We start from the raw sequence: 40,790 nt of genomic DNA on the forward strand, positions 1-40,790 counted from the left end.
TCCGAGCCACTCCCGGCGACGGTGGGCCGTGGCCCACGGGCGCGTGTTTAAGCTGCCGCCGCACTGCGGCCGGATGGCTTGGCTTTCGCCACCCGGCCACCACTCAACCTACCAACGCCCACTGACAGCCGCTGACGAATACCGAAACTCCCGGTAGCAGCTTTCACCCCCCCCACCGACAAGCGACCTACTCCGCACTCTCCGCCCGCGCAGCCGTCGACTGCAGCTGCCCCAGGATCGCCGACGGACTGCCCCCGGACGAGACCGTCTTGCCGATGCGCTTCTTGATGTCCGCGCTGACCGCTGCCCAGGAGGTCCGGCCGACCGGATAGAGCTCGGACAGCGGAAGTTCCTCGAGGAAGGGCTTGAGGTCGGCGTCCCCCTTGGCCCCGGTCATCACCGTGGACGCGGAATTCGTGACGGGCAGCAGGTCGTACTCACGGGAGAAGTCGAGGACGTTCTGCTTGTCGTAGACGAAGTCGAGGAACTCGCCGACCTGCTCGGCATGGCCGTTCTGCTTGAAGGCCATCATCCAGTCGGCCACGCCCATGGACATCTTGGTCGGGCCGTCCGTCCCGGGCATGGGCACCATGCCGAACTTCACGCCCTGCTTCGCGGCCATCTGCATCAGCGAGGGGTGGCCGTTGAGCATGCCGACGTCCCCGTCCGCGAAGGCCGAGAACGCGTCGGCCCGGTTGAGCTCGCCGGGCGCGACCGGGCCCGTGAGCCCCTTGCCGACCAGGTTGTTCTTGAGCCAGTCGAAGGTGGCGACGTTCTCGGCGGAGTCGATGCTGTACGTGCCGAGGTCGAAGTCGGTGTAGCCGCCCCCGCCGCTGAGCAGCCACTGCATCGTCTCGGCCTGCGCCTCCTCGGGCCCGAGGGGCAGCGCGTACGGGTACTTCACGCCCTCCGCCTTGAGTGCCTCGGCGTCGGCGGCCAGCTCCTTCCAGGTCGTCGGCGCGGTGAGGCCCGCCTTCTGGAAGAGGGTCTTGTTGTAGAAGAGCAGGCGCGTGGAGGAGGCGAACGGTATGCCGTACTGCACCCCGTTGACCTGCCCGGCGTCCGCGAGCTGCGAGACGAAGTCGGCCTGGACGGGGATGGAGAGCAGGTCGTCGGCCTCGTAGAGGAGGTCCTTCGCGGCGTAGTCCGCGTATGCGCCGATCTGCGCCATGTCCGGCGCCTTCCCGGCGTCGACCATCTCCTTGACCTTGGCGTCGACGTCGTTCCAGGAGTACACGGTGACGTCGATGCGTACGCCGGCGTGCTCCTCCTCGTACTCCTTGACGAGCTTGTCCCAGTACTTCTGGGAACTGTTCTCCTCGCTGTCCCCGTAGTCCGCGGCGACCAGCTTCAGCGTCACCTCGTCCGAACCACCGGTCAGCCCGCCGCAGCCGCCCAGGGCCGCCGTCAGGCCCAGCGCGGCCATCGCCGCGATCGTCCCCGTACGCCCTGTACGCCTCGTACTCCTCGTACGCCCGGTACGCCTACGCCGCTGCACGCAAACCCGCCCCACACCCATGTTCGAAACTTTCGAAACGTCATACATATTGCCCCCATAAGGTCTACACCACGTAAGTGGACTAGACCTCTCGCGGGTGCGCAAGCCACACTGTCCCCGTGAGACATGTCATCGCCCTCGATGTGGGCGGCACCGGGATGAAGGCCGCCCTGGCGGGAGCGAGCGGCGTCGCGCCTCGTGCGGGCACACCCTCCCTGCCCCACCAGGCCCGCCGCCCGACCGGGCGTGAGCGCGGGCCGGACGCGGTCGTCGAGGGCATCCTCGACTTCGCCGCGGAGCTGCGCGCGTACGGCGAACAGCACTTCGGCGAGCCCGCGGCCGCCGTCGGCGTCGCCGTCCCCGGCATCGTCGACGAGGAGCGCGGCATCGCCGCCTACTCGGCCAACCTGGGCTGGCGGGACGTACCCCTGCGGCAGCTGCTCACCGAACGGCTCGGCGGCATCCCGGTCGCCCTCGGCCACGACGTGCGCACCGGCGGTCTCGCGGAGGGCCGCATCGGCGCGGGCAAGGGCGCCGACCGTTTCCTCTTCGTGCCGCTCGGCACCGGGATCGCCGGCGCCATCGGCATCGACGGCCGGGTGGAGGCGGGTGCGCACGGCTTCGCGGGCGAGATCGGCCACATCGTCGTACGGCCCGGCGGGCCCGCCTGTCCGTGCGGGCAGCGCGGCTGCCTGGAGCGGTTCGCGTCCGCGGCGGCGGTGAGCGAGGCGTGGGCCGCCGCCTGCGGGGACCCGGAGGCGGACGCGGCGGACTGCGCCAAGGCCGTCGCATCCGGTGATCCGAACGCCGTACGGGTATGGCAGGAGGCCGTGGACGCCCTCGCCGACGGCCTGGTCACCGCCCTCACCCTGCTGGACCCGCGCACCCTGATCATCGGTGGCGGGCTCGCCGAGGCCGGGGAAACCTTGTTCACACCGCTACGGGACGCCGTCCGTCGGCGGGTGACTTTCCAGAAGCTGCCGGAGATCGTCCCCGCGGCCCTGGGGGACACGGCGGGATGCCTGGGTGCCGGCCTATTGGCCTGGGACCTCCTAGGCCACACCAACAGTACGGAGGTAGCTCCCTGATGGCAGCCCACCCAGGGGCGCGGGACAGCGCCAATATGCGGCTCCGCCGCGGGGCGCGACCAGCCACGACGCACCAGCAGCCCGCGACGGGCCGAACCCCCCTGGTGCTCTCCGGCGCCAACGTGGTCATGCCGACGGGAACCCTCAAAGAGGGCCAAGTGATCGTCGACGGCACCCGAATCGCCGGCACAGCCCCAGAGAACGCTCACCACATCGACCTCACCGGCCACTGGCTCCTGCCGGGCTTCGTGGACATCCACAACCACGGCGGCGGCGGAGCCTCGTTCACTTCAGGCACGCCGGACGACGTAGTCACCGGCATCCACACCCACCGCCTGCACGGCACCACCACCCTCGTCGCCTCCACGGTGACCGGCGACATGGACTTCCTGACCCAGCGAGCCGGCCTCCTCTCCGAACTGGCCGAACAGGGCGACATCGCGGGCATCCACTTCGAGGGCCCGTTCATCTCCCCGTGCCGCAAGGGCGCGCACTCCGAGGAACTGCTGCGCGACCCCGACCCGGCGGAGGTCCGCAAGCTGATCGACGCGGCGCGCGGCAGGGCCACGATGGTCACCCTGGCCACCGAACTGCCGGGCGGCCTCGACTCCGTACGCCTGCTCGCCGATCACGGCGTCATCGCGGCGATCGGGCACACGGACGCGACGTACGAGCAGACGGTGGAGGCGATCGAGGCGGGCGCGACGGTCGCCACGCACCTCTTCAACGCGATGCCGCCGCTCGGCCACCGCGAGCCGGGCCCGATCGCGGCCCTGCTGGAGGACGAGCGGGTGACCGTCGAGCTGATCAACGACGGCACCCACCTGCACCCCGCGGCCCTTCAGCTGGCGTTCCGTCACGCGGGCGCGGACCGGGTCGCGTTCATCACGGACGCGATGGACGCGGCGGGCTTCGGCGACGGCCGCTACATGCTCGGCCCGCTGGAGGTCGAGGTGGCCGATGGCGTCGCACGCCTCGTGGAAGGCGGCTCGATCGCGGGCTCGACCCTCACCCTGGACCGCGCCTTCAAGCGGGCGGTGACGATCGACCGGCTGCCCGTCGAGGACGCGGTGGCGGCCCTGTCCGCCAACCCCGCCAAGCTGCTCGGCCGATACGACCGCATCGGCTCCCTGGAACCGGGCAAGGACGCCGACCTGGTAGTCCTGGACGCCGACTTCGACCTCAAGGGCGTGATGCGCCGGGGCGAATGGGTGGTTGAGCCCCAACTAGGGTGATGTGTCCTGCTGTTGGGGGCGGCGGTTGTCCTGGGAGACTGGGACGGCCGCCGCTCGTTTGGCATGATCGGGCTTCTTCGCATTTCTGAACTTCTTCGGGGGAGGTCGGCCCAGGTGATCCTCACGGTCACGCTGAACACCGCTCTCGACATCACCTATCGCGTACGGACGCTACGACCCCATGCGTCCCACCGCGTCTCCGAGGTGACCGAACGCCCCGGCGGCAAGGGCCTGAACGTGGCCCGGGTGCTGGCGGCCCTCGGCCACGAGGTGACGGTCACGGGCTTCGCGGGCGGCGCGACGGGACGAGTCGTACAGGAGCAGCTGACGAAGACCCCCGGTGTGGTGGACGCCCTGGTCCCGGTGACGGGCGCGACCCGACGCACGATCGCCGTCGTTGACGACCACACCGGCGACACGACCCAGCTCAACGAACCCGGCCCGACGATCACGCCGGCCGAGTGGTCCGCCTTCCAGGAGTCCTACGAGGATCTCGTCACCTCGGCCTCCGCGGTGGCCCTGTGCGGCAGCCTGCCGCCGGGCGTGCCGGTGGGGGCGTACGCCGGTCTGGTACGGGCCGCACGCGCGGCGGAGGTTCCGGTGCTGCTGGACACCAGCGGCGAGGCACTGCGCCGGGGCATCGCCGCCCGCCCCGACATCATCAAGCCCAACGCCGACGAACTGGCCGAACTCACCGGCTCCCACGAGCCGCTGCGCGCCACGCAGGACGCCCGCCGCCGCGGCGCCCGAGCGGTGGTCGCCTCTCTCGGCGAGGCAGGCCTCCTGGCCCTGACCCCCGAGGGCCGCTGGCAAGCCACCCCACCCACCCGCGTCCACGGCAACCCGACCGGCGCCGGCGACGCGGCGGTCGCGGGCCTGCTGTCGGGCCTGGTGGAGCACATGCCGTGGCCGGACCGGCTGGCCCGGGCAGCGGCGCTGAGCGCGGCGAGCGTGGTGGCGCCGGTGGCAGGGGAGTTCGACCAGCGGGCTTACGGGGAGTTGCTGGGGCGGGTGGCGGTTACGGGGAAAGTCAGCGCGGCCTGACGGCTACGACTCGACCCAGCCCTTCACCAGCCACATCTGGTCGAGGAGGGCGTCGCACTGGTTCCCCTGCTCACACGACACCTTGATCGTGTTCGTGCCCTTGTTGAGCTGGATCCAGTTGTACGTCTTCGTCCAGCCCTTCTCGTAGTCACCGTCGCCGGCGTGCGCCCAGTTCTTCAGGCCGACCGGGGTGCTGGCCGGAGTGTCGTTGACCGTGAGCGTGGCGTTCTGGTCCTTGCCGGGGACGCTGTAGCCGACGTACACCGTGTACTTGCCGGACTTCGGGATGTCGCTGACCGTCCAGGTGACCGAGGAGCCGACCCGGTTGAAGCCCTGGACGTAGACGCCGCCGTCCGCCTTGGCGCCCTTGACGTCGGACGCGAGGCCCGCGGTGCCGCCGAGGGCCAGGGCCTTGGCATCGATCGTCGGCAGGTCGTCCTCCGCCGCCTGACTGTTGCTGTTCGACGGGCTCGGCGCGCTGCTCTGCTGGGACTGCGTCGGGGTCGAGTCCGCCTCGTTGTTCTTGTCGCCCTTGTCGTCGTCGCCGCTCAGAATCGCCACGCCGATGCCGATGACGACCGCCGCGACGACCGCGATCGCGCCGATCAGCAGGCCCTTGGTGTTGGGGCCCCCGCCGCGGCCGGACCCGCTGCCGCCGCTGTACGCCGGCTGCTGCTGGGCCGTCGGTGCGCCGCCGGGGTGGGTCTCCGGGGCCGCGTAGTGCGCGTTCGGCTGGCCGTACGCGCCCTGCTGCTGCGGTATCTGGCCGTAGGGCGCCGTCGGCTGCTGCTGGCCGTACTGGCGCTGGCCGACGGCTCGCGCCCGGTTGACCGAGCCGGGGTAGCCGTAGCCCCCGCCTCCGGAAGGGGGCTGGGCTCCGTTGGCCTGCCCGTCGGCGTAGAGGTAGCCGAACGGGTCGTCGTCCTCGGGCGTGCTTGCGCCGTTGTTGCCGGACGTCATCCCTTGGGTACTCCTCACCAGGTGCGGGCGGATGCGATACGTGGGGTCAGAACGGCGAGCCTACCCGCTCCTGCTGACCCAAACGGGTGACTCGGATCGCATCAGCTCGCTGACCTGGGGTTACCCAGCGCGTCTGTGCTGTTTGGGACGAGATCGTTTCTCTACGTACATCCGCTCGTCGGCGGACTTCAACACTTCGTCCGCAGTCATCCCGCAGTGTGCCCACCCGATACCGAAACTGGCGCCGACGCGGACCGCCCGGCCCTCGGCCCGGATGGGCTGGATGATCTCGTTGCGCAGCCGTACGGCGAGGTCCTGGGCGTCGGCCCGGCCGAGCCCGTCGGCGAGGATCACGAACTCGTCGCCGCCGAGCCGGGCGACGGTGTCACCGTCGCGGACCCCGCGCGTCAGCCGCCTGGCCACCTCGATGAGAACCGCGTCACCCGCGTTGTGCCCGAACCGGTCGTTGATCGACTTGAAGCCGTCGAGGTCGCAGAAGAGGACCGCGAGCCCCTTGGCGCCGTCGTCGCGCCCGCCCTCGACCGGGGCGATGGTGTGCTCGTGGTGGTCGTAGGCGTCGTACGCCGCCGCGCCGGGGAAGTCGAAGCCGTGGCCGTTGGCGTCGTAGACGGCGGGGTGGCCGTAGGCCGCGTCCGTGGACTCCAGGGCGCCCGCGTGGGTGGGGCGCTGGCACAGGCGCGCGGCGAGGCGGGAGCGCAGCTCGGCGGAGTTCGGCAGGCCGGTGAGGGAGTCGTGGGAGGCGCGGTGGGCGAGCTGGAGCTCGCGGCGCTTGCGCTCCTCGATGTCCTCGACGTGGGTGAGCAGGAAGCGGGGGCCGTCGGCGGCGTCGGCGACGACGGAGTTACGGAGGGAGACCCACACGTAGGTGCCGTCGCGGCGGCCCAGGCGCAGCTCCGCGCGGCCGCCCTCCGCGGACGTACGCAGCAGCGTGCCGATGTCCTCTGGGTGGACGAGGTCGGAGAAGGAGTAGCGGCGCATCGCGGAGGCGGGGCGGCCGAGGAGACGGCACAGCGCGTCGTTGGTGCGCAGGATCCGGCCGTGCTGGTCGCCGCCCATCTCGGCGATGGCCATGCCGGAGGGGGCGTACTCGAAGGCCTGCCTGAAGCTTTCCTCACTCGCGCGCAGCGCTTGCTGCTCGCGCTCGAGCCGGACCAGTGCCCGCTGCATATTCGCGCGTAGACGTGCGTTGCTGATGGCGATGGCGGCCTGGAACGCGTACATCTGGAGCGCCTCGCGCCCCCACGCACCCGGCAGCCGGCCGTTGCGCGGCCGGTCCACGGACAGGACCCCGATCAGCTCGCCGCACGCGCTGCCCTGCACGCCCGGCGTGTACATCGGCGCGAAGAGCCGGTCGCTCGGGTGCCACTCGTCCTCGAAGCGGGGCGCGGGTCCGTCGGTGTACCACTGCGGTACGTCGTCGTCGTCGAGTATCCAGCCCTCGGTGTGCGGGATGAAGACCAGGTCGCCCCAGCGCTCGCCCATGGTCAGCCGGCGCTCCCAGGAGTCACGGGAGCCGACACGGCCGGTGATGAGGGCCTCGGCGGCGGGGTTGCCGGAGAAGGCGGCGACGACGAGATCGCCGTCGGGGCGTACGAGGTTGACGCACGCGAGCTCATAGCCGAGGCCGGCGACAACGCCGTCGGCGACGGTCTGCAGCGTGTCTGCCAGGCTGCGGGCCGTGTTCATGTCCGCCATGACCTGGTGCACTTGTCGCAGGGTGGCAAGACGGACGTACGGCTCCGACTCGGTCTCCATGCTCGCCCTCCCCCCGAGACCTCGCAGCGAATCAAGGGTGCTCTTCGGCGCTTCTTAATCGATCGTGCCCTTGTAGCTTCCCCGCCACTGAATCACAGCGCGCTGCCCACTCGGTACACAGGGTCAACAATTAATGCCCCTTGTGACTCAAGTCACAGGAAAACGTGAACAATTGAGCGGCGTTTCTGCGTTTTTCCTGTGCGTTTCCTGAACGTGAACTTGGTGCGTGTGTGGAGGTGCCGCGAAACGCCTCTGAACAGGTATGCCGAGAGCCGTCCGAGGTTCCGCAAGCCTTCCCGTGGTCCTAGGCCCAGGTCCTAGGACCGTGTCCCGGGTCCGTTCTCGGGCGAAGGGCCGATGTGGTGAGTGCGGGGTGACATTAGCGTTTTGGCGTGCCGAACACTTCTCCCCCCGCGCCGCCCGTGACCGCCGTCCTCCCCACCGCCCGGAGCGCGTCCGGGCATGCTGAGGGAGTGAGCAACGACGAGTTCCGTGCCGCCATGTCGCGGCTGGCCGCGGGTGTGGTCCTGGTGACCGCGCTGGAGCCGCCGCTGGACCCGGACGACCCGCACGCGCCGGTCGGCGAGGACGTCGGCATGACGGCCACGGCGTTCATGTCGGTGTCCCTCGACCCGCCGTTGGTGCTGGTCAGCCTGCGTGAGGGCTCCCGTATGGACGACCTGCTCGCCGAGCAGCCCCTGTGGGCGGTGTCGGTGCTCTCCGAGAGCCAGCGCCACATCGCCGGCCGCTTCGCCATGAAGGGCCGCGTCAGCGACCGGCTGCTGTTCGCCGATATCCCGTACGTCCGCGGCAAGGAGAGCGGCGCGCCGTTGGTGGGCGGCGCCCTGGCCACCCTGGAGTGCCGCACCGAGCAACGGGTGACGGCCGGCGATCACACTCTGGTGATCGGCCGCGTCCTGTCGGCCTCGCTGCCGAGTTCGGACGGGGGGCCACTGACGTATTTCCGGGGGCGGTACCGGCAGTTGGGCTGAACTCCGCAGACGAGGGCGGGAACAATTCCTTGGCCCACAACTGATCAACCGCCTTACCGTGCCGGGATGACGTCGATCACTTCAGCCACTTCAGCGCCCCGCCTCGAAAAGATCACACCTGGAAACTTCGAGGCCGCCACCGCTATAAGCGTCCGCCCCGACCAGGAACACGCGGTCTCCCCCGTCATGCAGTCCCTCGCCGAGGCATACGTTCACCCGGCGGGCGTCGCCTGGCCACGCCTGATCGTCGACGACGACCGCCCGGTCGGATTCCTGATGGCCTTCCTGGACATCGACTGGCACGGCGACGGCAGCGAACTGCGCTCCGGGCTGTGGCGGCTGAACATCGCCGCGCAGGAGCAGGGCCGGGGTTACGGACGGTTCGCGGTCGAGTCCGTGGCCGCGGAGATCCGCCGCCGGGGCGGCAAACAGCTGTACGTCACCTGGCACCCCGGACCCGACGGCCCGGAGGGCTTCTACCTCGGGCTGGGCTTTCGCACCAACGGGGAGACGTCCGGGGGCCAGACGGTGGGCGTGCTGGAGCTCGACTAGATCAGGACCGTGCCGAGTGGATCAGGACCACGTCGAGCCGGGACAGCCGCTCGGCGTCCGTCACGATGTCGATCACGGTGATCCGATCCCGTACGAACGCAAACTTCAAGGCCCGTTCCACCCGCCCCTCGGCGAGCACCACGAACCCTGTGGCGCCGTCGATCAGCGCGGGCCGCGCGACACCGGTAAGGGGCCCGAACGTCGCCGCGCCCCGCGCCACCGCCGCCGCGCCCGTGGCCACCCCGACCTCGGTGCGGGCGACGACGTCCGGGTCCAGGACGTCGAGCAGCCCGTCGAAGTCACCGTCCCGGGCGGCGGCGAGGAAGGCGTCCACGACCTGCCGCTGCCGGGCGCGGTCGTTCTCGGGCGCCTCCGCCCCCTGCACCCGGCGCCGGGCACGGCTCGCCAGCTGCCGCGCGGCGGCCGGCGTACGGTCCACGACGGCCGCGACCTCCTCGTACGACACCCCGAACAGGTCGTGCAGCACGAAGGCCAGCCGCTCGGCAGGCGTCAGGGCGTCCAGTACGACGAGCAGGGCCACGCCCACCGAGTCGGCGAGGAGCGCGTCCTGCTCGGGGTCGGCCGCGGAGGCGGGTGCGAAGGCGGGCACCGTGGTGTCCAGGGGCTGCTCCGCGCGGGACTTGCGGGAACGAAGCATGTCCAGGCAGACCCGGCCGACGACGGTCGTCAACCAGCCGCCGAGATTGTCGACCCGGGCGGTGTCGGAGCGGCTCACCCGAAACCACACCTCCTGCACCGCGTCCTCGGCCTCGGCGGCCGAACCGAGCATGCGGTGAGCAACGGCACGCAGGCGGGCCCGGTGCCCCTCGAAGCGCTGGGCAAGGAATTCGGGTTCGGTGTCGCTCATTCGTCCGTCACAGCCTCTCGTCACGGGCCCGTGGTGATGCGGTCGGTGACTTGACGGATCTCGGAGCGGCAATGTGACGGACAGACACCGCGCGCACGGTCCCTGCCCGCGGAGCAACCGCGGGCAGGGCCAGAAGCAGCGGGATCGGACTGGGCCGTTGCCGCGCGCGGGCGGTCAGTTCGGGCAGCCCGGCACGGCTCCCACGGGTCGGCAGTTGTTGGGGATGTTGAAGAAGACAGCGCTAGAGGCGAGGGAGACCTGAGAGCCGGGCCCTTCGTAGATGCCGCCGCCCTCGAGACCGGACCTGTTGTTTCGAACCGCGGAGAAGTCGAGTCGCAGCGTGCTGCCGGCGTGGCTGATCCCACCGCCCCTCCCACTGGCGTCGTTCCCGCTGACCATGCTGCTGTTCAGGGTGGCGGAGGCACCCAGCCCGATGCGAATGCCACCGCCGGTCTGAGCGCTGTTGTCCCTGACGCTGCCGCCGAACACCGTGACGGAGCTGCCCGCGCCGGAGACCCTGATACCACCGCCGGCGCCGGTGGGCACCCTTCCATGGAGGACGTGGATCGAGTTCAGGGTCAGGTCGCCGCCCGACACGACGTTGAAGATGCGGAAGTTGGGAATGCCGGCCTCCGTGGAACGTCTGACGGTGGTGTCCGACCCGCTGATGCTGTAGGAGCCCGTGACCGACGGCAGTCCGTTGCCTCCGTTGGTGGTGTTCACGGTGTCTCTGATGGTGTACGTGCAGTTGGGTGCGAGTGCGATGTTCTCGTTGCTCGTGTTGGAGGCGTTGATCGCGGCCCTGAGGGCGGCGACGTTCCCGCAGGGCACGAAGGTCACCGCGTGGGCCGGAGTGACCGGCAGTACGGCCATGCTCAGGCCGAGGCCTGCCACGGCTGCCAGGGTGGTCGGTCAGTACATGCTCTTCCAGTTCATCGAGGGCTCCTCGGCTCGTGCGCGGTCCCGCGCGGTTCGCGCATGCATGGATCCGCCCGAGAGCGTCCGGCGGCGACGACCGCCCCCCGTCCTCGATGCGGCCCTACCAGCGAAAACCGGAGTCACGGCACCGCGCCAAGCGGGCTGCTCCAATCAGTCACCGGATCCACCCGTCCGGCCCTCCGCGCGCGCCGGGCAACTCCCGCCGGCCCCTGCCCGAGGGATGCCTGGGGCCTGTCCGGCGGATCAGGCCGGCTGCAAGAAACAGTGCAGACCGGCCGAGCCGAGCGGTGCCTGGTGCGTGCAGCTGCAAGGCGGAGGAGCGGTGTCGATCAGCCGCTACCGCGGCGGGCGACGCGATGCGGGTCCCCCCTCTGGGGGAGCGCGTGCCAGGCACCGCGACGCCGGCATGATCCGCCGGACAGGCCCTAGGTCCAGTCCCGCCCGGTCCGCCCCCGCTTGGTCTCCGAGCGCTGCTTCTTCTCCCTCAGCCGCCGCTCGTTGATGCCCCGGGGAATGCGGGTCGGCCTGCGCGGCTTCGGCGGCGGGGCCGTCGCCTCGGCGAGGAGGGCGGCGAGGCGTACGGCGGCGGTCTCGCGGTTGCGCCACTGGGAGCGGTGCTCGGAGGCGCGGACGGTGATGACGCCGTCGACGAGCTTTCCGGCCAGCCGCTCGAGCGCCCGCCGCTTCCACACCTCGGGCAGCGCCTCGGTCTTCGCCAGGTCGAACCGCAGCTCGACCTGCGAGTCACTGGTGTTGACGTGCTGGCCGCCCGGACCGCTCGACCGCGAGAAACGCCACATGAGCTCGGCCTCGGGAAGCGAGACGGAGCCACGGATGACGTGAGGACCAGACATGCCGTCCATGTTCCCTGTCCTGTCCGGTCCACGTCACGCGAATATCCCCCTGAAGGTCCCCTGAGAGTGCTTTTTGGCAAAGAAAGTAAAGACACCTGGAACTTGAGGTACCCCTCTTCGCGTTCATAGGGGTAGCTGTAGCTTCTAGCCGTACCGCAACGAGGGAAGGGACTCCCAACAATGGCTGTAAGCCTGTCCAAGGGTGGCAACGTCTCGCTCACCAAGGAGGCTCCGGGCCTGACCGCCGTCACCGTGGGCCTCGGCTGGGACGTCCGCACCACCACCGGCACGGACTTCGACCTCGACGCCTCCGCGATCGCGGTCAACCCCACGGGCAAGGTCTACTCGGACGCCCACTTCGTCTTCTTCAACAACAAGCAGACCCCGGACAGCACCATCGTCCACACCGGTGACAACCGCACCGGCGAGGGCGCGGGCGACGACGAGGCGATCAACGTCAACCTGGCCGGCCTCCCGGCCGACGTCGACAAGATCGTCTTCCCGGTCTCGATCTACGACGCGGAGAACCGCTCGCAGAACTTCGGCCAGGTCCGCAACGCCTACATCCGCATCGTCAACCAGGCCGGCGGCGCCGAGATCGCCCGCTACGACCTGTCCGAGGACGCGGCCACCGAGACCGCCATGGTCTTCGGCGAGCTCTACCGCAACGGCGCCGAGTGGAAGTTCCGCGCCGTCGGTCAGGGCTACGCCTCGGGCCTGGTGGGCATCGCGCAGGACTTCGGTGTGAACGTCTGACGGACGCCGCGCTGAGCCGGAGCCCCCTGCCGCGGTACGCCGTGGCCGGGGGCTCCCGGCGTCGCAGGGCCGGGCGTTCGGGCCGTTCGATAGGTTGCCCGCATGATCCTCGACCCCCTCCCCCTCACCCCCGACCACGACATCCCGGCCCCGCTCCTCACCGAACTCACCGCCCTCTACGCCTCCAACCGCGACTTCCACGCGCTCAGCGGTGACTTCCCGGACCCTGACGACATCCGGCCGGATCAGGTGGCGGCCGCGCTGGCCGAGGAGTTGCAGGTCCCCGGCGCGGAGGTGTTGCTCGCTCGCACCGCCGGACAGCTGGCCGGGATCGTGATCGCGCTGGCCCAACACCCGGACCCGTCCGACCCGGACCCCTGGATCGGGCTCCTGATGGTGGACGCGGGCGCGCGACGCCAGGGGTACGGACGCCGGTTGGCCTCCCTCGTCGAGGAGCGTTTCCGCGCGGCGGACCGCACCGCCGTACGCCTGGCCGTCCTGGACAACAACCCCGACGCCGTCGCGTTCTGGACAGCCCTCGGCTACGAGACCATCGCCTACGGACGAGACCGCCAACTCGACCGCCCCTGCACGGTCCTGCGCAAGCAGCTCACCACGCCGTCCGCCTCCTCACCCGGTACCGACGAGGCCTGAACACCCCTTCGCGTGAGAGCGCCCTGACGTCAGGGCCGGTCCGGTTTCCCGTCCCCGTACAGCCAGTCCTCCCAGATCCCGTCGAAGTCCTCCTCCGGCGCCCTCTTCTCCACATACGCCGTGAAGTCGTCGGTGTCCGCGTTGCCGTGCCGGTGGTCGGCCGCCCAGCCCTGGACGATGTCGTAGAAGGTGTCGTCGCCGACGGTCTGGCGGATCTTGTGGAGGACCATCGCGCCGCGCTCGTAGACGGGTGAGTCGGAGATGTGCGCGGCGCTCGTGGGCTTGGCGGGCGGGAAGTCCCAGAGGCCCTCGTAGTCGTCCTCGCCGTGGTCGTACCGGTCGTCGAAGGTCTCCTGCGCGCTGTCGCCGCCGTTGTCCTCCTCCCACAGCCATTCCGCGTACGTCGCGAAGCCCTCGTTCAGCCACATGTCCCGCCAGCTCTTGGGCGTCACGGAGTTGCCGAACCACTGGTGGGCGAGCTCGTGGACGACCAGCTCGGTGCCGGGGGCGCCGGGGAAGACGGGCCGGTTCTGGGTCTCCAGGGCGTAGTCGGCGGCGTCCCCGCCGGCGACGATCGCGCCGGTGGAGGAGAAGGGGTACGGGCCGAAGTTCTCCTCCGCCCAGTCCATGATCTCGGGGAGCTCGGCGAGCACCTCGCGGCTGTCGTCGGTCTCCTCCTGGTCCACCGCGACGTACACGGGCAGGCCGCTGTCGGTCGTGGAGCGGCTGATTTCGTAGTCGCCGATGGCGAGCGTGGCGAGGTAGCTCGCCATGGGTTCGGAGGTGTGCCAGCGGAAGGTCGTTCGGCCACCCCTGGTCGTCCGGTTCACCAACTCGCCGTTGGAGACGGCCTCCAGGCCCTCCGGCACGGTCACGTCGATGTCGTACGAGGCCTTGTCGGACGGGTGGTGATTGCCGGGGAACCACGCCATGGATCCCGTCGGCTCCCCGAGGGCGAGCGCGCCGTCGGCGGTGGGGAGCCAGCCCTCCTCGGAGCCGTCGGGGTCGGTGATGGTCTCGGGGGTGCCGGAGTAGCGGACGGTGAGCTGGAAGGTCTCGCCCTTGTCGAGCTCGTCGTGCGGACGGACGACGAGCTCCTGGCCGTTGCGGCTCCAGCGCGCCTTCCGGCCCTCCACGCCGACCCGCTCGACGTCCATGCCCTTCAGGTCCAGGTCGAGGCCGGAGAGGTCCTGGGTGGCGCGTGCGGTGATCTCCGCCGTGCCGGTGAGGTGGTGGTCGTCGGGGTCGTAGGCGAGGTCGAGGGCGTAGTGGGTGACGTCGTAGCCGCCGTTGCCGGCCTTGGGGAAGTACGGGTCGCGCATGCCGGAACCGCCGGGGGTGCCCTGGACGCCGCTGCTGCACGCGGTGAGGACGAGCAGGGCGGAGGTGATGGTCAGGGCAACGGGCGCGAAACGGGACACGCCGGTGATCCTATGAGGTCGGGCGTGACACCATCCCCTACGTGCTCGACATCGGCTACGCCCTCTCCAACCGCTTCCCGGACCCCCCGCAGACGGACTACCGCCGCGCGGACGTCCGCGCCCTGCGCCACGACCTGTTCTGCGGTGACGTCTACCTCGCCGACACCAAGGCGGACCGGGAGTTGTCCACAGCCTGGGGATGGGTGCCGGTGCTCGACTTCGCCTGGGCCCTGTGCGACATCGTCGAGCAGCTGGACCAGGACCCGGCCGGCTCCCGCGCCTCCCGTCCGCAACACGCGGAACTGGACTTCACCGAGTCCACGGACCGCATGCTCTTCGAGCGCCGCTTCGGCTGGGTGGACATCGAGGCGGACTGGATGCCGGCGGAGGAGCCCCCGCTGACCTTCTCGCACAGCGAACTGCGCCGCGAGGCCCGCGACTTCCTGCACGATCTGATCGCCGACCTGATCGACCTGCACGACGACCTCGCCGAGAACCCGGCGATCTGGACCCTGCAGGCTCGTTTCCCGCGGGTGTCCTAGCGAGCGCCGCGGCCACCTCCACCACGACAACGAAGGAGCCCCTCCCGTACGAACGGGAGGGGCTCCTTGTCAGAGCGCCGGGCAGGCCTTGCACCTGCATTTCCCCGCAGGAAGCGGGGCGTCTTTCCTTGGACCACCAACGCATCACCGTTCGCCGGGAGTTCCGGTGAGCAGCGCAAGATCAATCATACCGGATCCCGACCGGATCCCGACCGGCCCCCTGACCGGTGCTCGCTCCTTGCTCCTCCGGTGCCCGCTCCCCGCTCCCCCCGTGCTCACTCCCCCTCTACTCCTCCGCCTACACCCGCACCCCCATCTCCGCCGCCAGCACCGGCGCGAGATCCAGCAGTTGCGACGGACTGATCACCGCTCCGGCCAGCCGGTCCACCCCCCGCGCGATGTCCAGCTCGGCCGCCTTCCGCAGGTCCACGTCCGTCATAGTCGCCGCGCTGAGGTCCGCTCCCTTCACCGCGCAGTCAACGAACTCGACCCTCTCCAGCCGGGCGCCCCCGAAGTCCGGCTCGACCAGGACGCAGCCCTCGAAGACGACGTCCTTGAGCTTGGCCTTGCGCATGTTCAGGTAGTCGATCTTGCCGCCTCGGATCACCACCCGCTCCAGCACGGCGCCGTGCAGCTGCACCCCACCCAGGCGGGCGTCCACCAGCTCCACATCACGCAGGGTCGACTCGGCGAGATCGGTGCCGACGCCCCGTAGGCCCGTGAACACCGAGTCGAGGATCCGGGCGTGACGAAGTCTCGTCTCATCCAGGGCGCAGCCCCGCAGCGCGCAGTCCAGGAAGCGGGCGCCTGCGCCGTCCTGTCCGGCGAGGTCCTCCTCCAGGAACTCCAGGCTGTCGTAGTCCCCGTCCGGCTCCAACCCCGCGCCCCGGTACGGCTCCAGTTGCGGCAACCGCACCTCGGGCCGCCGCGCACCCTTCACGCCGGTCCGGCCCGCACCGCCGCCCCGGCCCGGGCCGCCGCCCTCACCCCTCGCTCTCCTCGCCATGCCCCCATGCTGCACCCCACCACTGACAATCCCTCTGACCTGCGCCGACAGCGCTGGTGTCACATTCCGGGTGCCCAGGACCGTCGTACTCACAGAGAAGGGACGAAAGGCGACCCCGAGCACAAGGGAGACCCCAGCCATGCACCGCATCACCGTCATCGGCGGCGGCTTCGCCGGACTCACCGCGGCCATCACCGCCGCCGAGGCGGGCGCCAAGGTCACCGTGTACGAAGCCCACCACACCCTCGGCGGGCGGGCGCGGACCGCCGAGGGGCCGTACCGGACGAACGAAGGACCGCACGCCCTGTACAACGGCGGCCCGCACTGGGCCTGGCTCAAGCAGCGCGACCTCATCGGACCGCTCGCGCCGATCCCGCCCCTGGAGGCCGCCCGGCTGCGGCTGCGGCACCGCGGCGTCCTGCGTCGCACCCCGCCCTTCGCGATGCTCAAGCTGCTGCGGCGCGGCCTGCCGCAGGCGCCCGTCGATGTCGACTTCATGACGTGGGCCACGGACATCGCCGGCCAGGAGGGCGCCCGTGCCGCCGCGCACTACTCCGCCGTCGCCCTGTTCCACCACGACCCCGGCGCCCTGTCCGCCGCGTTCGTGCAGGAGCGGCTGCGCCGGGCCACCAAGCTGCCGCCGGAGGCGCACTATCCGCGGGGCGGATGGGCGACCATGATCGACCGGATGGCGGCCCGGGCCTGGAATCTCGGGGTGCGGATGGAGACCCTCTCCCGAGTCGACAGCCTCGACGACCTCGACAGCCTGACGACCGGCACGCCCGTCGTCGTCGCCACGTCCCTCGACGCCGCCCGCCGCCTGCTCAAGGACGACTCCCTGACCTGGACCAGCGGCCGTACGGCACTCATCGATCTCGCCGTGCGGACCCGGCGCGGGGACGCCTTCGCCGTCTCCGATCTCGACGAGACGGGGTGGCTGGAGCGGTTCACCGCGCAGGACCGTTCTCTGGCGCCGGCCGGTGAACAGCTGATCCAGGGGCAGATCCCGATCGGCCCGCACGAGTCCAGGGCCGACGGCATCGCCCGTGCCGAGCAGCTTCTCGACCTCGGTTTCCCCGGCTGGCGCGAACGCGTCACCTGGCGGCGCGAGTCCGTCGCAAACGGCCGTACCGGGGCCGTCGACCTGCCCGGCACCAGCTGGCGCGACCGTCCGGCCGTCGACCGCGGCGACGGGATCTATCTGGCGGGCGATCAGGTCGCCGCCCCCGGCGTGCTGTCCGAGGTCTCCTTCAACAGCGCGCTCACGGCCGTGTCCCTGGCCCTCGGCCGGCACGCCCTTGACCTCAAGCGAGCTTGAGGTTGAAGGGTTGGTTCCTGACAACTTCCCAGCACAGCACATCCGATGGGGGACCCGTATGCACGCCATCCGCCTGCACACCTTCGGCCCGGCCGAGAACCTCACCTACGAGAACGCCGACGACCCGGCACCCGGCCCCGGCCAGGTCCGTATCGCCGTGGAAGCAGCCGGCGTCCACCTCGTCGACACGGCCCTGCGCGAGGGCGTCCAGGGCCCGGCACCGCAGCCGCCCACGCTGCCCACGATCCCCGGCCGCGAGGTCGCCGGCGTCGTCGAGTCCCTCGGCGAGGGCGTCGCCGCACTGTGGCTCGGCAAGCGCGTCGTCGCGCACCTCGGGTTCGCGCCGGGCGGCTACGCCGAGCTGGCCGTCACCGACGTCGACCGCGTCCACGAGATCCCGGCGAACCTCGGCTTCGCGGAGGCCGTCGCCATGATCGGCACGGGCCGTACGACGATGGGGATCCTGCAGTTCGCGGAGCTCGGCCCGGGCGCGGTCGCCGTGATCCCGGCGGCCGCCGGCGGCATCGGCACCCTGCTCGTGCAGTACGCCAGGAACGCTGGCGCTCTCGTCATCGGCCTCGCCGGAGGCCCGCAGAAGGTCGCGCGCGTGCGGGAGAACGGCGCCGACCTCGCCGTCGACTACACGGACCCGGCATGGCCCGAGAAGGTCCGCGCCTTCCTGGGCGGGCGGCCGGCCACCGTCGTCTTCGACGGCGTCGGCGGCGACGTGGCCCGCGAGTCCGTCGCCCTGCTCGGAGCGGGCGGCCGACACCTCGTCTTCGGCTGGTCCGGCGCAGGCCTGCACGACGGCGAGCCCCACTTCGTCGACGGCGTCTCCGAGCAGGTCCTCGGCCCCGTGATGATGCAGAAGACCGGCGGCCCCAACCCCGTACGCACCCTGGAACTGCGCGCCCTCGCCGAAGCCGCAGCAGGCCGCCTTGTCCCGGCCGTCCAGCGCTTCCCGCTCGCCGAGGCGGCGGCCGCCCATCGCGCCCTCGAAACACGCGGAACCACCGGAAAGGTGGTACTGGAGCCATGACCAGCCGCAAGCACTCCCCAAAGGCCCTAAAGACCTCAAAGGACCCAAAGGCGATACCTCGCCCCTCCCCAGAGGCGACTCCTCAGCCCTCACCAGATGCGATACGACCCGAATCATGGTCTTCTGGCCAGGTGAGTTTCACCCGAACAGGTGAATTCGCCGCGGACGCCGACCCCCGCCGCTGGTGGGGGTCGGCGATCATCGCGCTCGCGCAGCTCATGGTCGTCCTCGACGCGACCATCGTGAACATCGCGCTCCCCTCCGCACAGAGCGACCTGGGCATCTCCGACGGCAACCGTCTGGGGGCACCCCCTCTGGGGGAGGGTGATCACCGCCTACACCCTGGCCTTCGGCGGACTGCTCCTGCTCGGCGGCCGGATCGCCGACCTGGTGGGCCGCAAACGCACCTTCGTCATCGGCCTCGTCGGCTTCGCCGCCGCCTCCGCACTGGGCGGTGCCGCCACCACGTCCGGCATGCTCTTCGGCGCCCGCGCCCTGCAGGGCGTCTTCGCCGCCGTACTGGCCCCGTCGGCGCTGTCGTTGCTGACCACGACCTTCACCGACCCCAAGGAGCGCGGCAAGGCCTTCGGCATCTACGGCGCCCTGGCCGGCAGCGGCAGCGCGATCGGGTTCATCGTCGGCGGTCTGCTCACCGAGTACCTGGACTGGCGCTGGTGCCTGTACGTCAACGTGCCCATCGCCGTGATCGCCGTGATCGGCGCCCTCGCCCTGCTCCACGACAGCCCGGGCCACGCGGGCGCCCGCCTCGACGTACCCGGCGTGCTGCTCGGCTGCGGCGGCCTGGTCGCCCTCGTCTACGGCTTCAGCGAGGCCCAGCCGCGCGGCTGGACCGACGGCCTGGTCCTCGCCCTCTTCGCGGTGTCGGCCGTCCTCCTCGCGTCCTTCGTGTGGTGGCAGACGCGGGCCCCGGTGCCCCTGCTGCCGCTGCACATCATCAAGGACCGCACCCGCGCCGGCTGCTTCCTCACCATGGCACTCGCCGTGATCGGCATGTTCGGCCTGTTCCTCTTCATGACCTATTACCTCCAGGTCATCCTCGACTACTCGCCGGTGATGACCGGCCTCGCCTTCCTGCCCCTCACGACCGCGATCATCACCGGCTCCACCCAGATCGCCGCCCGCCTCCTGACCCGGGTGGCGCCCCGCCTGCTCATGGCCCCGGGCGCCCTGCTGGCGGCGGTCGGCATGATGCTCCTGACCCAGCTGACGGTGCACTCGTCCTACGCGGCCGACATCCTGCCCGCCCTCATCCTCATGGGCCTCGGCATGGGCCTGATCTTCATGCCGGTGTTCGCCACGGCGACAGCGGGCGTGGCCCCGCAGGACTCCGGGGTGACCTCCGCGACGATCAACACCTCGCAGCAGGTGGGCGGTTCGATCGGTACGGCCCTGCTGAACACCATCGCCACCACCAGCAGCGCCGCCTACATCACCGCCCACCTCACCGACCCGGCCCAGCGGGCCCTGGTCACCAAGGAGGGCATCGTCCACGGCTACACCGTCACCATCTGGTGGGCCGCCGCCATCATGCTCCTGGCCGGCCTGGTCGCGGCCCTGATGGTGACGGCGAAGCCCCCGAAGCACGGCGCCCCGCAGGCACCGGTACCGGAGTCGGTGCCCTGAGAAACGGGGGGAGGGACCCCACCGGACCGCGGAGCCCCTCCCCCACCCCGCTGATCACCGGCAGCGCACTCATGAGTATCCAGCGGCGAAAGCTTCCCTCAGTGCCGCCCCGCCACCCGGTCGGCGAACCGCGCCAGCTTCGAGGGCTCCCCGCTGTTGGTGGTGTGCTCATGCCGGTCCGCCGCCCGGTACGTGGCGTACAGCCCGTGCACCCCGAGCCACCGCAGCGGCTCCGGCTCCCACTTGCGCACCTTGTGGCCGACCCACGGCAGATCGGTCAGCTCGGTGCGCCCGCCCTGGCCGGAGTCCTGCTGCACCAGGTCCCGTAGCGTCCGGGCCGCCAGGTTGGCGGTGGCGACGCCGGAGCCGACGTAACCGCCCGCCCAGCCGAGCCCCGTCGACCGGTCCAGGGTGACCGTCGCGCACCAGTCGCGCGGCACGCCCAGCACGCCCGACCAGGCGTGCTCGATCCGGACCGGGGCCAGCTGCGGGAAGAAGCGCACGAGGAGCTCCCGCAACGCCTCGACCGTCGCCCCCTGCGTGCGCCCGTCGTTGTCGGTCCGCGAGCCGAAGCGGTACGGCACTCCGCGCCCGCCCAGCGCGATCCGTCCGTCGGCAGTGCGCTGCGCGTACATGTAGGCGTGCGCCATGTCACCCAGCGTCTCGCCCCCGTCCCAGCCCACCGACTCCCACTGCTCCTGCGTCAGCGGCTCGGTGGCGATCATCGAGGAGTTCATGGGCAGCCAGGTCCGCTTCTGGCCCTTCAGGGCGGCGGTGAAGCCCTCGGTGCAGCGCAGCACATAGGGCGCGCGGACGGTGCCGTACGGCGTCACTGCGTGCTTGGGCCGGATCTCCGTCACCGGCGTCAGCTCGTGGATCGTCACGCCCAGCGCCACCACGGCCGCCGCGAGGCCCTTCACCAGCTTCACCGGGTGCACCCGCGCCCCGTGCGGCGTCCAGGTCGAACCGACCGCGTCCGCGACCTTGACGCGCTCGGCGGTCTCGCGGGCACCGAACAGCTCACGGTCCTTCTCGCCGTACGACAGCTCGTGCTCATGGAAGGCCTTCAGTCGCGCCAACTGGGCCGGGGTCCGGGCGACTTCGAGCACCCCGCCCTTGTGAACGCCGGCGTCGATGCCCTCTTCCTCGGCGGCCCGTACGACCTCGTCGACGGTGTCGTTCATCGCCCGTTGCAGCCGTACGGCAGCCTCGTGGCCATGCAGCTTCGCGTACCGGTCACGCCCCGCGATGCCGTTGTACAACCACCCGCCATTCCGCCCGGAGGCGCCGTACCCGCAGAACTTCTGCTCCAGGACGGTGATCCGGAGGAAGGGGACCGCCTTCTTCAGGTAGTACGCGGTCCACAATCCGGTGTATCCCCCGCCCACGATCACCACGTCCGCGGAGGCGTCCCCCGCGAGCGGCTCCCGCACCTCGGGGAGGCCGTCGTCCGCGTACCAGAAGGAAATACCGCCGTTCACGGCACCACTCACCGAGCTGCTCATGCGAGGACGTTAATTGGCGTGAGCCGATTCCGGGAGCCCCGTAGGGTCGGCAGTGTGATCGACATTCCGCAGGAGCTCGCCGCATCACAACAGAGGTACAACGGGGAGGCGGGCCGCGCCTTCATCGCCGGACTCCCGGACATGACAGCCGACTTCCTCGACCGCTGGGAGCTGACGCTCGACGGACGGCCGATGCACGGGGTCGCCGCCCTGGTCCTCCCCGTCCTCCGCCGCGACGGCACCCCGGCCGTCCTGAAACTCCAACTCCTCGACGAGGAGAGCGAGGGCGAACCGGTCGCCCTGCGCGTGTGGGACGGCGACGGAGCGGTACGCCTCCTCGACCACGACGAGCCCACCGGCACCATGCTCCTCGAACGCCTCGACTCCTCCCGCATGCTCGCGCACTACCCGGACGTCCACGAGTCGGTCCTGGTCATCGCCCGCCTCCTCGCCCACCTCACGTCCTTCCCCGCGCCCGCCGGCCTGCGCCGCCTCGGCGACATCGCGCAGGCCATGCTGGAGCAGACGCCCTGGGCCCTGGAGCGCATCCCGGACCTTGAGGCCCGCCGCATCGTCGCCGACTGCGCCGCCGCCGTACGCGAGGTCGTCACCGACCCCGGCGACCGCCTCCTGCACTGGGACCTCCACGACGAGAACGTCCTGGCCTCCGACCGCGCCCCCTGGCTCGCCATCGACCCCAAGCCCCTGGCCGGCGACCCCGGCTTCGAACTCTGGCCGGCCCTCGACAACCGCTTCGACGCCGCCGACGTCCGCTGGCGCTTCGACGCCATGACCGACGTACTCGGCCTGGACCGATCACGCGCACGTGCCTGGACGTACGCCCGACTCCTCCAGAACTGCCTCTGGGACATCGAGGACGACCGCCCCCCGGAGAACCGCCAACTGGAAATCGCCAGACGCCTGCGCGAACCCCACGGGCGTTCCTGACCCACAACTAGGACACCGAGGAAGCCGTGAGCCGCGGACCGGCAACGCCCCAAGGGGCGCGGGACAGCATCGACATGCGGCTCCGCCGCAGGGCGCGACCCCCACCCACACACCAGCACCCGACAGACCACCCAAGGCCCCGAGCTCTCAGCCGCCGAAGCTACAAGGCCCTCCGCACCCGCCCCCTGGAAAACCGCCAACTGGAAATCGCCAGGCGCCTACGCAAGCCCCGCGGCTAACCTCACCCCATGATTCGCCCCGCCACCCCCGCCGACGTCCCCGCCCTCCACACCCTGATCCGGGAACTCGGCTAGTGCGAAAAGGCGTTGGAGGATGCGAGGGCAACGGGGCCGCCGAGGAGCAGCCCCACGAGGCCCTCTTCGGCGACCGCCCCGCCGCCTATGTGCACATGCGGCCATCCACACGACCGGCGAGACCGTCGGCTGCGCGATCTGGTTTGTCAACTGCTCGTCGATGGATCGACGAGCTTGCACAACGAGCGCCACTGGCTGTGACGCGGCGTTTGCGTCCAGCTCCACCACGGTGAAGCAGAGGCGATTGACTGCGCCCCGCACCTACGCGGTCAAGCGTCCCGTATGAAACCGGGTCCACCAGCGATGCCGGATCTGTGCCTTCGGGGACTCCCGCGTGGGAGCGGCAACGTACCGTATTCCATGGGACGTTAGCCAGCTCAGGCCAACACATAACAGTGTGAACGTACTTCGCATGAGCCCTCACCGAATGGGCACGGCTTCCTGGCATGAGCCCCACGAATATGCGCCGCATGGACTCCCCCGCCCCTGAGCCCGACTTCATCCCCGGCCTCGAACTCGCCCGCCGCTTCTACACCGACGCCGTACGCCCGTTGCTGGAGGAGGCCGCTCCCGGAGTCCCCCACTCCGCCGCCCGCATCGGCAGCGGCTCCGAGGTGCTCGGCTACGACACCCCGCGCTCCGCCGACCACGAGTGGGGCCCGCGCCTGCAGGTCTTCCTGCACCGCCACGACGTGCCCCGCCACGCCGCCCGCATCAGACACGTGCTCGCCGAACACCTCCCGAAGACGTTCCTCGGCCACCCGACGATCCCCCACTCTCGACTTCGCTCGAGCGGGGGGACCCCCATCGCCCCCACCGATGAGGCGGACCGGGACATCCGCGTCATGCGGCTCACCGACGGCCCCGTCCACCACCGCGTCCAAGTCACCGGCACCTCCACCTGGTTCACCGACACCCTCGGCTTCGACCCGGCGCAGGGCATCACCCCGGCCGACTGGCTGGCCACCCCCACCCAGCTCCTCGCCGAGGTCACCGCGGGCGCCGTCTTCCACGACGGCCTGCACACCCTCACCCCGTTACGCCGAGCGCTGCACTGGTACCCCCACGACGTCTGGCTGTACGTCCTGGCCTGCCAGTGGCAGCGCATCGCGCAGGAGGAGGCCTTCGTGGGCCGCTCGGGCGAGGTCGGCGACGAACTGGGCTCCGCCGTCACCGCCGCCCGCCTGGTCCGCGACCTGATGCGGCTCTGCCTCCTGATGGACCGCCGCTACCCCCCGTACGGCAAATGGCTCGGCAGCGCCTTCGCCCGCAGCCGCGTCGGCCCTCGTCTGACCCCCGACCTCACTGCCGCCCTCGCCGCCACCGACTGGCACACCCGCGAACAGCACCTCGCCCGCGCGTACGAGATCGTCGCCCACCTGCACAACGAACTCGCCCTGACCGACCGCGTCGCCCCCACCACGCGCCCGTACCACTCCCGTCCCTTCCAGGTCCTGCGCGCCGACCGCTTCACCGAGGCGCTCACCGCCCGCATCACCGACCCGGTCCTGCGCGACCTGCCGCTCGTCGGGGCGGTGGACCAGTTCCTCGACAGCACCGACGTCCTGGCCCGCCCCGAACTGACCAGGGCCGCCAGCCAGGACATGCGAAAGCCCGGGTCAGAGCAGATCTGACGCCGCGACCGCTTTCAGTTCCCGCTGCACGGCCTCGCCGATCGTCCCGGCGTCACCCCCACGCAGATGGCTGACGACGGTGAGGGTGTAGGCGTCGGCGGTGTGGACGAGGCAGAGGTTCGCCGTGCCCGGCGGGGAGAGCTGCGGCAGGGGCACGATGCGCGACAGGGGACGACCGTGCAAGTGGCTGGGGTTGTCCCGCCACTTGAAAGCGGTGCACAGGCTTGTGGTGAGTTCCGGGCGGGCCAGCCTCTTGGCCATCACTCCGGCCAGCCACGGCACGTTACGCGCGGCGGCCTGCAGTGCCGGAAGGATCGCGCGATGGGCGTCGCAGCGTCCGTCGAACGCCGCCACCGCATCCTGGCATGCCTGCAGGCGGGCCACCGGTGATTCGAGGTCGACGGGCAGCGCCATGCGCAGCGCGGTGACGCCATTGCCGAGATGGTGGGCGTTGTGACGGGTCCGCAGGTCGACCGGCACTGTGGCGTAGAACGGGGTCGATCCCTTCGGCCAGGACCGCAGGGGCCCGTGGCAGGCGCGCAGGGCACCGGCGTACGTGCTCAGCAGAAGCTCGTTGAGTGTCGACCCGCGCCCGCCGGCCGGCTGGCGGCGGGCTGTGCGCATGACCTGCGGGTCGAGCTCGACCACGGCCACTGACGGCCGCGGTTCGCCGAGCGGAGCCGGAGGGAGGGGCCGACCGGGCACCCCGATACGGCGCAATTCCCTGCACACAGCGGCGGGACCGACACGGGGGCGCTGTCGCCCCGCCGCGAGCGGGTGCGCCACCCCCTCTCCGAGAGGCCCCGGCGATACGGCGTCGTCCATCAGCAGCCGGAAGAGGGTCTCCAGGGATCTGCCGTCCAGCAGCGCGTGATGGGCGAGCAGCACGACGGCGTGCCCCGTGACCAGCAGCCGCCACAGGGGCCGTTCGACCGGCAGCCGGTGACTGACACCGTCGGTGAGCAGGGACTCCAGATCCTGGTCCGTGGCAGTGATGTGCGCGGCGGGATCGAACGGCCGGGCGGCCGACCACCGGTGGCCCGACAGCGCCGCCGGCCCGGTGGGGGGCTGCAGGACCAGGCTCATCCGGTCCAGCCCGCCCCACCGTTCCCGTACCCGGGACCGCACCTGTGCCAGGTCCAACGGCCCTCCGGGAAACACCGCCGCGATGCCGATCGTCCCCGGCATTCCGTTGCGGAGGTGCCCTTCCTCGATGGCCGTCAGCCTCATGTTCCACAGCCTCTCGTTCCCAAGTCCCCCCTGAGTACCCGCCTCCCGTGATCAGGCGTGGGGTGAATCGAACACGACACAGGCGTTGTGGCCACCGAAGGCGAAACTGTTGCTGATCACCGGCCCGTCCGGGATCTTGCGTGGCTCAGCGGTGACCACGTCCAGTTCGCATCGCGGGTCCAGCCGCGTGAGATGAGCCGTCGGAGGCGCGAGTCCCTCATGCACGGACCAAGCCGTGATCACGGCTTCCAGCGCTCCGGCCAGCCCCAACCCGTGCCCGGTCACAGCCTTGGGCGCGGTGACCGGCACCGCACGCGAGCCGAACAGGGCGGTGATCGCCTGCGCTTCCGCGAGGTCGTTCAGCTCGGTGCCGGTGCCGTGCGCGTTGACATGGGTGACGGCCTCGGCGGTCGTACCGGCGTCGGCGAGCGCCTGCTCCATGCACGCCCGCGCACCGGCACCGTCGGGGTGCGGTGCCGTGAGGTGGTGGGCGTCGGAGGTACGGCCGTACCCGGTCAGCGTGGCGTAGATCCGGGCGCCCCGCGCGCGGGCGTGGTCCAGCCGTTCCAGCACCAGGAACGCCGCCCCTTCGGCGAGGACGAAGCCCCGCCGCCCGACGTCGAACGGCCGTGACGCGGCAGCGGGATCCTCGCAGTCGGTGACCATCGCACCGGCCCGCCCGAAGGCCAGCGCGGTCGTCGGAGTCAGGGGGCTGTCATGGCCTCCTGCCACCACCACGTCCGCGCATCCCGCCCGGATCATCTGCATCGCCTCACCCACCGCATGCGTGCCGGAGGCACACGCGGTGGACACCGTCAGACTCGGGCCGGTGATACCGAGCCGGGCGCTGATCCAGTACGCCCCCGCGTTGTGCATCAGCCGAGGCGCGTACAGCACATCGGGATGCCCGATGCCGCTCTCCTGACTGATCACCCCGCCGTAGCCGGTGCCGGTGACCACCGCCCGCCGGCCGGCTGCGACATGGAGCCCTCCGGCGTCCTCCACGGCGTCCGCGGCCGCGCACACGGCCATCTGCACCGAACGGTCGGACCGCCGGGCCTCCTTGGGCGTCAGACAGCCGGCCGGGTCGAAGTCGGGCATCGCACACGCCGGGTACACGACGGTGCCCTCGTCGTCGAACACATGCAGCGACGTTGCCGAACGGCACTCCACCAGGCTCTCCCACAGCGCTGCCGGACTCGCTCCGGCGCCGCACCGCACTCCCAGGCCGGTGACGGCGACAGCGGGTCGGCGGATCACCGGGCGAGGGGGCTGTGGGCGGCATGGGTGGTGCGCAGCCTCACGATGAGGTCGGCCACATCACCCACGGTGGACACTCCGGCCTTGTCGGTCCCTTTCAGGGACACGCCGAACATTTCCTCCGACGCCACTTCCAGTTCGGTGATGTCCAGGCTGTCGGCGCCCAGGTCGGCCACCAGCCGCGCGTGCGGCAGGACCGCCTCCGGCGGCACCGACATCACCCGCGCGCACAGCGGGCGCAGCGCTTCCCATACGTCGCCGTGTTCCACTTCCATGCAACTGCCTCCATCTCCTGGTGCCGTCAGGGCCGACTCACACCGACGGCGTCGCCGTGCGGGCCCATGTCTCGAACTCCGTGACGACCGCGTCGGCAAGCCGTCTCGCGTCGTTCGGGCGCAGGTTGCACACCACGGTGAGCGTGAACGCGTCCCCCGCCTGGGCCAGGGCGAAGCTGGCCGTGCCCGGGTGCTGCAGGGGCGGCAGCCCGACCGTGCGCACGAGCCGGCGGTCCTGGAAGGTGCTCGATCCGCCGGGCCACTTCATGGCCGTGGTCGCGGTCGCCGCGAAGCAGGAGTGGCGGCCGCGGTCGGCCAGCAGCCCGGTCACCCACGGGCCCGTCCGGCGTGCCGCTTCCGCCGCGGGGAACAGCACGGTGGCGTGGACCGCGGCCCGGTCGGGGACGGTGGCCATCGCGGCCTGACACGCCCGCAACCGCGCCACGGGACCGTCCACGTCGACGGGCAACGGAACCCGAACCACCGTGAGGGTGTTCCCGAGTTCCCTCGGATTCGACCGGGTGCGCAGGTCGCACGGTACGGCCGTGTACACGGGTTCATCCCGCTGCCGCCACCGCCGCACCGGACCGTACTGGGCCCGCAGCGCTCCGGCCACCGCACCCACGAGCAGCTCGTTCAACGTCGCGCCCCGGCCGTCGGCCGGCTGCCGGCGCGCGGATCGGACCGTGTGCGCGGGCAGTTCGCACACCGCGACCGAGGGGTACGTCTGCTCCTGCGACCGGATCGGAAGGGCCTGTCCCGCGGCCGCCATCGTCCTGAGCTCCCTGGCCGCCGCCCGCAGCCCGGTACGCGACAGCGGCGCCGACCGGCCTGACTCCCTCGCCACCACAGGGCTGTCCATCAACAAGCGCATCAACGTCGCCAGGGAGCGCCCGTCCAGCAGCGCATGCTGGGCCACGAGCGCCAGGGCGAAGTCACCGCCGTGCGCCGCGTCCGGGACCACGAAGAGCCGCCAGGGCGGCACGCCGCCGGCGAGCGGCCGGTCCGCGCTCTCCGCCCACAGATCGTCCAACTTGGTGCGTGCCACGGTGACATGCACGGCGGGAGCAAAAGGCCCCGGTACGACCCACCGCACCCGCCCCTGCCGCCCGACCGGCCCCCGCCGCGCCGTCCCGGCCCTGCCCTGCGAACGGTCGAGCACACAGTTCATCCGCTCCAGGCCCGTCCACCGCTCGGCGACCCGCGCCCGCACCTGGTCCACATCGGGCTGCCCGCCGGCGAAGACCGCCGCCAGTCCGATGACTCCCGGACACCCGTTGAGCAGCAACATCTCGTCGGCACAGGACAGTCTCATGCGATACGTCGCCATCCTCATCCTTTGCTGTCCGCGGCCGACGAGCTCCGACTCACAGTCCGACGCCCGCCCCCGTGGTGGAGCGGGCGTCGGACCTAACGCTTCACACGGACTACTTGACCGCGCTGTTGCAGCCCATGTCCGAACCGAGGTGGCTGGGCTGCGCGCCCGGCGAGCCCTCGCCGTTGAGCGCGTTGGCCACCGCGCCGTTGAGGACGCCGAGGCTGCCGAGGACGTCGATGTTCATGTCGTGCGAGCGGCATTCGATGCCCTGCGTGATGTCGAGGTCGTGGGCTCCCCCCTCACCGTGCGCGAAGGCGGTGCCGACGCCGAGGGAACCGACGCTGCCGAGGACGGCGCCCAGGAGGGCGACCTTCTGAAGCTTGTGCATTACTTCTCCGTTGGTCTTGCGGATGTGCTGTGCAGCAGATCGAGTGGGAACGGTGGTCACTTGGGAGCAAGCCCTCAGCCGAGTCGGGGCAGGCCCAACTGGCCCACGGGAGGCGCCGCGACCTGTCCGAGGCCGAGCCCGGGAACCTGCGGTGCGCTCGCCGGCGACAGCAGCGGGTTGATGAGCGGGTTCACCTGGGGGTTGACCTGCGGGTTCACCTGCGGCGCGACACGCGGCGGGGGCTCCGGGTTGAAGACCTGAGGCGCGTTGACCTGCGGAGCGACCTGCGGCATGACCTGCGGCGCCGTCTGCGGGGTGACCTGCGGCACGACCTGCGACACCGGCGACTGCTGCGGGGCGGCGTGCTGCTGGGCGTGCGGCGTGCTGGAGGCCTGCGCGGCGCCACCCGACGAGGCCGAGGCGGAGGCATGGCCGCTCTGCTGCGGGGCGGGCGCCGGGGCCTGGTAGTGGGGCGCCGGCCGCGGAGCCGTGGCCTGCGCGGTACCCGTCGAACGAGCCTCGGCCACGGCCTGCTGAGGTGCCTGGTACTGGGGGGCGGGAGCCGCGTACTGGGGCGGCGCGTACTGCGGAGCGGGCGCCGGGGCGTACTGAGGCGGCGCGTACTGCGGGGCCGGCGCCGCGTACTGGGGCGGCGCGTAATAGGGAGCAGGCGCCGGGGCGTACTGAGGCGCCGGGTACTCGGGAGCAGGCGCTGGGGCACCGTTGTACCCGGCGGGATAGTAGTCGGCCGCCTCGCTGACGCCGGCGCCGATGGCGGTCAGACCGCCGGCCGCCGCTACAACGAGCGCGGCCTTGTGAAGCTTGCGCATGGAACCCTCGGCCCTTCATTACCTGTGCAGGGAAATCCGTTGTATTTCTGTGCAATCTTGCGTGCGCTCAGTCTGATATTCGTACTGCGCCCTTACAGGGGTAATGCCTGAGCTGTCATGTGGACTTCACGCCGGAGGCGGCAGCAGATCCCGTTGCCCTCTCTCTGATTCCTGACCGCTGCCCTCTCTCAGCTGGCAACGACATTTGTGCGGTCAAGTCACGGGATCCAAAAACCCGTCACTCCATTGCCATCGATCGGATAACCGGTTCTCCGGACTTGTCACCCCGCCCAGGAAAGCGAATGGGTGACCGCATCCCGGCTCACGTGACCGGACCCGCACTTATCTCGTTCCGCACAGGGCCAGAGCGATGGCCCATCGCAGCCGTAGGGCAGCAGAAAAGCAATAGCTGCACCGACTCATAGCATTTCCATACGTTCCATGCACAGGTCAATGAAGGGCCGAGGTTCCATGCGCAAGCTTCACCAGGTCGTGCTCGTCGTCGCAGCAGCCAGTGGTCTGTCCGGCATCGGCGTCGGCCCCAGCGTCGCCGACGCCCCCGTCGGGTACGGCACCGCTCCGGCTCCCGCGCCGCAGCAGGACGCCCAGGCCGCCACGTGGACCCGCTCGCAGGCCAACGTCCAGACGTCCAACATGCCGGCCCAGCAGCGGCAGGCGGCGCCTCCCCAGCGGGGCGCCGAGGTCAGCCCGCAGCTCAACCCCCAGCTGAGCCCGCAGCTCAACCCGCAGATCTCCCCTCAGCCGGCCTCGCAGGAAGCCCCGCTGCACAACTCCAACCTCTTCCGCCCGTACCAGGAGTGCAGCCCGCAGTCCCTGCTCAACGCCGCCGTCCCGGTCGCCGTACTCGCCGCCGCCGAGAACCGTGGCATCGACTGCCACCAGGCCAACAGCCAGGCGAACGCCGTCTCCAGCGCACGCTCCACCAGCTAGAGCGTGCTTCAGGAAGATCCGACGAAGACTCAGCGGGCGGCGCCGGACGCGCCGTTGCCCCGAGGGCACCAAGTCCCGCCGTCCGCCTGAGCACACAGAACGGCAGCCGATCCACGAGGCAGCGCGCAGACTCCCCGCAGCGCGCTGCGACTTCTGGGTGCTTTCACCACGAGATCACAAACCCCGGCGCGTCGTCGGGACATTTACGGATACTTCGTATTAACTCCCATAACAGTACGAAGTCGATCTTTCACGGATCGCACCCACCTCACTCCACCGGAGATGACATGCACAAGCTTCGCAAGGCTGCCGTCCTGGTCGTCGCCCTCGGCAGCGTCGGACTTCTGGGCGCCGGCACCGCCACCGCGCACGGCAACGACGGGCACGGCGGCAAGGGCGGGGACAAGTTCAGTGTCCTGCAGAGCTCCTCCTGCAAGTCGCACGACCTGAACCTCGACGTCCTCGGCCAGGTCGGCATCCTCAACGGCCTGCTGGGCAACGCGCTCAACGGCGAGGGCAACGCCGGTGGGCAGGACACCCACCTGGGCTCGACCATGGGCTGCAACAACAGCGCGTTCTAAGAGCCTGACGGCCGCACTGGCGGCCGATGACGGGAAACAGGTCCCGGTACCGAGCCTCAGGCCCGGTGCCGGGACCCCTCTTTTTTTATGTCTATATGCAGCGCACAACCTGAATTGCCCGACCATCGGCCAAGGCGGTGAGACTTTTCCGAATTCGGCGTGCCGCCGATTGCTTTGGAATACTTCCTATTAGCCTCCGTAATCGTACGAAGTCGATCTGCAATAGGTCGCAACCACTCCACTCCACCGGAGATGAACATGCACAAGCTCCGCAAGGCCGCCGTCCTGGTCGCCGCCCTCGGCAGCGTCGGGCTGCTGACCGCCGGCGCCGCCCACGCCGACCAGGGCGGCTGGGGCTCGAAGAGCGGGGGCAGGAGCGGCTCGAGCTTCAGCATCCTGCAGAGCACGAGCTGCAAGTCGCACGACGCCAACGTCGACGTCCTCGGCCAGGTCGGCATCGCCAACGGCCTGGGCGGCAACCTGCTGAACGGCGAGGGCAACCCGGGCGCGCAGGAGACGTCCCTGGGCTCGTCGATGGGCTGCAACAACGCCGTCGGCAAGTGACGTAAGCCAAAACCTTCTCCCGGTGCCCCGGCCACGCAGGCCGGGGCACCGGGCTTTTGTCGGCCGACAGCCGCCCGGAAAGCCGAAATGCCGGACCGGGAGAATCCCGGTCCGGCATTCACAGATCGCCCCTCAGAACTTGATTTTGGGCAGCTTGTACCCCTTCGGCCACTTCGCCTTGTTGGAGCACTCCACGGTCGGCCCGGAATCCACGTCCCCGCCGTTCAACAGGCTCCCGTCAGGATGCACGAAGCGAGGCTGCTCGATCGTCTGGCAATCCTGCTTCTGCTTGACGAGATACCTGCCCTTCTTGTCCTTGCGGACGACCTCGCTCTTCTTGATGCAGACGATGTCGCCCTGCTCGGAGATCGTGCAGTCCCCCTTGGGGTCGTCGGCATACGCCGGCGCGACACCGCTGTAGATCACGGCGAGAGCACCAAGGAGCCCCGAGACGGTTGCGATCCTCTGTCGACCGATCATGTGCTGCCTTCCTTTGCAAATCGAGGCCCGAACGCCTGTGCCGTCGATCGGCACGCGCCCGAGCCTGGGAGAAGGTCGAAATACGATTGGGTGCAGCCCGGCCGCGCACCCTGATGGGTCTTCCGCGCGTCCGGGCTGCTTTGCTAAGGGTGTTGTTCAGCACACCGTTGGAAACGGTGTTCCGAGGGAAGTCGATGCGCCTGTCGTGACGTTGCGAGGCGACGTCCATGAGGCCGGCTGTGGAACGAAATTCCGAGCCGATACCGAGCCACTCGCCTCGCGACCGTCACGACGACAATCGCAGTGCCCTGAAACTCGCGCACCGAACCCTCGGCATTTCCTTACTGAGCGGCGATCGGAGCGGCGTACTCGCCGTAGCCGTACTCCGGAGCAACGGTCTTGGGAGCGACCTCCGGAGCAGCCTGCGGAGCGGCCTGCGGAGCGGCCTGCGGAGCGGCCTGCGGAGCGGCCTGCGGCGCTGCCGCGGGCGCGGCCGCAGGGGCAGCGTTCGCCGTGTCGTACGGGGCACCCCACGTGGCCACCGCGTTGGCCGTCGAGGTGGCCACCGCGGTGGCGTTCTGACCGTCCCAGTCACCCTCGCCGGCGAAGGCGGCACCCGCACCGGCACCGAAGGACAGCCCTGCAACCGCCGCGGCTACGACCGCAACGCGCTGAAACCTGCGCATAGTTTGACCCTTTCTTCCCGGGCACGAGGCCCTGGTTGACTACTTAGTGTGAGCATATACATGCGAACCGTAGCAATTTGGGATCTTTGACCCTTCTCTGTGTCGTGTCGGCCCATGCCAAGGAACCCTTCCGTCCGCTTCGCCATGGACGTGAAAGGCACTGTTCTCCCTTGAAAGAAACGACAGTTCCCCGAGGGCGAGTCACGGGCAGCGCGCGGCGGTCACCCGTTTGCCGACGGTGGCGTCCGTGGACGCGAAAGCGGCGGATGGCCGGACCAGGTCGCGCTGGTCCGGCCATCCGCCGCTTGAAGGCAGGGAAGTCGGGGGAGTCCGCCCCGGGTCTCAGATGGGCAATCCGAGCTGTGACAGGCGGGGTTCAGCGTTGTTGTCACTCTGGGGCGCCGGCACTTCGGGCGCCTCCTGAGCACAGGTGATCTGGGGACCGAGCCGAACCCGCCCCGGGTTCAGCAGACCGGCAGCGGGCAAGGTCAACGGCTCCGTCGGCTGGCAGGTCACCGACCGGCGCAGGGCGATGTCCTCGCCCTCCTTCGTTTCGCCCACGATCCGCTGGGTGCAGATGATGTTGCCCTGCGCGTCGGCGCCGCAGACGCCCGGCAGGGCTACGGCGTAAGCCTGGCCGACGCCGATCCAGGTCATGGCCAGGCCGCCGAGAAGCCCCGAGACGGCCGCGATCTTCTTTCCGTTGAACATGTCCTGCGTCTCCTTTGTGAGGGGTGCCCCGGGTGCCTTGCACCGCGAACTGCCGCGGTGGGCCCCGGGGATGTCGGAGAGGCGGGCCCCGGCGTCAGACTCGTGCCAGGGACGCGCGGGGCCGCATTGCTTACGAAGTGAAGGACTGACCTGAGGTGAACTGAAAGACCGACCTGTCGGCAGACACTGAGGCCGCAACCCGCGCCCGAGCCGAAGGCTTCAGGGCAGCGAGGTTCAGGTCGTGCGCGCGCAACCGCTCATCTACGCGCCGGAGTTCAGCGTCCTTGCGCACGCGTACGGGCCCGAGGAGCGGCTTTGCGCTCCGGGCGGCCGCACATGAACGGGCCCCTTCGGGGGGTGACCCCGAAGGGGCCCGCGGAAGGCGTCGGCACGGCTACGCCGCCGACCTCAACCAGTGAAGGCGTTGTTGAACTGGCCGCAGGTGGTGTCGAAGGTCTCGGCGAGGCCGAGCACGGCGATCGGCAGGTCGCCCTCGGCCACCGTCTGCGGGCTGCACTCCTGGTAGGGGCGGTAGAGATCGGTGCTCGCCTCGTAGGCGACACCGGTACCGGCACCGATGGCGGACAGGCTGCCGGCCGCGGCTGCGACGATCATGACCTGGTGAAGCTTGCGCATGGAACCCTCGGTTTTCATTACCTATACATAGAGGCTGATTGCCTACTGTGACTGCACGAACACTAGCAGTTACGAACCGGTTCCATGCCGGTGCATGTCCCGTGTCCGAGAGGGGAGATGGGTGCACGCGGCGTTGCCGAGGGTGACGGAGACGACTCAAACCCGGCCTGGCGCAGACTTACTTAAGAGCGAGCGTCGCGCTCAGGCTCTGTGGCGGGTTGTCGATGTTGGTGGAGCCCCCTGTCGGATTCGAACCGACGACCTGCTGTTTACAAGACAGCCGCTCTGGACCAGCTGAGCTAAGGAGGCCTGCACGCGCTGTCACGCACGCGCCCGTGCAGTGTACCCAGGTTCCGAGTGGGCCCTGTCGAAAATTTCCGCGAAGTTCACATGCCTCCAGGTACTGACAGATCGGGCGACCGCCAGGTAGCGTCCAGATCCAGTCCGCACATGTGGACTAAACCAACCACCTTCCTACAACGGATCGTCCGGCACGTTCCTGCCGGTAGAAGGGGGCCCATTCACCATGGCCACTGTCTCGTTCGACAAGGCGACCCGGATCTACCCGGGCACCGAGAAGCCCGCCGTGGACGCGCTCGACATCCACATCGAGGACGGAGAGTTCCTCGTTCTGGTCGGCCCGTCCGGCTGCGGCAAGTCCACCTCGCTCCGCATGCTGGCGGGGCTCGAGGACGTCAACGGCGGCGCCATCCGCATCGGTGACCGCGACGTCACGCACCTGCCGCCGAAGGACCGGGACATCGCCATGGTGTTCCAGAACTACGCGCTGTACCCGCACATGACCGTCGCCGACAACATGGGCTTCGCGCTCAAGATCGCCGGCGTGCCGAAGGCGGAGATCCGCCAGAAGGTCGAGGACGCGGCGAAGATCCTCGACCTCACCGAGTACCTCGGCCGCAAGCCGAAGGCCCTCTCCGGTGGTCAGCGCCAGCGTGTCGCCATGGGCCGCGCCATCGTGCGTGAGCCGCAGGTCTTCCTCATGGACGAGCCGCTGTCCAACCTGGACGCCAAGCTCCGTGTGTCGACCCGTACGCAGATCGCGTCGCTGCAGCGCCGTCTCGGCATCACCACCGTCTACGTCACCCACGACCAGGTCGAGGCCATGACGATGGGCGACCGCGTGGCGGTCCTCAAGGACGGTCTGCTCCAGCAGATCGACACCCCGCGCAACATGTACGACCGCCCGGCCAACCTCTTCGTCGCCGGCTTCATCGGCTCCCCGGCCATGAACCTGGTCGAGGTCCCGATCACCGACGGCGGCGTGAAGTTCGGCAACTCCGTCGTCCCGGTCGACCGTGAGGCGCTCGCCGCCGCCACCGACAAGACCGTCACCGTCGGCGTCCGCCCCGAGCACTTCGACGTGGCCGGCTCCGAGTCGGAGCAGGGCCTCGCGGTCACCGTGAACGTGGTCGAGGAACTGGGCGCCGACGCGTACGTCTACGGCACCGCCAAGGTCGGCGAGGACTCCAAGGACCTCGTCGTCCGCGTCAGCGGCCGTGACGTCCCGGAGAAGGGCAGCACGCTGCACATCGTCCCGCGCTCCGGCGAGACCCACGTGTTCTCGACCTCCACGGGTGCGCGGCTCTCCGACTGAGGAAGCGCCCGAGGGCACGTACAGGCAGCACAACCCCGGGTAATTCACCCAGGTTGACGAAGAGGGCCCCGCAGACCCCTGCGGGGCCCTTCTTGTTGTCGACAAATACCCCGACAGATCGGTCATTTCGAGCGCTGTGCGTCAACGCACCACCGAGAAGTGGCGCCACTCCGTCCCCCAAACCGGTGACCGAATGTCGCCATGTCAGCACCGAACGCTACTCTCACTCGCGTGAAGCACTCCACCACCCAACAGACACGACGCGGCCACCGGGGCCCCGCCCGCCAGCTCGGCCGCACTCTCGCCCTCGTCCTGCCCGTCGTCCTGGTTCTCTCCGGGACCCTCGCGGTCACCCGGGTCAACTGGTCGGGGAACCCCTCGGACTCGGTGCTCACCGCGACCGACGTCTCGAGCGCGGGCGCGAAGAAGGCCCCGCGCGCCCCGCAGGACGTGCTGCGCGACCAGCTGCTGACCGAGCTGCAGGCGGAGAACCCCAGCGTCGCCCTCACCCACCTCCAGCAGGCCGTCGACGACCGCCCGTCCCTCGCCCGGCACTGCGCCTCGATCGCCCGCGCCCTCGGCCGCGCCGCGGTCCGCATGTACGGTCCGACGCGTGCGCAGTCGTACGCCCGGCCCGTCTGCGACACCGCCTTCGCTTCGGGGGTGGCGGCGGCGCACAGTTAGCCCTTGTCGGCCTCTTTCGAGGAACACTCCCCTTCCGGACGGTAACGGCTGATTAAGGAACGGTTGCCGGCGAATGCCGCGAGCGGGGCGCCGCGTACAGTTCGGTCATGACTGATCCGAACGCCGCGTCCCGCCCCGTTCAAGCCGTCGTCCTGGCCGGCGGCCAAGGTTCTCGGCTGCGTCCGTACACCGACGACCGGCCCAAGCCGATGGTCGAGATCCCCGGTACGGGGACGCCGATCATCGGCCACCAGCTCGCCTGGCTCGCCGAAGAGGGCGTGACGGACGTGGTGGTCAGCTGCGGGCACCTCGCCGAGGTGTTGCAGGACTGGCTGAAGACGGCCGATCTTCCGCTCCATGTCACGACCGTCGTCGAGACGGAGCCGCTCGGACGAGGCGGCGGCCTGAAGTACGCTGCCGCGCACCTTCCGCACCCGGACAGGGCCTGGTACGCCACCAACGGCGACATCTGGACCCGCTTCTCGCTGCGCGACATGGCGGACTTCCACACCGAGCGCGACGCGGTCGCCACCCTCGCCCTCGCCCGGCCCCGGATCCCGTGGGGTGCGGTGAAGACGGACGGCTTCGGCCACATCACGGACTTCATCGAGTCCCCGCCGTCGACCTTCGAGATCAACGCGGGCGTCTACGTCTTCTCCCCCGCCTTCGCCTCCCTCCTCCCCGAACGCGGGGACCACGAACGCACCACCTTCCCCCACCTGGCGCGGGAACGCCGTCTGGCCGGCTTCCCGATCCCCCAGGGGGCGTACTGGCGCGCCATCGACACGGCGAAGGACCTGACGGAGGCGGCGAAGGAACTGGCGGCGCTGGGACGCTGAGAGCGTCGTCGGCCGGAGCGCGGTCGGGGCCGGGATGCAACGGCCGTAGTAGTACGCCACGACGATGGGCCCCGGACGGATTCACGTCCGGGGCCCATCGTCGTCGTAGCAGTCGGCGTCGGGGCGGTCTGTCAGCCGGTGGATCAGCTGCCGATCAGGTCGTCCACCGGCCCGTTCACCCCAACAGGCCGCCCACCAGGCCCGGTTCGTCGGGTGAGGAGCCGCCCGTCGAGCCGCCGCCGGAGGAGGGGCCTCCGGAGGTCGGGCCGGTGCTGGTGCTGGGGGCCTCGTCGGCCGGGGTGGACTGCTGGGGCGGGGCCTGTCCCGCCGTGCCCTGCGTCTGGCTGGGCGTACCGGCACCCGCGGTGCCCGTGTCGCTGGTGGCGCCCGGCGTGGTCGCGGCGCCCGCGCTGGGGCTCGCCGTGCCCGACGTGGCGCCCTGGGTGGGCGAGTTGGAGGCCGACGGCGTCCTCTTGTGCCGCTTGCCGGGCTCCTGCGGGAGCGGGGAGCCGGGCAGTTCGTTGCGGGGGGCCTCGCCTGGGCCGGGGACGACGACGCGGTCGGAGTCGCGGACCGCACCGCCGAGGAGGGAGCCGACGAGGAGGGTGAGGCCGGTGACGATCGCGGTGACGAGGGCGCCGCGGCGCAGGACGTAGCTGCGGAGCTCCCAGATGTCGGAGCGGGGGCCGAGACGCCGCCAGGCCATGCCGGCGAGACGGCCGTCGATGGAGTAGACGGGGGCACCGGCGATGATCAGCGGGGACCACGCGGCGAGATAGATGATGTCGGGGGTGTCGTAGACCGGGACGCTCTTCCAGCTGACGGTGAGCAGCAGCGCTGCGGACAGCAGGGCACCGACGACCGCGGCCACTCGCTGCCAGCACCCCAGGACCGTGAGCACGCCCACGATGACCTGGAAGAAGGCGATGACGAGCCCGGAGCCCACGGGGTGTTCGAGCGCGAACTGACGGAGAGGTTCGGCGACTTCCCACGGATGCAGGGTGTTGAGCCACTTCACCATCGAGCCGCGCTTGCCGCCGTCGAAGTAGACGGGGTCGCAGAGCTTGCCCATGCCGGCGTAGATGGAGATGAAGCCGAGGAAGACGCGGAGGGGGAGGAGGACGACGCCGAGGTTCATGCGGCGGCCGGGGTAGTAGGCGTGCCGCGCGGGGTCGTCGCCGGACCGCTTGAGCGGCGCGCCGGTCCCGTCCACCGCCTCGGGTTCCTCGAACTCCTCGTCCTCGTAGGGGAGTTCCTCGTCGTACGCGCTCTCGACCGTGCGCATGTTGGGCAGGAGACGGGCCTCGACGGACTCGTGCGTGCGCTGTGCGCCGACGATCGGTGTTTCGACGGTCTGCGTCAACTCGTCGTCGTAGCCGCCCGCGTAGCCCCGGTCATAGCCGCCGACCTCGACGCGCGGGATGACCTGGGTGCCCCCGGCGCCAGGGAGCGGTTCGTCGCCGTGGCGGACGCTGCCGTCCCGCACGGCCTGGAGCAGGCGGTGGGCGCCGGTGTCGTCGGGCGCGGACGTGCCGTTCCAGACGACGGGTCGGCGGCGGGCTGCGGGCGCGCCCGCTCTGCCGGCCGTGTTGACGAGGGGGATGCGGGTGGTGTCCTCGGTGGCGCTCAGGTGCCGCGCGATCCGCGGGGACTGGGGGCGCCGCGTCGACGCGCCCAACAACACGCGGAAACTCGCGTGATTGACGATGATCTGCGCCGGATCGCTCGGCACCTTCACCATGCTCAGCGCGGGAGCGTCGTCGTATCCCGACGAGCGGTCCCCCGTGGGTGTGCGGGGTGTTCTGGTGTCCACACTCAACTAACCGAGTGACGTGTGGTTAGGACACTGCCTTGACCGGCCGGATCTGTCCGGACCCCGTCAAGGATGCGCAGGTCGCACCACTGTCACCAGAATTGCCCCGCACGGGTGACGCCATGGACGCGTGTTCAGGCGCGTCGGCGGGCCGCCTCGTACAGGACGATGCCTGCGGCCACGCCCGCGTTGAGGGACTCCGCGCCGCCCGGCATCGGGATGCGGACACGGAAGTCGCAGGTTTCGCCGACCAGGCGCGACAGGCCCTTGCCCTCGCTGCCGACGACGATGACGACGGGGCCCGCCAGGGCCGCGAGGTCACCGAGTTCGCTCTCGCCGTCGGCGGCCAGACCGACGACCACGATGCCCGCCTTCTTGTACGCCTCCAGGGCGCGGGTGAGGTTCGTGGCGCGGGCGACCGGCGTACGGGCGGCGGTGCCGGCGGACGTCTTCCAGGCACCGGCGGTCATGCCGGCCGCGCGGCGCTCGGGTACGACGACGCCGTGGCCGCCGAAGGCGGAGACCGAGCGGACCACGGCACCGAGGTTGCGCGGGTCGGTCACGCCGTCGAGCGCGACGATGAGCGGGTCCTCGCCGTCGTCGTAGGCCGCGGCGGCGAGGTCCTCGGGGTGGGCGTACTCGTAGGGCGGGACCTGGAGGACCAGGCCCTGGTGGTTGAGGCCGTTCGTCATGCGGTCCAGCTCGGGGCGCGGGGCCTCCATGAGGTTGATGCCGCCGCGCTCGGCAGCGAGCTGGAGGGCCTCGCGGACGCGCTCGTCGTTGTCGATGAACTGCTGGACGTAGAGAGTGCTCGCGGGCACGCCTCCGCGCAGCGCCTCGACGACCGGGTTGCGGCCGACGACCAGCTCGGACGTCGACTTGCCGCCGCGCCCACGCGGCGCGGGACGGCGCAGGGCCTGCTTCGCCTTGGCGCCCGCGACGCGGTTCTTCTTGTGTCCCTTGCGCATCTCGGCGGGCGGGGTCGGGCCCTTGCCCTCCAGACCCTTGCGCCGCTGGCCGCCACTGCCGACCTGCGCGCCCTTCTTGCCGGACATGCGGCGGTTGTTAGCGGCCATGACCTACCCGTCTCTGCTCTGGAGAAGTGAAGCGTGTGTTCGTACGACTATGAAGTGTGCCGCCCGCAGGCCCGGACGGCACAATCGATCTTCCCGGGCACGGCCGGCCTCAGCGCGGGCCGAGGCTCCAGCGCGGGCCCTGCGGGCTGTCCTCGATGACCAGCCCCGACTGGTTGAGCTGGTCGCGGATGGCGTCCGCGGTGGCCCAGTCCTTGCGGGAGCGGGCCGCCTCGCGCTGGTCGAGGACCATGCGGACCAGGGTGTCG

Annotated in this window: 40 protein-coding genes, 1 tRNA gene and 1 pseudogene; 19 read left to right on the plus strand and 23 right to left on the minus strand. The window is 70.4% G+C overall.

Annotated features, from left to right (window positions below; translation table 11 throughout):
* Nucleotides 1–187: 187 nt before the first annotated feature.
* Nucleotides 188–1,426 carry an ABC transporter substrate-binding protein gene (locus tag ADL12_RS44095; RefSeq protein WP_062714112.1) on the minus strand — a complete coding sequence of 413 codons (1,239 nt, stop codon included), beginning with the start codon at nt 1,424–1,426 and terminating at the stop codon, nt 188–190.
* Nucleotides 1,427–1,617: 191 nt separating this feature from the next.
* On the opposite strand from ADL12_RS44095, the gene ADL12_RS44100 reads away from it, so the two are divergent.
* The 3 genes from ADL12_RS44100 to ADL12_RS44110 all read left to right on the plus strand — a co-directional run bounded on the left by ADL12_RS44100 (nt 1,618) and on the right by ADL12_RS44110 (nt 4,865).
* The gene (locus tag ADL12_RS44100) at nt 1,618–2,586 is read left to right on the plus strand and encodes an ROK family protein (protein WP_062714114.1); all 969 of its coding nucleotides are present in this window, start codon (nt 1,618–1,620) and stop codon (nt 2,584–2,586) included.
* A complete protein-coding gene (gene nagA / locus ADL12_RS44105) occupies nt 2,586–3,821 on the plus strand; it encodes an N-acetylglucosamine-6-phosphate deacetylase (protein WP_425265216.1) in 1,236 nt (411 codons plus the stop codon). The genes ADL12_RS44100 and nagA overlap by 1 nt, the downstream gene beginning before the upstream one ends.
* 114 nt (nt 3,822–3,935) lie before the next feature.
* The gene (locus tag ADL12_RS44110) at nt 3,936–4,865 is read left to right on the plus strand and encodes a 1-phosphofructokinase family hexose kinase (protein ID WP_062714117.1); all 930 of its coding nucleotides are present in this window, start codon (nt 3,936–3,938) and stop codon (nt 4,863–4,865) included.
* Between the two features lie 3 nt (nt 4,866–4,868).
* Here ADL12_RS44110 and ADL12_RS44115 read toward each other — a convergent pair whose 3' ends face one another.
* Together ADL12_RS44115 and cdgB are read right to left on the minus strand one after the other, a co-directional pair.
* Entirely contained in the window at nt 4,869–5,825 is a 957-nt protein-coding gene (locus tag ADL12_RS44115) for a carbohydrate-binding protein (RefSeq protein WP_062714119.1), read from the minus strand.
* Nucleotides 5,826–5,945: 120 nt separating this feature from the next.
* Nucleotides 5,946–7,601: a diguanylate cyclase CdgB gene (gene cdgB / locus ADL12_RS44120; protein WP_062714121.1), complete on the minus strand. Its 1,656-nt coding sequence runs from the start codon at nt 7,599–7,601 to the stop codon at nt 5,946–5,948.
* A gap of 392 nt (nt 7,602–7,993) precedes the next feature.
* Between cdgB and ADL12_RS44125 the strand changes: the two genes are divergently transcribed.
* Both ADL12_RS44125 and ADL12_RS44130 read left to right on the plus strand, forming a co-directional pair.
* Nucleotides 7,994–8,593 (plus strand): flavin reductase family protein, encoded by a 600-nt coding sequence (locus tag ADL12_RS44125; RefSeq protein ID WP_079052609.1) that lies wholly within the window; start codon nt 7,994–7,996, stop codon nt 8,591–8,593.
* 66 nt (nt 8,594–8,659) lie between these two features.
* Entirely contained in the window at nt 8,660–9,145 is a 486-nt protein-coding gene (locus ADL12_RS44130; RefSeq protein ID WP_062714124.1) for a GNAT family N-acetyltransferase, read from the plus strand.
* 1 nt (nt 9,146) lies between these two features.
* On the opposite strand, the gene ADL12_RS44135 is transcribed toward ADL12_RS44130, so the two are convergent.
* From ADL12_RS44135 to arfB, 3 genes are all read right to left on the minus strand, one after another.
* Nucleotides 9,147–10,013, minus strand: a complete 867-nt coding sequence (locus ADL12_RS44135) for a sigma-70 family RNA polymerase sigma factor (RefSeq protein WP_062714126.1) — start codon at nt 10,011–10,013, stop codon at nt 9,147–9,149.
* Between the two features lie 174 nt (nt 10,014–10,187).
* Complete coding sequence (locus ADL12_RS44140) at nt 10,188–10,907, minus strand: hypothetical protein (RefSeq protein WP_062714128.1); 720 nt, start codon at nt 10,905–10,907, stop codon at nt 10,188–10,190.
* 470 nt (nt 10,908–11,377) lie between these two features.
* Nucleotides 11,378–11,815, minus strand: a complete 438-nt coding sequence (gene arfB, locus ADL12_RS44145) for an alternative ribosome rescue aminoacyl-tRNA hydrolase ArfB (protein ID WP_062714129.1) — start codon at nt 11,813–11,815, stop codon at nt 11,378–11,380.
* 171 nt (nt 11,816–11,986) lie between these two features.
* Here arfB and ADL12_RS44150 point away from each other — a divergent pair, with 171 nt between their 5' ends.
* Together ADL12_RS44150 and ADL12_RS44155 are read left to right on the plus strand one after the other, a co-directional pair.
* Nucleotides 11,987–12,562, plus strand: a complete 576-nt coding sequence (locus ADL12_RS44150) for a TerD family protein (protein ID WP_030050335.1) — start codon at nt 11,987–11,989, stop codon at nt 12,560–12,562.
* Between the two features lie 102 nt (nt 12,563–12,664).
* Nucleotides 12,665–13,216: a GNAT family N-acetyltransferase gene (locus tag ADL12_RS44155; protein ID WP_062714131.1), complete on the plus strand. Its 552-nt coding sequence runs from the start codon at nt 12,665–12,667 to the stop codon at nt 13,214–13,216.
* A 29-nt stretch (nt 13,217–13,245) separates the two neighbouring features.
* Here ADL12_RS44155 and ADL12_RS44160 read toward each other — a convergent pair whose 3' ends face one another.
* Nucleotides 13,246–14,637, minus strand: coding sequence for a M1 family metallopeptidase (locus ADL12_RS44160; RefSeq protein ID WP_062714133.1), 1,392 nt, complete (start codon nt 14,635–14,637; stop codon nt 13,246–13,248).
* 41 nt (nt 14,638–14,678) lie between these two features.
* Between ADL12_RS44160 and ADL12_RS44165 the strand changes: the two genes are divergently transcribed.
* Nucleotides 14,679–15,179, plus strand: coding sequence for a hypothetical protein (locus ADL12_RS44165; protein ID WP_062714135.1), 501 nt, complete (start codon nt 14,679–14,681; stop codon nt 15,177–15,179).
* A gap of 298 nt (nt 15,180–15,477) precedes the next feature.
* On the opposite strand, the gene ADL12_RS44170 is transcribed toward ADL12_RS44165, so the two are convergent.
* Complete coding sequence (locus ADL12_RS44170; RefSeq protein WP_079052610.1) at nt 15,478–16,185, minus strand: pentapeptide repeat-containing protein; 708 nt, start codon at nt 16,183–16,185, stop codon at nt 15,478–15,480.
* Between the two features lie 139 nt (nt 16,186–16,324).
* Here ADL12_RS44170 and ADL12_RS44175 point away from each other — a divergent pair, with 139 nt between their 5' ends.
* The 3 genes and pseudogenes from ADL12_RS44175 to ADL12_RS44185 all read left to right on the plus strand — a co-directional run bounded on the left by ADL12_RS44175 (nt 16,325) and on the right by ADL12_RS44185 (nt 20,186).
* On the plus strand, nt 16,325–17,503 hold the full coding sequence (locus ADL12_RS44175; RefSeq protein WP_062714139.1) for an FAD-dependent oxidoreductase: 1,179 nt from the start codon (nt 16,325–16,327) through the stop codon (nt 17,501–17,503).
* 58 nt (nt 17,504–17,561) lie between these two features.
* Complete coding sequence (locus ADL12_RS44180) at nt 17,562–18,542, plus strand: zinc-binding dehydrogenase (protein WP_062714141.1); 981 nt, start codon at nt 17,562–17,564, stop codon at nt 18,540–18,542.
* A 131-nt stretch (nt 18,543–18,673) separates the two neighbouring features.
* Nucleotides 18,674–20,186: pseudogene (locus ADL12_RS44185) on the plus strand (MFS transporter).
* A gap of 98 nt (nt 20,187–20,284) precedes the next feature.
* Here ADL12_RS44185 and ADL12_RS44190 read toward each other — a convergent pair.
* Nucleotides 20,285–21,691 carry an NAD(P)/FAD-dependent oxidoreductase gene (locus ADL12_RS44190; RefSeq protein WP_208614748.1) on the minus strand — a complete coding sequence of 469 codons (1,407 nt, stop codon included), beginning with the start codon at nt 21,689–21,691 and terminating at the stop codon, nt 20,285–20,287.
* Between the two features lie 54 nt (nt 21,692–21,745).
* On the opposite strand from ADL12_RS44190, the gene ADL12_RS44195 reads away from it, so the two are divergent.
* Entirely contained in the window at nt 21,746–22,639 is an 894-nt protein-coding gene (locus ADL12_RS44195; protein ID WP_107120185.1) for an aminoglycoside phosphotransferase family protein, read from the plus strand.
* A gap of 760 nt (nt 22,640–23,399) precedes the next feature.
* Complete coding sequence (locus tag ADL12_RS44200; RefSeq protein ID WP_244188267.1) at nt 23,400–24,587, plus strand: DUF4037 domain-containing protein; 1,188 nt, start codon at nt 23,400–23,402, stop codon at nt 24,585–24,587.
* Here ADL12_RS44200 and ADL12_RS44205 read toward each other — a convergent pair.
* The 6 genes from ADL12_RS44205 to ADL12_RS44230 all read right to left on the minus strand — a co-directional run bounded on the left by ADL12_RS44205 (nt 24,573) and on the right by ADL12_RS44230 (nt 29,888).
* Complete coding sequence (locus ADL12_RS44205; RefSeq protein WP_062714150.1) at nt 24,573–25,817, minus strand: wax ester/triacylglycerol synthase domain-containing protein; 1,245 nt, start codon at nt 25,815–25,817, stop codon at nt 24,573–24,575. The two genes, ADL12_RS44200 and ADL12_RS44205, sit on opposite strands and share 15 nt — an antisense overlap.
* Before the next feature lie 51 nt (nt 25,818–25,868).
* Nucleotides 25,869–27,077, minus strand: a complete 1,209-nt coding sequence (locus ADL12_RS44210) for a beta-ketoacyl-[acyl-carrier-protein] synthase family protein (protein ID WP_062714151.1) — start codon at nt 27,075–27,077, stop codon at nt 25,869–25,871.
* A complete protein-coding gene (locus ADL12_RS44215) occupies nt 27,074–27,352 on the minus strand; it encodes an acyl carrier protein (protein ID WP_062714153.1) in 279 nt (92 codons plus the stop codon). The genes ADL12_RS44210 and ADL12_RS44215 overlap by 4 nt, the downstream gene beginning before the upstream one ends.
* 37 nt (nt 27,353–27,389) lie before the next feature.
* On the minus strand, nt 27,390–28,667 hold the full coding sequence (locus ADL12_RS44220) for a WS/DGAT domain-containing protein (protein WP_244188268.1): 1,278 nt from the start codon (nt 28,665–28,667) through the stop codon (nt 27,390–27,392).
* Between the two features lie 112 nt (nt 28,668–28,779).
* The gene (locus ADL12_RS44225; RefSeq protein ID WP_062714156.1) at nt 28,780–29,058 is read right to left on the minus strand and encodes a hypothetical protein; all 279 of its coding nucleotides are present in this window, start codon (nt 29,056–29,058) and stop codon (nt 28,780–28,782) included.
* A 74-nt stretch (nt 29,059–29,132) separates the two neighbouring features.
* Nucleotides 29,133–29,888, minus strand: coding sequence for a hypothetical protein (locus ADL12_RS44230; RefSeq protein ID WP_062714158.1), 756 nt, complete (start codon nt 29,886–29,888; stop codon nt 29,133–29,135).
* Nucleotides 29,889–30,359: 471 nt separating this feature from the next.
* Between ADL12_RS44230 and ADL12_RS44235 the strand changes: the two genes are divergently transcribed.
* The 3 genes from ADL12_RS44235 (at nt 30,360) to ADL12_RS44245 (ending at nt 31,984) form a co-directional block, all read left to right on the plus strand.
* A complete protein-coding gene (locus tag ADL12_RS44235; RefSeq protein WP_062714159.1) occupies nt 30,360–30,839 on the plus strand; it encodes a hypothetical protein in 480 nt (159 codons plus the stop codon).
* A 287-nt stretch (nt 30,840–31,126) separates the two neighbouring features.
* The gene (locus tag ADL12_RS44240) at nt 31,127–31,420 is read left to right on the plus strand and encodes a hypothetical protein (RefSeq protein WP_062714161.1); all 294 of its coding nucleotides are present in this window, start codon (nt 31,127–31,129) and stop codon (nt 31,418–31,420) included.
* Between the two features lie 258 nt (nt 31,421–31,678).
* The gene (locus tag ADL12_RS44245; RefSeq protein ID WP_062714163.1) at nt 31,679–31,984 is read left to right on the plus strand and encodes a hypothetical protein; all 306 of its coding nucleotides are present in this window, start codon (nt 31,679–31,681) and stop codon (nt 31,982–31,984) included.
* A gap of 132 nt (nt 31,985–32,116) precedes the next feature.
* Here the strand turns inward: ADL12_RS44245 and ADL12_RS44250 are convergent, their stop codons facing one another.
* From ADL12_RS44250 to ADL12_RS44270, 5 genes are all read right to left on the minus strand, one after another.
* A complete protein-coding gene (locus ADL12_RS44250) occupies nt 32,117–32,464 on the minus strand; it encodes a hypothetical protein (protein ID WP_244188269.1) in 348 nt (115 codons plus the stop codon).
* A gap of 341 nt (nt 32,465–32,805) precedes the next feature.
* Nucleotides 32,806–33,150, minus strand: a complete 345-nt coding sequence (locus ADL12_RS55855; RefSeq protein ID WP_062714165.1) for a hypothetical protein — start codon at nt 33,148–33,150, stop codon at nt 32,806–32,808.
* A 342-nt stretch (nt 33,151–33,492) separates the two neighbouring features.
* Nucleotides 33,493–33,861, minus strand: coding sequence for a hypothetical protein (locus tag ADL12_RS44260; RefSeq protein ID WP_062714167.1), 369 nt, complete (start codon nt 33,859–33,861; stop codon nt 33,493–33,495).
* Nucleotides 33,862–34,269: 408 nt separating this feature from the next.
* Nucleotides 34,270–34,497 (minus strand): hypothetical protein, encoded by a 228-nt coding sequence (locus ADL12_RS44265; RefSeq protein WP_062714168.1) that lies wholly within the window; start codon nt 34,495–34,497, stop codon nt 34,270–34,272.
* A 231-nt stretch (nt 34,498–34,728) separates the two neighbouring features.
* Nucleotides 34,729–34,806 (minus strand) — tRNA-Thr (locus ADL12_RS44270).
* A gap of 217 nt (nt 34,807–35,023) precedes the next feature.
* On the opposite strand from ADL12_RS44270, the gene ADL12_RS44275 reads away from it, so the two are divergent.
* The 3 genes from ADL12_RS44275 (at nt 35,024) to ADL12_RS44285 (ending at nt 37,635) form a co-directional block, all read left to right on the plus strand.
* On the plus strand, nt 35,024–36,112 hold the full coding sequence (locus ADL12_RS44275) for an ABC transporter ATP-binding protein (RefSeq protein ID WP_062714171.1): 1,089 nt from the start codon (nt 35,024–35,026) through the stop codon (nt 36,110–36,112).
* A gap of 231 nt (nt 36,113–36,343) precedes the next feature.
* Nucleotides 36,344–36,796 carry a hypothetical protein gene (locus tag ADL12_RS44280; protein WP_062714173.1) on the plus strand — a complete coding sequence of 151 codons (453 nt, stop codon included), beginning with the start codon at nt 36,344–36,346 and terminating at the stop codon, nt 36,794–36,796.
* Between the two features lie 107 nt (nt 36,797–36,903).
* A complete protein-coding gene (locus ADL12_RS44285) occupies nt 36,904–37,635 on the plus strand; it encodes a nucleotidyltransferase family protein (RefSeq protein ID WP_062714175.1) in 732 nt (243 codons plus the stop codon).
* Nucleotides 37,636–37,810: 175 nt separating this feature from the next.
* Here the strand turns inward: ADL12_RS44285 and ADL12_RS44290 are convergent, their stop codons facing one another.
* The 3 genes from ADL12_RS44290 to ADL12_RS53540 form a co-directional block, all read right to left on the minus strand.
* Nucleotides 37,811–39,376 carry a DoxX family protein gene (locus ADL12_RS44290; protein WP_062714178.1) on the minus strand — a complete coding sequence of 522 codons (1,566 nt, stop codon included), beginning with the start codon at nt 39,374–39,376 and terminating at the stop codon, nt 37,811–37,813.
* 206 nt (nt 39,377–39,582) lie between these two features.
* Nucleotides 39,583–40,524, minus strand: a complete 942-nt coding sequence (gene rlmB / locus ADL12_RS44295) for a 23S rRNA (guanosine(2251)-2'-O)-methyltransferase RlmB (protein WP_062714180.1) — start codon at nt 40,522–40,524, stop codon at nt 39,583–39,585.
* Between the two features lie 109 nt (nt 40,525–40,633).
* Nucleotides 40,634–40,790, minus strand: a 157-nt coding sequence (locus tag ADL12_RS53540; protein ID WP_425265217.1) for a CysS/YqeB C-terminal domain-containing protein, incomplete at its 5' end; no start/stop codon positions are given.

This window comes from Streptomyces regalis (assembly GCF_001509475.1).
In the GTDB taxonomy this organism is placed as follows: domain Bacteria; phylum Actinomycetota; class Actinomycetes; order Streptomycetales; family Streptomycetaceae; genus Streptomyces; species Streptomyces regalis.

Coding starts and splice junctions, on each gene's coding strand:
- ADL12_RS44095 (WP_062714112.1), bottom strand. CDS start 1,426: ATGGCCGCGCTGGGCCTGACGGCGGCCCTGGGCGGCTGCGGCGGGCTG.
- ADL12_RS44285 (WP_062714175.1), top strand. CDS start 36,904: ATGACTGATCCGAACGCCGCGTCCCGCCCCGTTCAAGCCGTCGTCCTG.
- ADL12_RS44250 (WP_244188269.1), bottom strand. CDS start 32,464: ATGATCGGTCGACAGAGGATCGCAACCGTCTCGGGGCTCCTTGGTGCT.
- ADL12_RS44205 (WP_062714150.1), bottom strand. CDS start 25,817: ATGAGGCTGACGGCCATCGAGGAAGGGCACCTCCGCAACGGAATGCCG.
- ADL12_RS44220 (WP_244188268.1), bottom strand. CDS start 28,667: ATGAGACTGTCCTGTGCCGACGAGATGTTGCTGCTCAACGGGTGTCCG.
- ADL12_RS44240 (WP_062714161.1), top strand. CDS start 31,127: ATGCACAAGCTTCGCAAGGCTGCCGTCCTGGTCGTCGCCCTCGGCAGC.
- ADL12_RS44150 (WP_030050335.1), top strand. CDS start 11,987: ATGGCTGTAAGCCTGTCCAAGGGTGGCAACGTCTCGCTCACCAAGGAG.
- ADL12_RS44290 (WP_062714178.1), bottom strand. CDS start 39,376: ATGGTGAAGGTGCCGAGCGATCCGGCGCAGATCATCGTCAATCACGCG.
- nagA (WP_425265216.1), top strand. CDS start 2,586: ATGGCAGCCCACCCAGGGGCGCGGGACAGCGCCAATATGCGGCTCCGC.
- ADL12_RS44190 (WP_208614748.1), bottom strand. CDS start 21,691: ATGAGCAGCTCGGTGAGTGGTGCCGTGAACGGCGGTATTTCCTTCTGG.
- ADL12_RS44230 (WP_062714158.1), bottom strand. CDS start 29,888: ATGCGCAAGCTTCACAAGGCCGCGCTCGTTGTAGCGGCGGCCGGCGGT.
- ADL12_RS44115 (WP_062714119.1), bottom strand. CDS start 5,825: ATGACGTCCGGCAACAACGGCGCAAGCACGCCCGAGGACGACGACCCG.
- ADL12_RS44235 (WP_062714159.1), top strand. CDS start 30,360: ATGCGCAAGCTTCACCAGGTCGTGCTCGTCGTCGCAGCAGCCAGTGGT.
- ADL12_RS44275 (WP_062714171.1), top strand. CDS start 35,024: ATGGCCACTGTCTCGTTCGACAAGGCGACCCGGATCTACCCGGGCACC.
- ADL12_RS44130 (WP_062714124.1), top strand. CDS start 8,660: ATGACGTCGATCACTTCAGCCACTTCAGCGCCCCGCCTCGAAAAGATC.
- ADL12_RS44265 (WP_062714168.1), bottom strand. CDS start 34,497: ATGCGCAAGCTTCACCAGGTCATGATCGTCGCAGCCGCGGCCGGCAGC.
- ADL12_RS44225 (WP_062714156.1), bottom strand. CDS start 29,058: ATGCACAAGCTTCAGAAGGTCGCCCTCCTGGGCGCCGTCCTCGGCAGC.
- arfB (WP_062714129.1), bottom strand. CDS start 11,815: ATGGACGGCATGTCTGGTCCTCACGTCATCCGTGGCTCCGTCTCGCTT.
- ADL12_RS44155 (WP_062714131.1), top strand. CDS start 12,665: ATGATCCTCGACCCCCTCCCCCTCACCCCCGACCACGACATCCCGGCC.
- ADL12_RS44200 (WP_244188267.1), top strand. CDS start 23,400: ATGAGCCCCACGAATATGCGCCGCATGGACTCCCCCGCCCCTGAGCCC.
- ADL12_RS44135 (WP_062714126.1), bottom strand. CDS start 10,013: ATGAGCGACACCGAACCCGAATTCCTTGCCCAGCGCTTCGAGGGGCAC.
- ADL12_RS44170 (WP_079052610.1), bottom strand. CDS start 16,185: ATGGCGAGGAGAGCGAGGGGTGAGGGCGGCGGCCCGGGCCGGGGCGGC.
- ADL12_RS44260 (WP_062714167.1), bottom strand. CDS start 33,861: ATGTTCAACGGAAAGAAGATCGCGGCCGTCTCGGGGCTTCTCGGCGGC.
- ADL12_RS44215 (WP_062714153.1), bottom strand. CDS start 27,352: ATGGAAGTGGAACACGGCGACGTATGGGAAGCGCTGCGCCCGCTGTGC.
- rlmB (WP_062714180.1), bottom strand. CDS start 40,524: ATGGCCGCTAACAACCGCCGCATGTCCGGCAAGAAGGGCGCGCAGGTC.
- ADL12_RS55855 (WP_062714165.1), bottom strand. CDS start 33,150: ATGCGCAGGTTTCAGCGCGTTGCGGTCGTAGCCGCGGCGGTTGCAGGG.
- ADL12_RS44175 (WP_062714139.1), top strand. CDS start 16,325: ATGCACCGCATCACCGTCATCGGCGGCGGCTTCGCCGGACTCACCGCG.
- ADL12_RS44245 (WP_062714163.1), top strand. CDS start 31,679: ATGCACAAGCTCCGCAAGGCCGCCGTCCTGGTCGCCGCCCTCGGCAGC.
- cdgB (WP_062714121.1), bottom strand. CDS start 7,601: ATGGAGACCGAGTCGGAGCCGTACGTCCGTCTTGCCACCCTGCGACAA.
- ADL12_RS44180 (WP_062714141.1), top strand. CDS start 17,562: ATGCACGCCATCCGCCTGCACACCTTCGGCCCGGCCGAGAACCTCACC.